The following is a 55350-nucleotide window of genomic DNA, read 5'->3' on the forward strand; positions in this document are numbered from 1 at the left end:
TCGTCGCCAACGCGGCCGTCGTGCGACGCCGGGACGACGACGGTGACTGGGTGGGGCAGTCGGGCGACTACCGGTTCACGCTCACCGACGACGAGGAGGCCGAGCGGCCCGGAAGGCGTCCCGGCGAGAAGCGTGACAAACCCGACGCCGGGGATGACGGCCTGCGCGAGCCCCGCCGCGACAGCGGCACCGCGAGCGCCCGTCCCACCGACGGGACCGGCCCCGCGACCCGCCCCACCACCGGCCCCACGACCCGGCCCACCACCGGCCGCACGGCCCGCCCCACCACCGGCCCGACACCCCGGCCCACCACCGGCCCCACGACCCGGCCCGCCACCGGCCCCACGCCCCGCCCCACCACCGGCCCGACGACCGGCAGCGACTCAGGCGCCGGCACCGGCACCGATGCGGACACGGGCGCGGACACAGGCGAAGACGCAGACGCCGGTACCGGGGCCGACCCCGACGTCGGCCCCCTCTCGCCCGATGAGCTCGCGCGCACCGGCACACGTTCCCTGCGCGGTCTCGGCCTCGCGTCCGGCGCCCTGCTCATCGGCGGCGCGGCCCTCGTGGCGGGCTCCCGGCGGCTGCGCACCGGCCGCCGGTGAGGGCGGATTCCGGCCACGGCGCCCGCCGCGCGCACCGCACTCCCGGACCGCCCCGACACCCCGTTAACAAATGTCTGCGAACATCCCTGGGTGGATTACCCGAACGACCAGGCACCTGGCGCACCCGTACGCGCCGGCATCCCCGAGCACGGCCGCATCCCGAAGTACTACGCGGTCAAGGCCCATGTCTCCGCGCTCCTCGACGAGCTGGGCGAGGGCGAGCCGCTGCCCACGGAGCGGGATCTGGCCCTGCGCTTCGAGGTGGCGCGCGAGACTGTGCGCCAGGCGCTGCGCGAGCTGCTGCTCGAAGGGCGTCTGCGCCGCCAGGGCCGGGCGACGGTCGTGGCCGGGCCCAAGCTGGAGCAGCCGCTGTCGATGGCCAGCTACACCGAGGGCGTGCGCCGCCAGGGCCGCCGCCCCGGCCGTACGCTCATCGGCCTCGACCGCTTCCCGTGCCCGCCCGCTCTCGCCGACGAGATCGAGGTCGACAGGGGTGAGCCGGTGTGGCACATGGAGCGTGTGCTGCTCGCCGACGACGAGCGCGTCGGCCTGGAGAGCACCTACGTCGCCGTGGCGCGGATGCCGCGCCTCGACGTCGACTTCGACCCGGACTCGTCCTTCTACACGTATGTGCACGAGCGGCTCGGGATCGAGTTCGGGTCCGCCGACGAGCGCATCGAGACCGTGCTGGCCACGCCGCGCGAGGCCCTCCTGATCGGCACGCCGCCCGCCCTGCCGATGCTTCTCATTCACCGGGTGTCGTCCGACACGAGCGGCCGGCCCACGGAACGGGTGCGGACCCTTTACCGGGGGGACCGGTTCTCGTTCACCACGCGTTTGGGCAACTGACCGCCCGGGGGCGGCAGTTGGCCCCCTTTGGTAACGAGAACATAACGGGTCTAGGCCAACCTTGGGTGGCCGTTCACCGTCCCGTTGCCGTGCGGACCTATGCGGGTCATCCGCTCCGAGGAGCGTTGCCGCCGTGAGAGAGAAGACCGACCCCATACCCGCCGTGCGCCTGGGAGCTGAGAGCTGATGGCCAGCGGCATCCGCTTCGACAAGGTGTCCGTCGCCTACGGCGCGAACACCGTCCTTCACTCCCTCGATCTGACGGTCGAGCCCGGCGAGGTCATGGCGCTGCTCGGCCCGTCCGGCTCCGGCAAGACGACGGCCCTGCGCGCCGTCGCCGGCTTCGTGCGGCCCGCGTCGGGCCGCGTCCTGATCGGTGACCGCGACGTCACGGACCTGCCGCCCCACCGGCGCGGGATCGGCATGGTCGTCCAGCAGTACGCCCTGTTCCCGCACCTGCGCGTGGAGGACAACGTCGCCTTCGGCCTGAAGGCCCAGAAGGTCGCCAAGGCCGAGATCCCCGCCCGGGTCACCGAGGCGCTCGAGATGACCGGCATGGCGTCCTACGCGAAGCGCTACCCGCGCGAGCTGTCCGGCGGACAGCAGCAGCGGGTGGCCATCGCGAGGGCCCTCGCCATCCGGCCCGGGGTGCTCCTGCTCGACGAGCCGCTGTCCGCGCTCGACGCGCAGCTGCGCTCCGGCATGCTGGCCGAACTGGCCAGGCTCCACCGCGAGCTGCCCGACGTGTCGATCCTCTACGTCACCCACGACCAGGTCGAGGCGCTCACCCTCGCCGACCGGATCGCCGTCATGGACAAGGCGCGACTCCAGGACTGCGGGACCCCGCAGGAGCTGTACCGCAGGCCCCGCACCGAGTTCACCGCCTCCTTCGTGGGCAACGCCAATCTGCTTCCGGTCCAGGTCGGCTCCGACTCGGTGTCCTTCGCCGGCGCCGAGCTGAAGGTGCCCACCGGCGACGTCGCCTCCGGGGTGTCGGCCACCCTGTGCGTGCGCCCCCACCTCGTCGGGCTCGGCGACGGGCCCAACGCCCTCACCGGCTCCGTGTCCGAGGTCCAGTGGCGCGGCTCCACCCACCGGCTGTACGTCGACGTGGACGGGCACCGGCTCAAGGCCGACCTGCGCGAACTGCGCACCCCGCCCGCGCTCGGCGACGAGGTCACCGTGCACTTCGCACCCGAGGACGCCGTGCTGCTCTCGGCCGGGGTGAGCAAGGATGGCTAGCGCCACGCTGAGCACGCCGGTGAGCAAGGCCGCGAAGCCCCGCAAGGGGGCGCCGAAGTGGGTGTGGGCGCTGCCGCCCGTCGCCGTACTCGCCCTCGTGTTCCTCTATCCGCTCGCCCTCGTCGTGCAGCAGTCCGTGCAGCCCGACACCGGCGGCACCTCGCTGGAGCCGTACGCCGACGTCTTCGCCTCGTCCGCGTTCCGGGAGGCACTCGGGACGACGGTGTGGCTGGCGGTCGGGGCGACCGTCGGGTGCCTCGTGCTCGGGTTCGCGCTCGCGCTCGTCATCGCGTTCGTCCCGTTCCCCGGCGGGAAGGCCGTCGCCAAGTTCATCGACGTGTTCCTCTCCTTCCCGTCCTTCCTGATCACCCTCGCGCTGCTCTTCGTCTACGGGTCCGTGGGCATGGCCAACGGACTGTGGACGGACGTCACGGGCGCCGCCGCCGGGCCCTTCCAGTTCCTCACCACCCCGTGGGGCGTGCTCCTCGCCGAGATCACGTACTTCACACCGTTCGTGATGCGGCCCCTGCTCGCCGCGTTCTCGCAGATCGAGACCGCGCAGCTGGAGGTGGCGTCCTCACTGGGCGCGAGGCCCGCGCGCATCGTGCGGCAGGTCATCCTGCCCGAGGCGCTGCCCGCGCTCGCCGCCGGCGGCAGCCTCGTCCTCGTCATGTGCCTCAACGAGTTCGGCATCGTGCTCTTCACCGGCGCCAAGGGCGTCACCACGCTCCCGATGCTCGTGTACAGCAAGGCGATCCTCGAGTCCGACTACCCGGGCGCGTGCGTGGTCGCCGTCGTCAACGTCCTGATCTCCGTGGGCCTCTACGGCCTCTACCGGGTGGTGAGCCGCCGTGCTGGTGCATAGCCGTAAGGGCAAGTGGGCCACCTGGGTCGTCTTCTTCGCCCTCTTCCTGCCTCTGTTCGCGCTGCCGCTGCTCGTCATCGTCGCCGCGTCGTTCGCCACGAACTGGTCGAGCGCCTTCCCGACCGGATTCACCGGCGGCCACTACCAGGCCGCCACCAGCGGTGCGTCCCTCCAGGCGCTGACCACCAGCCTGGTCACCGCCGTCAGCGCCAGCCTTCTCGCCCTCCTGATCGGCACCTGGGCCGCGCTCGCGGCCGCCGCGCTCAAGAAGGGCGGCCGCAGGTTCCTCGACGCCCTGTTCATGCTGCCCGTCGCCGTGCCGTCCGTCGTGGTCGGCCTCGCCGTACTCGTCGCGTTCTCCAAGCCGCCGCTGGTGCTCAACGGCACCCGCTGGATCGTCATCCTGGCGCACACGATTCTTGTCACGGCGTTCGCCTATCAGTCGGTTTCGGCCGCGATCGTACGACTTGACCTCGCGTACGAACAGGCCGCAGCGTCGCTCGGCGCCCGCCCCTCGTACGTCCTGTGGAAGGTCAAGCTGCCCCTTCTGCTGCCGTCGCTGAACGCGGCCGCGGGACTCTGCTTCGCCCTGTCCATGGGCGAGCTGAGCGCCACGATGATGCTCTACCCGCCCGACTGGATGCCGCTGCCCGTGCAGATCTACGCGATCACCGACCGGGGCTCTCTGTTCACCGGATCGGCGATCTCCGTGATCCTCATGGCGACGACGCTGCTCGTCCTGCTGCTCGTCTCGCGGATCCGCACCAAAGCCTCTTACCGCTGACCCCCCGATACCCATAACGCTGCAAGGAGTTCACCTCGCCATGCGCAGAAACATGCTCAAGCCGATCGCCGCCGTCACCGGAAGCCTCGCCCTCGCCGCCACCCTCTCCGCCTGTGGCGGCAACTCCGCGGCCTCCGACGAGAAGTCCGTCACCGTGTACAGCGCGGACGGCCTCAAGGGCGAGAACGGCGACGGCTGGTACGACCAGGTCTTCAAGGACTTCACGAAGAAGACCGGCATCAAGGTCAAGTACGTCGAGGGCGGCTCCGGCGAGATGGTGCAGCGCGCCGCCCGCGAGAAGTCGAACACCCAGGCCGACGTCATCGTGACGCTCCCGCCGTTCATCCAGCAGGCCGACGGCAAGGGCCTCCTGGCGAAGTACACGCCCCAGGGCGCCGACCAGGTCGACGGGGCCGACAAGGCCGCCGACGGCACCTGGACCTCCGTCGTCAACAACTACTTCGGCTTCGTCTACAACAAGAAGGACCTGAAGACGGCGCCCACCACGTGGGACGAGCTGCTCGACGGCAAGTACAAGAACAAGCTCCAGTACTCCACGCCCGGCGTCGCCGGCGACGGCACCGCCGTGGTCGTCAAGGCCATGCACGACTTCGGCGGCAAGAAGCCCGCCATGGACTACCTGAAGAAGCTCCAGGCCAACAACGTCGGCCCGTCCGCCTCCACCGGCAAGCTCGCCCCCAAGGTCGACAAGGGCGAACTCCTCGTCGCCAACGGCGATGTGCAGATGAGCTTCGCGCAGTCCAAGACCATGCCGAACCTCGGCCTGTGGTTCCCGAAGAAGGCCGGCGGCAAGCCGACCTCGTTCGCCCTGCCCTATGCCGGCGGCCTCGTGAAGAACGCCCCGCACAGCGAGAACGGCAAGAAGCTCCTCGACTTCATGCTGTCCACCAAGGCACAGCAGCAGGTCAGCTCCATCGGCGGCGGCTTCTCCGCGCGCAAGGACGTCAAGGCCACCGACGAGAACGCCATCGCCCTGTCCAAGGTGATGGACGGCGTCGAGATCTTCGAGCCCGACTGGAACGACATCGACAAGAACCTCCAGACGTACGTGGAGGACTGGAAGTCGGCGACGGGCAGCTGACCTGCGGACCGCTTCCGCAGGCTCGGCGGGGTCAAGATCAGCCGGTGCTGATTAGGCTGGGGGCGTCGGCACAGCGTGGTCCCGGCGTCCCAGCTATTTCTTGACCCCAGTGTTTTCTTGTATGGCAGGAGACCGGCACATGGCAGAGCGCAAGCCCATCGAATCGTGGCTCACCGACATGGACGGTGTGCTCATCCACGAGGGCGTGCCGATCCCCGGCGCCGATGCCTTCGTCAAGAAGCTCCGTGAGTCGGGCAAGCCCTTCCTGGTGCTGACGAACAACTCGATCTACACCGCCCGCGACCTCCAGGCCCGTCTGACCCGCATGGGCCTGGAGGTGCCGGTCGAGAACATCTGGACGTCGGCGCTGGCCACCGCCAAGTTCCTCGACGACCAGCGCCCCGGCGGCACGGCGTACGTCATCGGCGAGGCCGGCCTGACGACGGCGCTGCACGACATCGGGTACGTCCTCACCGACCACGACCCGGACTACGTGGTGCTCGGAGAGACGCGCACCTACTCGTTCGAGGCCATGACGAAGGCCGTCCGCCTGATCAACAACGGCGCCCGCTTCATCTGTACCAACCCGGACGAGACCGGCCCCTCCACCGAGGGCCCGCTGCCCGCCACCGGCGCCGTCGCCGCGCTGATCACCAAGGCGACCGGCAAGCAGCCCTACTTCGCGGGCAAGCCGAACCCGCTGATGATGCGCACCGGCCTGAACGCGATCGGGGCGCACTCGGAGAGCAGCGCCATGATCGGCGACCGCATGGACACCGACGTCCTGGCGGGTCTCGAGGCGGGGATGAAGACCTTCCTCGTCCTGACCGGGCTGACCGGCGAGGCCGACATCGACCGTTATCCCTTCCGGCCTTCCGAGGTCGTCGATTCCATCGCTGACCTGGTCGAACTCGTCTGATCCCGCTCCCGGGGCGGCCTTTTCCGGCGGCCCCGGGATGCGGATCGGGCCCGCGCGCGTGACCCTTCCAATACAGGAGGTTCACGATGCGTAGAGAGATGTTCGCTCTCCGTGCCATAGGGGCGACGGCCGTTCTGGTGACACTGCCGGTCGCCGCCGCCCACGCGGAAGGCGGGGAATCCGACGGATCCACCGGTTCCATAACCGTCGCCCCGTACGCCCCGGCCCCGGGGACCCAGGTCGATCTCAGGGTCTCCGGTTGCAACGATTCCAGGGGCAAGGTCTACTCGGACGCCTTCGAGGCGCCCGGCGACCTCGCCCGGTCCGCCGACCAGCCCACCCTGACGACGCAGGCCCGCATCCGCTCGTCGGCGACGCCCGGGGTCTACGAGGTCAAGGTGACCTGCGACGGCGCCGACGGCAAGGTCAGGGGCAGCGTCCAGGTCCTGCAGCCGGGCCGGCCCACACCGACCCCCACCGCGGCCGTGCACGCGGGGGGCGGCGGGACCGCGCGGCTCACCGCGGACCACACCACCGAGATCGCCTACGACGCGCGCGGGGAGGGCCCCGGCACCTGGCACGCCGTGACCGGCCTGGTGCTCGCGGCGGTCGCGGCTGTGGCCGTGGCCTCCCGCAGCGTCCGCCGGCGCCGCTCCGGCTGAGCGGGGGCCGATCATGGCTGACGGCGAACGACCTCATGGCAACGGGCGTCTCGTGACCGGGGTGGCCTGGGCCGTACTGCTGCTCGGCCTGTGGGTGTGGGGCAGCGAAGTCACCGACTTCCACGGCCTGTCCGCGCCCACGACCGGCGACGCGGCAGCAGTGGGACGGCCGCTCGGCATCGAACTGCCGCCCGCGCACAAGCCGATGTCGATGTCCGGCGCGAAGCCGCAGAGCATCGACGTCTCCGCTCTGAAGATCGAGGCGCCGGTGACGGTCAGCGGCCTCGACGGCAGCGGCGCGATCGACCCGCCGCCTTTCTCGGAGGCAGGTGTCGTCGGCTGGTACGGCGGCGGCGCCAAGCCGGGCGAGCGCGGCACGGCCCTGCTCGTCGGGCACGTCGACACGGACACCCGGCCCGCCGTCTTCTACCACCTCAGCTCGGCCAAGCCGGGCGACAAGGTGCGGGTCGGACGGGACGACGGCTCCGTCGCCGAGTTCACCGTCGACGACGTGCAGGTCTTCAGCCGCGCACGGTTCGACGCGAAAAAGGCGTACGGGCAGCGGCAGTCCGGCCGGGCCGAGCTGCGGCTGATCACGTGCGGCGGCTCCTTCGACCGGGCGTCGCACGCCTACACCGCCAACGTGGTCGTGTCCGCGTACCTCACCGGAGTGACCAACGCGCCCGCGTCGGCGAGCTGACAACGACAGCTGACAACGACAGCTGACAACGACAACAGCGCCGCCGGTTCCGACAGCACTGACAACCCGGCCCGGCCGGCGACCCGCTCCCCCCGGGGGAGACGCCGACCGGGCTGGTCCTCGACCGCGCGCGCTCGGGCTGCGGGAGTAACCCGGCGTCGGCGCGGGAGGTCAGGAGAGACCTGCCCTCCCGGAGAGGTGGTGCGGGGCGGGGCTCGGGCTCACGACGACTCTAGAGCGGATGGGCGACGCGGCCTAGAGGCTGTTTGACGCCAAGTCCGGATGTGCTCGCACCCCTGGTGAACGCCGAACGCGGGCGCTGTAACAGGTATTTGACGAACCCTGTCCGCCCTCGTGGTCGCGGCGGCCCGTGTGCCAGCATTGAGAGTCGTACAGGGCACCCGAGGGGGAGTGGATGTACCGCAAGGACGCAGGCCGCGTACGCGGTGTCGGCGCCTGGGGGGTGAGGGCGGGAGCGGCGGCCGTAGGGGCGGCGCTGCTGGTGTCCGGTTGTTCCTCCGGGGACGGCAAGGACAAGAACGGCTCACCGTCACCCGTGAAACAGCAGCCGAAGGGGTCCGACCCGTACTGGGTCAACCCGGACGGCAGCGCAGCCAAGCAGGTCGCCGCCTACGAGAAGTCCGGCAAGAAGGACGACGCCGAGCAGATCCGGAAGATAGCCGAGCAGCCGAGCGGCGAGTGGATCCTCCCGGAGAACGCGGAGGACCAGGCCCGGGGTTACACGGAGGCCGCCGACCAGGCCGACCGGGACGCCCTGCTCGTGCTCTACAACATCCCGCACCGCGACTGCGGCCAGTTCTCCAAGGGCGGCGCGGCCGACGGAAACCAGTACCGGGCGTTCATCGACAGCGTCGCCAAGGGCATCGGCGACCGGCACGCGACGGTGATCCTGGAGCCGGACGCCGTGCAGCACATGGTGGACAACTGCACGCCGGGGGAGTTCCACGAGGAGCGCTACGACCTCCTCAAGGGCGCCGTCGGCAAGCTCAAGTCACTGAAGAACACGACGGTTTACCTCGACGCCGGGAACGCCGGCTGGGGCAGGCCCGACCAGATCTTCCAGCCGCTCCAGCGGTCCGGCATCGACCAGGCCGACGGGTTCTCGGTCAACGTGTCGAACTTCTACACCACCGCGGACTCCGTGAAGTACGGCAAGGAGCTCTCGGCGAAGGTCGGCGACAAGCCGTTCGTCATCGACACCAGCCGTAACGGGAAGGGGCCCTACACGGGCGGCGACCCGGCCCAGCGCTGGTGCAATCCTCCCGGGAGGGCGCTGGGTGAGGTGCCCGGCACCAGGACGGGCGACCCCCTGGTCAAGGCGTACCTGTGGGTCAAGCGGCCCGGGGAGTCGGACGGCGACTGCAAGGGGGGCCCGAAGGCGGGGGTCTGGTGGCCGGAGTACGCCCTCGGTCTCGCCAAGGCTCGCAGGTGGAGCAAATAGAGCGAGGAGAAGTGCCGTGGGGGGTGCGGGGCCGGTGACCCCGCGCCCCCCACATACGTGCCTCTACGGCACGTGAATCCACTGCGCCTTGCTCGGCGTTCCCTGATCGTCCGTCACGAACAGCATGTACCAGCCCGACTCGACCAGACTGCGGTCATTCGGGACGGTCACCGTGACGCTGTCCTTCGACTTCTTCAGGCCGAGGGCGATCGACGTCTGGTCGACGTCCGTGACGTGCGTGGACGCGCTCGGCCTGATCAGCCGGGCCGTCCGGATCGCCGTCGCGTGGTCCGACCTGTACGTCGCCGTGCCGCCGCGCCCGACGGTCTTCGTGCCACCGCCGAGCGTGGGCCGCGAGTCCTGGTAGAGATACGGCGGCGTGTAGATCTCGATGCGCTGCTCGAAGACGCCGGGCTTGGTGTTCGCCTTGTCGGCGTAGAGCGAGTCCGAGCCGAAGAACATCACGCGGCCGTCGGGCAGCAGGATCGAGCCCGAGTGGTAGTTGCGGCCGACGAGCGGGTCGGCGACGCGTTTGAACGTGTTGGTCTTCACGTCGTACAGCCGCGCCTGGTGGATGTTCGAGTCGCCGCGGCCGCGGTAGTCCTCCGAGCCGCCGGACACCAGGACCGTGTCGTCGGGGAGCGTGGAGGACTGCGGGTAGCGCGTGCCCTTCTCCAGCTCGGGACCGTCGACGAACTTCGGGTCCTTCGCCTTGAGGTCGACGATCCGCGTCTTGCGGCTCGACTCCTTGGACTCGCCGACCCCGCCGCCGCCGACCACCATGTAGCGCTGGTCCTGTGCGGGCGGCAGCTCCACCGTGCCGGCGGTCTCCATCAGCTTGGGGTCGCTCAGCCCCGGGATCTTCTGGAACTTGTTGGTCGTGAGGTCCCAGATGCCGGGCGTGCGGCCGACGTTGTCGGGTCCGTAGCCCGCGTTGGCGCCCGAGTAGAAGATCTTCCCGTCCTCCATCTGGAAGAGGGCCGGGTAGGTCGGGAACTGGCGGATCCCCTTGGTGTACGTCCACTTCCTGGTCTTCGGGTCGTACGTCTCGTTCTTGCCGGGGACGAGCTGGCCGATGTCGTCGAGTCCGGAGACGGAGAGGACCTTGCCGTCCGAGAGCGTGGTCAGCGTCGGGTACCAGCGGGCCTCGTTCATCGGGTCGACCTTGATGTACTTCTCGGCGACCGGGTCGAACTCGTAGCTGTCCCTGATCCCCTGGAAGTCCTTCTTGTCCAGGGCGAGCTTCTGCGCGATGCCGTAGACGTTGCGCGCGTCGGCGCCCTTGAGTCCCTGCACGCGGTAGTTGTCCTGCGTGCCCGTCTCGTACTTCGTGCCGCTCTTCTGCGCCTCGACGTAGACCCGGCGGATGCCCGGGTCGTTGCGCAGGAACCTGCCCGTCTTGGGGTCGAAGACCTTCCTCGCCCGCTCGATGGTGATGTTCTCGCTGGTGACGAAGGTCTTGCCGTTCTCCTTGCCGGTGAACCTCGACCCCTTGGGGATGGTCTTCGGCTCGTCCGGGTCCTCGTTGTGGACGATCATCAGGCCGCCGGCCTTGGTGACGTCGCCCTTGAGCTTCTCGTAGCTCTTGGTGCCGCCGGCGATGAGCAGATTGCCGTTGGCCAGCTGCGTGTGGCCCGTGCAGAACAGGTCGCTGGGCGTGGGGATCTTCTTGATCGTCCCCTTCACCGGGTCCCACAGCCGGGTGTCGAACTTCTTCGCGTCGAAGTTGTCCTGGTTGTTCCCGGACCCGGCCACGAGCAGGATCTTGCCCGTGTGCAGCAGGGCGGCGTGGATCGTGTTCTGCCGGTACTCCTTGGGGAACTCGACGATGTCCCACTTGCCGTTCTCGGCCTTGTACTCGGGTCTGTTGATCTTGTACTCGTGGTACTTCGCCGAACCGAACCGGTAGAGCCACGGACCGTTCATCCCGGCAAGCGCTAGCACCACCACCGAGCCGATGGCTATGCGTCGGGCACGGCGGCGGCTGGCACCGTCTTTCATTTCTTACGTCCCCCAAGGGCGATCTGCATGGTCTGGTCGGGCGCGGTCCAACTCGGCTTCTCCTGCGCGGCGTGCGCCGGCGGCGCGACGTGCTCACCCTGGTCCTGGGGAGCGGCCGGCGGCCTCGGCTTCTTCCTGTCCTGCCGCATCGTCCACCGCCAGGCGAAGATCGGCGAGGCCGTGATGAGCAGCGCGAACGCGGCCCAGGTGAGCATCGCCGGGTGCGCGTGCCCGAACACGAAGGACGCGGTCATGGAAGCCGCGAAGACCAGGATGAAGAACAGGTGGATGCGGAACGTGCCGAACAGCGTGTCGGGGCTGGCCGACTCGCCCTTGGGGGTCACCACGAACTTGCTCTTGCGCCGCAGCACGGCGTCCATCAGGGAGCGTGCGTAGACCGGCGCGGACAGCGCCGACATCACCATGCCCGCGATGCCGCCGGAGCCCTCGGGCTCGTGCGGCGACACGTTGTGGCGGCGGTTCCAGATGTAGAGGCCGATCTGCAGCGCGGACGCGTTGCCGTACAGCATCAGCCAGATGGTCGGGTCGATGTTCACGCCGGACGCGCCGAGCCCGAGGAACAGGGCGCAACTCAGCGCCGCCAGAATCCAGTTCATGGCGGACATCGGGTAGAAGATGACCATCATCGTGTAGTTGAAGAAGCGGCCCGGCGGCAGCGAGAACGGCGCCTTCCAGAACTGCTTGAGGATCGTCTCGTACGTGCCCCGGGACCAGCGCAGCTGCTGCGTGAAGAAGTCGGTCCAGGCGTTCGGGCCCTCACCGACGGCGAGCACGTCCGGCGTGTAGACCGACTTCCACTTCTTGCCCGTGGCGGGGTTCTTGGCGCGGTGGATCTCGAAGCCCGTCGCCATGTCCTCGGTGATCGAGTCGTACAGACCGCCGATCTGCTTGAGGGTCCTGATGCGTACGGCGTTGGAGGTGCCGACGAACATCGGGGCGCCGTAGGCGTTGCCCGCGCGCTGGATCAGCGCGTGGAAGAGGAACTGCTGGGACTCGGCGGCCTTCGTGACGAAGGAGTCGTAGTTGCCGTAGACCTGCGGGCCGATGACGAAGCCGACGTTCTCGTCGCGGAAGAAGCCGAGCATCCGCTCCAGGTAGTTGGGCAGCGGCACATGGTCGGTGTCGACGGAGGCGAAGTAGTCGTAGTCGTCGCCGTGCGCGTCCAGCCAGGCGTTGTAGTTGCCGTGCTTGGTCTTGGCGCGGTGCGGGCCCTTGGCCTGGTTCCACCGCGCGACGCCCTTGCGGGAGAAGTGGTGCACGCCGAGGCGCTCGCAGACCGCCTTCACCTCGGGGTCGTCGCCCTCGTCGAGGAGCCAGATGTGCAACAGCCCCCGGTGGCGCAGCTTCACGGCCGCCTCCAGGGTCTTCGTGACCATCTCGATCGGCTCCTTGCCGGGCACGAACGAGGTCAGGAACGCGACTCTCGTACCGGTCTCGGGCACCACCGGGACCGGATCACGGGCGACGAGCGTGGCGTGCGCGTTCGACAGCACGTTCATGCAGCGGAAAAACTCGATCAGGCCGATCGACACCAGCATCACGACGTCGAGCGCGGGCAGGAAGTCGTACGCCGGGTAGTCCCGATGCGTCCAGTGCTCGGGCTGGAGCAGCCAGAAGAGCAGCACGAGGGAGAGCAGCGGCGCGGCGCCCAGCATCAGCGCGGCCCGCAGCCGGTGCGGCTCCTGCGAGAGCAGCGAGCGGTACTGCACCTTGTACGGCTTGCCGGGTTCGGGCTGGGTCAGCGGGCCCGCGAGCCTGCTGTAGTGCTCGTAGTCGTAGCGCGGCAGGGCCTTCTTGATGCGCCGGAAGTTGCCGGTCCGCTGCGGCGGCACGCGTAGCTGGGTGGTCTGGGACGGATCGAAATTCTGCCGGGCGCCTGTCGGCGTCGACGTCATGAGTCATTCCCCCCGCACGCAAGTCACTGCGTGGTCGTCGGTCATCCGTCCGGTTCGGTCCCCCTTGACCTGGCCGGACGTGTCAGTGGCAGGCCACGGTCCCCCGTCTAAGACTGAGACGACGGCCTTCCGGTTGCATGATGCCCCCCTCGGCATCGCTTCATGAACGGGGCCCCCACCCCTGAGTCGAGCGCAACCGGCGCCGGTCGAGCGCCGGCCCCAACTGCCTTCCACTGCCTGCCTCATTGGAGCCATTGGCTCCCGGCCAGGGTTCTATGCACCTCGTCATGATCGCAAGGGCGATTCGAAGCGAAACAAGCTGTTTACCGGTCATACGCGCGATTTGGTAGGCCTGTTGGGGCGGATGAGGCGCGCCGGTGTTGCCCACGGGGCGCGCGCCGGGGGCTCAGGTGTTGCGCATCGGGCGCGCGCCGGAGCGTTCGCCGGGGGTGTCCGGGGGCTGCTTGTCGGCGTGCTCGGGCGTCGCTGGCTGGGGGTGCCCGCGGGGCCGCCTGCCGGAGTGCTCAGGTGCCGCTCGCCGCGGGTGTCCGCCGAGGCTCAGACGCCGCTGGCCGGGGTGCCCGGAGGGCTGCTCGCCGGGGTGCTCAGCCGGGCGCGGATGTCGCCGAAGTGCTCCCTTATGGCGCGCTCCGCCCGCAGCGGGTCGCCGGAGCGCACCGCGTCGACGATCTCGCGGTGCTGGAGTCCGGTGACCTTCGGGTCGTGGGGGATGGCGACGAGGTCGGTGCGCACGCGGTGGAAGGCGTCCCAGAACGCCTCCATGACCTCGCCGAGCAGCGGGTTCCCGAGGCCGCGGTAGAGCGTTGCGTGGAACGCGCGGTCGGTGCCCGGGCTCACGGCACCGTCGGCTGCGGCCTCGGTGTCCATGCGGTCGACCAGGGTGTCCAGTTCGGCGAGGTCGGCGTCGGGGACGCGGCCGGCGAGGCGCGCGATGAGGCCGGTCTCGACGGCCTCGCGCAGTTCGAGGAGCTGGAGCAGGCTGTCCTCGCCGCGGTAGTGCCCGGCGACGGTGCGGAAGGTGAGCCCCTCGATCATGGGGGCCATGGACATCGGCCCGACGTACGTGCCGAAGCCGTGCCGGATCTCCACGATGCCCATCGCCTGGAGAGCCTTGAGCGCCTCGCGCACGGAGTTCCGGCTGACGCCGAGGAGCTCCATCAACTCGGGCTCGGTGGGCAGGGAGGCACCGGAGGGAAGCCGCCGGTCGATGATGAGCTTTTTGATCCGCTCCTGGAGGTCGCGCGCCATGGCCCCACGTTATCGGCAGGAACGGCGTCCGTACGCCCCCCGAACAGCAGAAAGACTCCCGCTTACGCGCAGGGTCCGGCGAGGGCGGATGCCCCTCGCTCCCCGGGAAGGCCTTCGCCGAGTCCGGGCGGGCCGGCAAATGACGAAGCCCCCCACTCGCGTGGAGGGCCTTCACTGTGTCGGTGCGCCGCCAGGGACTCGAACCCCGGACCCGCTGATGCTGTGTCTTTCCGGGGGGCGACCCCCGGACCCCCGGCCGCCTTCGCCGAGTCGGGGCCGGGCCGGTACATAGCGAAGGCCCCCCACTCGCGTGGAGGGCCTTCACTGTGTCGGTGCGCCGCCAGGGACTCGAACCCCGGACCCGCTGATTAAGAGTCAGCTGCTCTAACCAACTGAGCTAGCGGCGCCTGCTGACCTGGAGAACTCTACCCGAATCCCCGGGGTGCTCCGGACCACCACGCCTGTCCGTATAGCCCTATTTGTTCATTAAATACATCATTTGGACCGTCAACATGCGATTTCATTGCGGAGTTGAGAGGCTTCCGTTTGTACTGATAGTTGGACATTTCATTCTGGCGTGTGAGGGGAATCGCATGGAAGCTCCGGTGTTCGAGGAATTCGATCCTGCGAGCGACTGTGACTGCCCGGGGTGCCTTCGCCGGCGGGATGCCGCCGGGAGCGCACCGTCGTCGCCGGCGATCGGGCTCGGCGGCCACTCCGCCGCCCACGGCGCCCGGCGCGCCCTCGTCATCGCCGCCGCGGCCGGCACGGTCATCGGCGGCGCGCACACGGTGCCCGCCGTCGCGGCCACCCACGGACCGGCCAGGCCCGGGCTGCCGTCCTCGGACGAGCCCCCGACCCCGCAGGGCGGTGCGGGCCCGCTGCACGGGCCGGTGGGCAGCCCGGCCGGGCCTCCGGGTCAGGCGAACGGGCTGCCGGCCACGACCCGCGCGGCGATCATCAACCGGGCCAAGCTCTGGATCACCGCCAAGGTGCCGTACAGCATGGTCAAGTTCTGGGGCGACGGCTACCGGCAGGACTGCTCCGGCTTCGTCTCCATGGTGTGGAACCTCGGCAGCAACGAATGGACCGGGAGTCTCAACAAATTCGGCACGCGCATCAAGCGTGAGCAGCTCCAGCCCGGTGACATGCTGCTCTTCCACAATCCGTCGGACCCTCAGAAGGGCTCGCACGTCGTCATCTTCGGCGGCTGGACCGACTACACGCACAGCTACTACATCGCGTACGAGCAGACGCCGCCCCGCACCCGCAAGCAGTCCACGCCCTATGCCTACTGGAGCAACTCGTCCCACTATGTTCCCTATCGCTACAAGGGGCTGAAGCAGGCGAAGGTGGCGGTCGGCGGTTCGCAGTCGACGCAGTTCCCGGGCCTCAGGTCGTTCGGTCCCGGGGCGGACAGCGCGCACGTCACGCGGCTCGGGAAGATGCTCGTCGACCGGGGTGGCAGCCGGTTCTACAGGACCGGGCCCGGGCCGCGCTGGGGTGCGGCCGACCGGCTCGCCACGCAGGCCTTCCAGCGCGCGCAGGGCTGGACCGGCAGGGACGCCGACGGCCTGCCCGGCCCCAGGACCTGGGCCTATCTCGTCGGCGGCAAGGGCAAGGACATCCCGCCCACTCGTGGCGCTGCCGGCCACGGCTCCGCCGCGTCCAAGGTGCCGCCCTATCCCGGGCGCGGCATGTTCCGGCCGGGCGCGAGCAACGCGCACGTCACCCGGCTCGGCAGGCAACTCGTGAAGAAGGGGTTCGGCAAGAACTACACGAAGGGCCCGGGGCCCCGCTGGGGCGAGGGCGACCGGCGGGGCGTCGAGGCGTTCCAGCGGTCCCAGGGCTGGCGCGGCGGCGCGGCCGACGGCTACCCGGGGCCCGAGACCTGGCGGCGGCTCTTCTCGTGATCGCCCACCCGCCGGCCGCATGCGGCCCCGGGGTGTGCGGCGACTCGCCTCGCCGCACACCCCGAACCCTCCGGCCCCGCCAGGCCGGAGGTCATCGCGGATGTACGGATCGAGCGCGGAGGCAAGGATGAGTGCGACGAAGGAGCGGCCGGAGGGGCCCGAGCTGCCCGCGGAGGCCGACGGTGGCGACGAGCGTGACGGTCAGGGGGTGCCCGGAGGCTTCCGCACCGCGGGTTCCGACGAGCCGGGACCCGAGACGTCCGGCGGCCACCCCGCCCGGCTGATCCACGGCGAGGCCACCACGGAGATCCCGGTCCATCTGCTCTTCCGGGACGGGGACGGGGCCGTCTCGGTGCCGCTGCCGCCGGCCGTTGTCGCGCGCAGGCAGAGCGGCGGCGAGGAGCCAGGCGTACCGAGCCGGATGCCGCCGCGGCCGCCCTCGCGCCCGGAGCCGGTCATCGACCCGGAGCTCGTCGAGTGCCCAGGGCACACGCTGCCCGGAGCCCTCGGAGTGCTCGGCGGCGTCGTGGGCGTGGCGGGCGGTGCTGCGTCGCTGTGGTGGGGCGGGCTGCTGCCGCACATCGCTGCGCTGCCCGCTTCCGCGGGCGCGCAGCCCGGGCCCGCCCAGTGGGCGGCGCTCGCGGGCTTCGCTCTCGCCCTGTTCGGGTTCGGCGGTCTCGCGCGCGGCCAGACCGGCACGGCGTGGGTGCTCACCCTCTTCGGCCGCTACCGCGGAACCATTCGCCGCACCGGCCTGATGTGGGTGAACCCCCTGCTCCTGCGCCGCCGTACCGACGTACGCCTGCGGCACTGGCGCAGTGAGGCGCTGCCCGCGGTCGACGCGAACGGGGTCGCCCTGCGCGTCGTCGTCCTCGTCGTCTGGAGCGTCAAGGACACCGCGCGCGCCGCGCTCGCCGTCGAGAACCACCAGGATTATCTGCGCGAGTGCGTGGAGGCGGCGATGGCGCGGGTGCTCTCCCAGCTGCCCGCCGACGCCTTCCGCCAGGACGCCCCGACCCTGCGCAACGCCGAGGCCGTCGGCGACGCGCTCACCCGGCAGCTCGCCGCCGATGCGGCGCCCGTCGGCATCGAGGTGTTCTCGGCGCAGCCGACCAGGATCGAGTACGCGCCCGAGGTCGCCGCCGCGATGCAGCGCCGCCGGGTCGCGGCGCTCGACGCGCAGCACCGCGACAGCGTGCTCACGTCCGTGGTCGACTCCGTCGAGGACACGGTGGAGCGGCTGACGACGCGCGGTCTGGTCGAGCTGGACGACTACGAACGCAAGGCGCTGGTCAAGGATCTGACGGTGGCCTTCTACACCGGCCGGGGCGGCGACGGGTCGTAGAGTGCCCGCCCATGGGGATCTCGCGACTGACGGCCGAAGCCTGGAAGCTCACCGCGTCGGGCCCGCGTGTCCTGCTGGGGATCGCGGGCCCGCCCGGCGCCGGGAAGTCCACGCTCGCCCGGGCCCTCGTGGAGCGGATCGGCGAGCAGGCGGCGTATCTGCCGCTCGACGGATTCCATCTGGCCAACGCCCAGTTGGAGCGCCTCGGGCTGACCCACCGCAAGGGCTCCGAGCCGAGCTTCGACGTGCGGGGGTACGTGGCGCTGCTGCGCCGGGTCCTCGACGACACCGCCGCGGACATCTACGTACCCGATTACGACCGCACGCTGCACGAGCCCGTCGCGGCGCGGCACCTGGTGTCGCCGGCGGCGCGGCTCGTCGTGACCGAGGGGAACTATCTGGCGTGCGATCTGCCGGGCTGGCGGGAGGCGCGGGAGCTGATGGCGCGGTGCTGGTATGTCGAGGCTCCGCCGAAGGTGCGTCAAGTAAGACTTGTGGACCGGCAGTTGGCGGGCGGGCGGGATGCGGAGGGGGCCCGTGCGTGGGTGGCCGGAAATGACACGCCGAACGGGGAGCTGGTCGAGACCTCCCGGGGGAGATGCGACCGGATCCTGTCCACCATTGGTATGGACATGCCGTTGATATAGACACAGTCAACTCCCGGCAATAATCTGGGTCCTGGTCTAGACCTGAAGTAGCGCTGTGTGCACGGCTCACCGGAACTCCCCCACGTTCTCCAGGAGCGGCAGCATGCGAAAGAAGATGTACGCGGCCCTGCTCGGCCTCACCACGGCGGGGGCCTTCGTGCTCTCGTCGGGCGGCGCGAGCAGCCACGGCTACACCGACCTCCCCATCAGCCGGCAGAAACTCTGCGCCGACGGCACCGTCACCGGATGCGGCAACATCCAGTGGGAGCCGCAGAGCGTCGAGGGTCCCAAGGGATTCCCGGCCGCCGGCCCCGCCGACGGGGCGATCTGCTCCGCCAACCACGCGGAGTTCGGCGCCCTCAACGGCGCGAAGGCGCCCGACGGCACCGCCTGGCCGACGACCAAGGTCACCGCGGGGGCGAGTCAGACCTTCCGCTGGCAGTTCACCGCGCGGCACTCCACCACGGACTTCCGCTACTACATCACCAAGAACGGCTGGGACGACAGCAAGCCGCTGACCAGGGCTGACCTGGACACCGCGCCGTTCCTGACCGTCCCCTTCAGCGGGCAGCCCCCGGCCACGCTCTCGCACACCGGCACCCTGCCCTCCGGCAGGAGCGGCCACCACGTGATCCTCGCGGTGTGGACGATCGCGGACACGGCCAACGCGTTCTACGCGTGCTCGGACGTTCAGTTCTGAGCCTGTCTTGAGGCTCCCGGGGCCTTCGCGCGGGTACGTTCCGTGCACGCCGTTCCGACCGGCGGCGTGCACGGAACGTGGTATCGGGGGATGGCCATGCAGGTGTTGTTCTTGATCGTGCCGGTGTTCATCGCGTCGGTGGCGCTCTTCACGGCGGTGACGCTGACCCGCCGCTCGATGCAGGTCAGAAGGGCCTGGGCGAGCGGTCTGACCGCAGAGGCCCGCTGTCTGCGCGCGTTCACCTCGACGAGGCGTGACAGCGACGGACACCGGAGCACCACGCAGCACCACGTCTACGAGTTCACGGCCGGTGACGGACGCCCCGTCAGGTTCGAGGAGGCCAACGGGCCCGCGACCACCGTGCAGGGCGATGTCGTGATGGTGTACTACACCGCCGACCGCCCCGACCGTGCCACGGCGCATGCCCCGGCCCCGGTGCGGGCCGCGGCGGGCATGGTGTTCCTGCTGGGTTTCCTCGGTCTCGTCGTCGCCTTCTGCGTATTCTTCGTTGTCGCCGCCGCCGAGATGCCCTTCTGACCCGAGGCCCCCATGGACGCCGTCTTCCGCATACTCTTCCCGGTCCTGATCCTCGTGCTGATCTGGGCCGGATACGCGATCGTCCGCAGGAGCAACGAGCGGCAGGCCGCGTGGCGGAGCGGGCTGACCGCGCGGGCGCGGGTCGTCCGGGCCTATGTGACGGTCCAGGTGGTCAACAACATCGCCCGCCGGATCCAGTGGCACGAGTACGACTTCACCACCGCCGACGGGCGCGCGATCCGGTTCAAGGAGTCCGGTGGGCCGCCGAGCCGGGCCGTCGGTGACGAGGCGGTCGTCCACTACACGGACCAGCAGCCCGACAAGGCCACCGCGTCGGAGCCGAGCCCCGGCAAGGACGCGTTCGGCGTGGTCTTCGGCCTCGTCCTCATCGTCGTGACCATCGGCATACTCATCAGCGTCATGGTCCGGTACGGCTGATCCGCCGCCGAGGTCTCCACTTCTGACGGTACGTCAATTATGGTGCCCGGTCATGGGTCCCATGAGGCGTACCGTCGCGGAACTCGTACAGGAGCGTTGGGGCGACCACCGCCCCGGACTGTGGTGCGAGGACCAGGTCCTCAGTCACCACGAGGTGGCTGCGGGCGCCGCCGCCCGGGCCGCGCTCCTCGCCGACCTGCTGCCCAGGGGAGCGGAGCCGCACGTCGGCGTGCTCCTCGACAACACCCCGGAGTTCCCGCTCTGGCTGAGCGCCGCGGCCCTCGCGGGCGCCGCCGTCGCCGGCATCAACCCGACCCGGCGCGGCCCCGAACTCGCCCGCGACATCCTCCACACCGACTGCCGCGTCCTCGTCACGGAGCGGTCTCATCTGCCGCTGCTCGACGGGCTCCGACTCCCGGGCGTACGCCTCCTGGTGACGGACTCCGACGCTTACGGTGAGCTGCTCGCGCCGTACGAGGGTGCCAAGCCCGACCCCGCGCGCGCCACACCCGAAACCCGCATGCTGCTCTACTTCACCTCCGGCTCCACGGGCGCGCCCAAGGCCGCGATCTGCTCGCAGGGGCGCCTCGCGGCGGCCGGACAGTCGCTCGTCGGCCAGTTCGGCGTGCGCCGCGACGACGTCCACTACATCTGCATGCCGCTGTTCCACGGCAACGCGGTGATCGCCGACTGGGCACCGGCCGTCGCGGCGGGCGCGGGCGTGGCGCTGCGGCGCCGGTTCTCGGCGTCCCGCTTCCTGGACGACGTGCGGGCGTACGGGGCCACGTACTTCACGTATGTCGGGCGGGCCGTGCAGTACATCCTGGCCACCGACGAGCGGCCCGACGACCGTGACAACCCGCTGCGGACGGGCTTCGGCACGGAGGCGGGGGCGGTGGACGCGGCGCGGTTCGCCGAGCGGTTCGGGGTGCGGCTCGTGGAGGGATACGGGTCGTCCGAGGGCGGCGCCGCCATCCAGCGCTCGGCGGCGACACCGGCCGGGGCGATAGGACGGGCGACACCGGGCGACGACCTGGCCGTCGTCGACGCGGCCACCCGTCGGGAGTGCCCGCCCGCGAAGTTCGACACGGACGGACGTCTCCTCAACGGGGCGTCCGCGATAGGTGAGTTGGTCAACCGTGGCCGCACATCCTTCGAGGGGTACTGGCGCAACGAGGAGGCGCACGCACAGCGCGTACGGGACGGCTGGTACTGGACGGGGGATCTCTTCTACCGCGACCGCGAGGGTTTCCTCTACTTCGCGGGCCGCACCGACGACCGGCTCCGGGTCGACAGCGAGAACCTGGCGCCCGCGATGATCGAGAACATCCTCGCCCGGTACGAACACGCCGCCGCGGTCGCCGTGTACGGCGTGCCCGACCCGGTGGCCGGTGACCAGGTGATGGCGACGCTCGCCCTGCGCGGTACCGATCCGGCCGCACCCTTCGACCCGCTCGGCTTCGCCGAATTCCTGCTCTCCCAGGCCGACTTGGGGACGAAGATGGCGCCGCGCTTCGTCCGGATCGTGGGGCGGATGCCCGTCACCGCGACGAACAAGGTGCACCGGGTGGGGCTGCGCCGCGAGGGGTTCCGGTGCGCGGACCCCGTGTGGTGGCGGCCGCCGGGGGAGAGCGAGTACCGGAGCCTCACCGATGCCGACGTCACGGCGCTCTCGGAGGAGTACGCGGCACACGGGAGATCGGAGCTGCTGGACCGGTGAGGCGTGCGCACCTCGGCGTGTGCCGTCTTGCGGCTGCTCAGGCGAAGGCCGCCGCGTTGCGGGCCGCCCACTGCGCGAACGTGCCGGGCTCTCGGCCGAGCAGGGTGCGGACGTCCGGGCTCACCCGCTGCTCGGCGGGGAGCGGCGAGCCGAGGATGTCGAGCGTGCCGTCCACGACCGGTTCCGGCATGAACCGCGTCATGAAGGCGCGGGCCTCCGCGCGGCTCAGTTCGGTGAACCGCACCTCGGCGCCGACCGCCTCGCCGAGCGCCGCGGCCTGCTCGCGCGGCGAGGCCGGCACCGGTCCCGTCAGCTCGTAGGCCCGGCCCGCGTGACCGTCCTCGCGCAGCGCGACGGACGCGACCGCCGCGATGTCCGCCGGGTCGACTACCGGCAGTGCCACATCGGCGAAGGGGGCGGCGACGGTGCGGTCGGCGCGGACGGAGTCGGCCCACGCGAAGGCGTTCGAGGCGAAACCGCCGGGGCGCAGCAGCGTCCAGTCCAGGCCCGACTGCCGCACAGCCTCCTCGAATGCGTGCAGCCTGGCGTGCGAGACGGCGTCGGGCCGCGTCACCGCTCCCTGCGAGGAGAGCAGGACCACGCGTCGTACACCGGCCGCCTTCGCCACGTCGAGCACGGCGGCCGGCGGCTCCCCGGCCTGGTGCAGCTCCGCCCCGATCAGCAGGAACAGCGCGTCGGCCCCCTCCAGCGCGGGCCACAGGCTGTCCGCGTCGCCGACGTCCGCCCGTACGTGGCGTACGGGCAGGTCGGGCGCGGGGCGGCGGGACACGGCGGTGACCTGCTCGCCGGCGGCGGTCAGAGCGGCGACGAGGGGGCGGCCGACGTTCCCGGTGGCACCCGTGACAACGATCATCTTCAACTCCCTTGTACTGAGGGGGCGTTGGCGCCCCGCTCTGTTCTCGGAAGCTAGCATCCTGAGTAAAGTAGGTACCTAGAGGAAAGTGACTTTCCGGGAGGGCTGCATGAGCGGCAGTGCAGGGCGGAAGGACGGGGGGCCCGAGCAGGCCTGCCCGATCTCGCCGGTTCTCGACATCGTCTTCAGCCGCTGGACCACGCCGATCCTGTGGGCGCTCAACGAGTACGGCACCCAGCGCTTCGTGCAGCTCCAGCGTGCCATCGGCACCATCACGCCGAAGGTGCTCACGCAGCGCCTGCGGCAGATGGAGCGCGACGGACTCGTCGTGCGCACGTACTACGCGGAGGTGCCGCCGCGGGTCGAGTACGAGATCAGCGACCTGGGCCGCAGCCTCGCCCCGCTGTTCGCGACGCTGGCCGAGTGGTCGTCCGGGCATCTGCCCCTGGTCGAGGAGGCGCGGGAGAGGTTCGACGCGGGGGAGGGGGCGGGGCCGGCCCCGGTCACCGGGCCGTCCCCGGCCGCCGGACCCGTCCGGTGACCTCCCTCGCCGCCTCCCTGCGCGGCCCCTCCTACCTGCGCGGCAGCGCCCCGTGGCGTGCCGCCGGATATCTCGCGGGAGGGGTGCTCGTCGGGGCGCCGCTCCTGGTCTCGTTCGTGACGCTCGCGGTCGCGGGCGCGGTGCTCTCCCTCGTCCTCGTGGGGCTGCCGCTGCTCGCCCTGCTCGCGCTCGCCGGGGTCCCGGTCGGGGCGCTGGAGCGACGCCGGCTGCGGTACGTGACCGGCGACACGGCGCCCAGCCCGCACCGCACACCGGCCGAGCCCGGCGCCACGGCCTGGCTGCGGCTGCGCCTCGGCGAACAGTCGACCTGGCGCGAACTCGCCTACGCCGCGCTGCTCGCGCTCGTCCTGTGGCCGCTCGACCTGCTGGTCCTGCTCTGCACGATCGGCCTCGCGGGGGCGGTGGCGGCGGCGCCGGTCCAGCTGGTGAGCGCCGGGCACGACACCCGGGTCGTGAAGCTGTGGCTCATCGACTCCTACTGGCAGGCCGGCCTGTGCACCGTCGCCGGGCTCGCCCTGCTGGCGGTGCTCCTCTACCCGCTCGGCGCCTACGCCGCCGCGCGGGCGGCGCTCGCCCGGCTGCTGCTCGCGCCCCGCGAGACGGAGCAGGAGGCGCGGCTCGCGGAGGTCACCAGGTCGCGAGCGCGCCTGGTCGCCGCGTTCGAGGCCGAGCGGCGCCGCATCGAGCGCGACCTGCACGACGGCGCCCAACAGCGCCTGGTCGCCCTCACGATGAGCCTCGGGCTCGCCCGCCTCGACGCCCCCGCGGCGGGACCGCTCGCCGAACGCATCGCCACCGCGCACGACGAGGCGGGCCAAGTGCTGGTGGAGCTGAGGGAGTTGATCCACGGAATCCACCCTCAGGTCCTCGCCGACTACGGGCTCGCGGCCGCCCTCGACGACGCCGCCGACCGCTCGGCCGTCCCCGTCGACACCCGCATCGACCTGCCCCGCCTGCCCGGACCCGTCGAATCCGCCGCCTACTTCGCGGTGTGCGAGGCCCTCGCCAACACCGCCAGGCACAGCGGCGCCGACCGGGCTTTCCTCACCGCACGCCACGAGCGCGGCCGGCTCGTCATCGAGGTACAGGACGACGGAGGCGGCGGCGCCGATCCCGCGCGCGGCAGCGGGCTCACCGGACTCGCCGACCGGCTCGCCGTCCTCGATGGCACACTGACGATCACCAGCCCGGCCGGCGGGCCGACCGCCCTGTCCCTGGAGATCCCGTGCCCAGCGCTCTGAGAGTGGTCCTCGCCGAGGACGCCGTGCTGCTGCGCGAAGGTCTCGTCGGCCTGCTCGCCCGCTTCGGGCACGAGGTGGTCGCCGCGGTCGGTGACGCGGACGCGCTGCGCGCCGCCGTCGCCGAGCACACGCCGGACCTCGTGCTGACCGACGTACGGATGCCGCCCGGCTTCCAGGACGAGGGCCTGCGCGCCGCGCTCGCCCTGCGCACCGACCGCCCCGGCCTGCCGGTCCTGGTCCTCAGCCAGTACGTGCAGCGCTCGTACGCGGCCGAGCTCCTCGACACGGGCGACGGCACCGGCGTCGGCTATCTGCTCAAGGACCGCGTGGGCCAGGTCGAGCAGTTCGTCGAGGCGGTGGAACGGGTTGCCTCCGGCGGCACGGTGGTCGACCCCGAAGTGGTACGCCGGCTGCTGCGCCGCCGCCGCGACCCGCTGGAGCGCCTCACCCCACGGGAGCGCGAGGTCCTCGCCCTGGTCGCCGAGGGCAGATCGAACGGGGCGATCGCCCGGGACCTCGTGGTGAGCGAGGCGGCCGTCGGCAAGCACATCGGCAACATCCTGGGAAAACTGGACCTGCCCCCGGCGGACGATACGGACACGCACCGCAGGGTGCTGGCGGTGCTGGCGTACCTGAGGGCTTGATGCGTACGGGGCCGCAGGCGGGCCCTCGTGTATGGGACGGCCCGGCAAAAAAGTGGCGCCCCCGCATATGTGCGGCCGGCCCGGTACATAGCGAAGGCCCCCCACTCGCGTGGAGGGCCTTCACTGTGTCGGTGCGCCGCCAGGGACTCGAACCCCGGACCCGCTGATGCTGTGTCTTTCCGGGGGGCGACCCCCGGACCCCCGGCCGCCTTCGCCGAGTCGGGGCCGGGCCGGCAAATAGTGAAGGCCCCCCACTCGCGTGGAGGGCCTTCACTGTGTCGGTGCGCCGCCAGGGACTCGAACCCCGGACCCGCTGATTAAGAGTCAGCTGCTCTAACCAACTGAGCTAGCGGCGCCTGCTGACTCGAAAATAATACCTGGTTCTGAGGGGTGCTCCTGACACACCCGCGTGGGTGCCTAGATCGCCAGGGAGAGCAGGACCGGGGCCGCTCCGCGGTTCAGCGTGTTCGCCGCGTGGTGCAGGCGGTGGGCATGCTCGATGGGGAGCGAGAGGGCCAGTGCGCCCACTGAGGAACCGGCCGTGAGCGGGACGGCGGCGCACACCGTGCCCACCGCGTACTCCTGGAGGTCGAGGACCGGCACCGTCGCCGGCTGGGCGTCGAGCTTGGAGAGCAGGACACGCTCGTTGGTGATCGTGCGCGAGGTGAGGCGGGCCATCTTGTGGCGGGAGAGGTGGTCGCGCCGCGCGTTGAGGTCGAGCTGGCCGAGGAGGCTCTTGCCGATCGCGCTGGCGTGCGCCGCGGAGCGGAAGTCCACCCACTCGTTGACCGCGGGGGTCGTGGGGCCCTGGGCGAGCTGGGTGATGCGGATCTCGCCGTCCACGTACCGGCTGAGATAGACCGCCGCGCCCACCGTCTCGCGCAGCCGGTCGAGGGTGTGCTGGAGGCTCCTGGTGAGCGCGTCCTCGCGGCCCTGCGCCGAGCCGAGGCTGGTCAGCGTCTCGCCCGTGACGTACGCGCCGTCGGAGGTCTGCTCCACGTACCCCTCGCGGCGCAGCATGCGCAGCAGTGGGGCGAGCCGGTCGGCGGGCAGTCGGGTCTCGTTGCTGAGCTCGGTGCCGGTGACGCCGACGCCGCGTCGTGCGACGGTTTCGAGCACACGAAGGGCGTGCTGCACCGACTGGTGCTGCGCGATCGGCTCGTGCTTCAGCGCCACGGTATCCCCCTGCAAGGACCGGTTCCGGACAGCTGGCCTCGGTCCACGATAGCTGCCAAGAGGCCTTTGTGGAGCGCCTGTTGGCGACTTTGGTGGCGCGCTCCGGGCCTGTCAGCAGGAACGCGCCACCCTGGCATATGCCAAAGTCATGACCCAGGTTCGGGACCTCGGGACTTAGCAGACCTCACCGATCGTGGTCACAGGACCGCGCTGAGAAATTCCCGCGTCCGCTCGTGCTCCGGATCGCTGAAGATCTTCTCCGGCGGCCCCGACTCGATGACCCGGCCCGCGTCGAACATCAGGACCTGGTCCGAGATGTCCCGGGCGAAATTCATCTCGTGGGTCACGCAGAGCATCGTGATGTCCGTGGTGTGCGCGATGTCGCGCAGCACGTCCAGGACGCCGGCGACGAGTTCCGGGTCGAGCGCGGAGGTGACCTCGTCGAGGAGCAGTACCTGGGGGCGCATCGCGAGGGCGCGGGCGATGGCGACGCGCTGCTGCTGGCCGCCCGAGAGCTGCGTCGGGTACGCGTCGCAGCGGTCGCCGAGCCCGACCATGTCGAGCAGCTCGCGGGCGCGCTGCTCCGCCTCGTCCTTGGAGAGGCCGAGCACGGTGACCGGTGCCTCCATGATGTTGCGCAGGACCTTCATGTTCGGGAAGAGATTGAACTGCTGGAAGACCATCCCGATGTTCTTGCGGACCTCGCGGATGTGCTTCTCGCCCGCCGGGACGAGCTTGCCGCCCCGCTCCTCGTGCGTGAGGTACTCGCCGTTGACCTTGATCGTGCCCTCGTCGGGCTTGATCAGGGTCATCAGGAGCCGCAGGATCGTCGTCTTGCCGGAGCCGGACGGGCCGATCAGTGTGACGTGCTTGCCGGAGTCGACGGAGAAGTCGAGCTCGTCGAGGACGGTGTTCCCGCCGAAGCGCTTGACGACCTTGTCGAAGCGGATCAGCTCGCTGCCGTCCACCTTGGGGTTGGTCTGTTCGTTGGTGAGGTTCGCGTCAGCGGACAAGGCGTCGCTCCAGGGCTCGGAGGAGGAGGGAGGAGGGGTAGGCGATGACGATGAAGGCGACACCCACGACGGTCAGGGCCTCCGTGTACTGGAAGGTCTGGGCCGCTTCCAGGCGGGACCGCTGCAGCAGTTCGAGCACGCCGATCCCGGCGAGCAGCGGGGTGTCCTTCAGCATCGCGATCACGTAGTTGCCGAGCGCGGGGATCACGCGGCGGATCGCCTGCGGCAGGATCACCGCCGTCCACGTCCTGCCGTACGGCAGGCTCAGCGCCCGTGCCGCCTCCCACTGGCCGACGGGCACGGCCTCGATGCCCGCGCGGTAGACCTGCGCGGTGTACGTCGAGTAGTGCAGGCCGATGGCGACGATGCCGGTGGTCAGGGCGGAGAACTGGATGCCCCACTCCGGCAGCACGAAGTACAGGAAGAAGAGCTGCACGAGCAGCGGGGTGTTGCGGATGAACTCGGTGACGACGCCCACCGGCCAGCGCACGAAGCGCGTCGGGGCGCGGAGGGCGAGCGCCCAGACCAGGCCGACGCTGAAGGAGATCAGCGAGCCGAGGACGAGGGCCTGCAGCGTGACGAGCACGCCGTCCCAGAAGTGCGGCATGAAGTCGGCGACGGCCGACCAGTCCCAGGTGTCGGATGCGGTGGTGATCACGCGCCGCCACCTCCCGCGCTGGTGGGAACGGGTGCGGTCTCCGTCGTCCGACGGATGTCGAGCTTGCGCATGATGCCGATTCCCGGGTCAGGGCGCTGGCCGATGCCGGCCTTGGTCTTGCGCTCGAGCGCGCGCATCCCGCGCGTGAGCAGGAAGGCGATCACGAAGTAGATGACGAGGGTGATCGCGTAGATCTGCGCGCTCTCCTGAGTGGCGAGGCGCACCAGGTACGCGGCGAAGGAGACGTCGCCGATGCCGAGCAGCGAGACCAGGGCGGTTCCCTTGAGGAGTTCGACCAGCAGGTTCGAGAACGGCGGGATCATCTCCGGCACGGCCTGCGGCAGCAGGATCAGCCGCATCCGCTGCCAGGGGGTGAAGCTCAGCGCGACCCCCGCCTCGCGCTGGGCGGGCGCCACCGCGCCCAGGGCGCCGCGTACCACCTCGGCGCCGTACGCGCCGTAGGACAGGCCGAGCGCCAGGACCGCGGCCCACATCGGGACCAGTGACCAGCCGGCGAGCTGCGGCAGCACGAAGAAGATCCAGAACATCAGGATCAGCGCCGACGTGCCGCGGAAGACCTCGGTGTAGAAGCCGGCGACGAAGCGCACGATCCACAGCCTGTGGGTGCGGGCCATGCCCACACCGAAGGCGACGACGGTCGCGAGGGCCGCGCTGTACACGGTCAGCTGGATCGTGATCCAGATGCCCGGAAGGACCCAGTGTTCCCACAGTCCCGCTGTCATTTGCACAGCTCCTCTGCGGTCAGCTTCGTCATCTCGGCCTGGGTGAAGCCGAACGGCCGCAGGATGCGGAAGAGCTCGCCGCTCGCCTTCATCTTGTGGATCTCCTTGTTGAAGGCGTCGCGCAGCTTCGTGTCGTTCGAGCGGAACGTGAATCCGCCGCCGTCGACGTGCTTCTTGCCTCCGACCAGGGGCGCGAACGGCTCGGTGTGCTCGGCCTTGCGGCTCTTCTTCGTCACCTCACGCGTGGTGAGTGCGGTGCCGGCGAACACGTCGATGCGCCCTGCCTCCACGGCGTTCAGGCCGGCGACCTGGTCCTGGAGGATGACGATGTCGCTTTCCTTGTAGCCCGCCTCGACCGCGTAGGCGATCTCCGCGTAGCCGGTGCCCGTGCCGAACTTCGCCTTCGCCTTCACGCAGTCCGCGTAGTCGTGCAGGTTCTTCGGGTTGCCCTTGCGGACGATGAAGGAGTCCAGCATCTGGTACTCGGGGTCCGCGAAGATGACCTGCTGGCAGCGCTCCTTGTTGATGTACATCCCGGCCGACACCACGTCGAACTGCTGGGTCTGCAGGCCGGGTATCAGGGAGCTGAAGTCGGTGGCGACGGGCTGGACATGGCCGACACCGAGCCGTTTGAAGATGACCTTGGCGAGTTCGACGGCCTCACCCGTGAACTTGCCGCTGTCGTCGATGTAGCCGTACGGCACCTCGCCCGCGATCCCGAGACGCACCGTGCCCTGCCCCTGGAGCCGGGCGAGAGTGTCGCCGTTCGGTACGCGGCTGCAGCCCGCGGCCCCGACGGCGCCGGCCGCGCCGAGAGCGGTGGCACCGATGAGCAGAGATCGTCGGCGTATGCCCTTTCTGTTGCCTTCTAGGCTTCGTGTTCCTTCTGTGACGTTCCAAATAGGTGGAGCCATGGGCGCGCGGCTACCCGGCCCGACACGACCTATGCGTATCAATTCAAGCCCCTGATGCGAGCGGGGAGTCCAGTGCACGGCAGGGCTGCTCCCGGTACGGATCTGGGGATCCAGGCGTACGGAGATGAAACCGGCGCCGAGCTGAAGCCCGGCGCGGCCGTCGTCGACCTCGCCCTCCTCAGGCGAGCGCAGGCGCCGCAATCCCGGCGATCCCCGCCTCGTACAGGCTGTGCGCGGCACGCAGGACCAGCGCGTCCGCGTGCCGCGCTCCCACGATCTGCAGCCCTACCGGCAGCCCGTCCGCGTCCACCCCCACCGGGACGGTCGCCGCCGGCTGCTGCGTCAGGTTGAACGGGTACGTGAACGGCGTCCACCCCGTCCAGCGCCGCAGCCCCGACCCCTTGGGCACCTCGGCGCCCGCCTCGAACGCCGTCAGCGGCAGCGTCGGCGTCACCAGCAGGTCGTACGTCGAGTGGAACCGGCCCATCCGCCGCCCGAGCCCGGCCCGCACGTCGACCGCCGCGAGATACGTGAGCGCGCTGTACCCGGACCCCTGCGCACAGATCTCGCGCAGACCCGGGTCGAGCAGCGCGCGCTGTGCGGGCGACAGGTTCTGCGTCACCCGCGCCGCCCCGCTGAACCACAGCGTGTGGAACGCCTCCACCGGGTCCGTGATGTCCGGATCTGCCTCCTCGACGTACGCCCCGAGCCCCGCGAGCCCCTCGACGGCCTTGCGGACCGCCGCGGCGACCGCGGGCCGCACCGCGACCTGCCCGCCGAACGACGGCGAGAACGCGACGCGCAGTCCCCGCACCCCGCCGCTCAGCCCGTCGCGGAAACCGCCCTCCACCGGGCCGAGCTGCGACCAGTCACGCCAGTCCGCGCCGGTGATCACGTCCATCATCAGCGCCGCGTCGGCCACGTCCCGCGTCATCGGCCCCACGTGCGAGAGCGTCCCGAACGCGGACGCGGGGTAGAGCGGCACCCGCCCGTACGTCGGCTTCAGACCGAAGATCCCGCAGAAGGCCGCCGGGATCCGCACCGAGCCGCCGCCGTCCGTGCCGAGCGACAGCGGGCCCGCCCCGAGCGCCACCGCCGCCGCGCTGCCGCCGCTCGATCCGCCCGAGGTGCGCGAGAGATCGTACGGATTGCGTGTCACGCCGGACAGCGGCGAGTCCGTGACGCCCTTCCAGCCGAACTCCGGCGTCGTCGTACGGCCCACGAACACCGCGCCGTGCTCGCGCAGCCGCGCCACGGACGGCGCGTCCTCGTCCCAGGTGCCCTCGGCCCGCACGGTGCGCGAGCCGCGCAGCGTCGGCCCGCCGCGCATCAGCAGGATGTCCTTCACCGACACCGGGACCCCGTCCACCAGGCCCCGCGGCTCACCTCTGCGCCAGCGCTCCGCGCTCGCCTGCGCCTGCGCGAGGGCGGTCTCCGCGTCGAGCCGCACGAAGGCGTTGACCGCGGGATCCACCTCCTCGATGCGGCGCAGGACGGCCCGCGTGGCATCGACGGGGCTGAACCCGCCCTTGCGGTAGCCGTCGACGAGCGCTTGCGCGGTCAGCTCGGTGAGCTCGGTCATCCGCTCTCCTCAGGTCGCTCCGGGAGTGCCCGATCCGGGACGTGATGCTTCGGATCGGTCAGTGTCCGGGGACATACCCACGTTTCTTGTCGACCACGTTCGGAAGCGGCTCCCCGGACGCCCATTTCTCGTAGAACTCCACGAACTGGAGCGACAGTTCGTCCCGCCAGCCGACCGTGTCGCCGCTCATGTGCGGGGAGACGATCAGGCCGGGCGCCGTCCACAGGGCGCTCTCCCGTGGCAGCGGCTCGTGCTCGAAGACATCGAGCGCCGCGCCCGCGATCCACCGCTTGGCCAGCGCGTCCGCGAGATCGTCCTCGACCACGAGCTGTCCGCGGCCCACGTTGATGAATCGGGCGGACGGCTGCATCATCCCGAAGAGCCGCGCGTCGAACATGCCCCGGGTGTCGTCGGTCAGCGGCGCCGCGCACACGACCCAGTCCGCGCGGGCCATCAGCCGCCCGAGGTCCGCCGGCCCGTGCACTCCGGCCCGCGCGGTGCGCCCGACCAGCGCCGTCGTGATCCCGAGCGCCTTCAGCGTCGCGACGATCGCCCGGCCGATCGGCCCTGAACCCACCACGCAGGCCCGGGTGCCCGAGACGCGCTGCGTCTCACGGTGGCGCCACTCGTGCTCGCCCTGGAGAGCGAGGGTGCGCGGCAGGTCCTTCGCCATGGCCAGGACGAGCGCGCCCACGTACTCGGCGATCGGCTGGTCGAAGACGCCGCGCGCGTTCGTCACCACCGTGTCCGACGCCACGAGCTCCGGGCACATCAGCCGGTCGACGCCCGCGCTCGCGGTGTGCACCCAGCGCGGACGCGGGCCCTCGCCCGGCCAGGCGCGGCGCACCGCGTCGGACCGGAAGTCCCAGACCAGCAGCACGTCGGCCGAGGGGAGTTGAGCGGCGAGCGTCGACTCGTCGGCGTGCACGACGCGCGCCCGGCCCATGAGCCGGCCCAGGCGCGGCGGAGGGTCGTCGTCGAGCACCAGCAAAGTCACTTCAGACACGTTCGCTCCGGTCGTCGGGCCTCGCACCGGGGGGCATCGGGCCGGGAATCCGGCTGGTCGTCGAGCCGGTCATCGGGACGGTCATCGGCAGAAACCGTTTCGCAACGACGGTCTGCTTCATTGGTAGGAAAAAGTGCGGATTGACCACGCTGGCACCCGAACCTACCTTCGTCAACAGAGGCACTTTTCCGTTGCCCCCGCCCTGTCCCGACGTCCCGGCCCGCCGGCCGGCTCTCCGCAGCATCGTCTCGAACGTCTCAAGAGACTTGGGGCCTGTCATGGACGTCTCCTTCCTCGGCGGACCGCACCCGCAACGCGGTGTCGGTGTCGTCGCACCCTTCGACTTCGCCCTCGACCGCGAGCTGTGGCGCTGGATTCCGGACGAGGTGTCACTGCACCTCACCCGTACCCCGTACGTGCCCGTCGAGGTCAGCCTCGACCTGGCCCGCCTGGTCAGTGAGCACGAGACCCTCGGTGAGGCGGTGCGCGCGCTGAGCGCCGCCGAACCCGAGGTTCTCGCGTACGCCTGTACGTCGGGCAGTTTCGTCGGCGGCATCGCGGGCGAACGCGCCATGTGCGAGGCGATGTTCCGGTCGGGTGAACGCCCCTCCGTCACCACGTCGGGCGCGCTCCTCGAAGCGCTCGCCGAGCTGGGCGCCCACCGGATCGCCCTGGTCACCCCGTACACGCGGTCGGTGACCGAGTCGCTCGAGGAGTATCTGGCCGAGGCCGGTATCACCGTCACGGGCCGCGCCTTCCTCGGCCTGACCCGGCACATCTGGAAGGTGCCGTACCGGGACGTGGCCGACATGGCCAGGGAGGCCGCCCGCCAGGGCGCCGACGCGCTGTTCATCAGCTGCACGAACCTGCCGACGTACGACGTCATCCCGCAGCTGGAGGCCGAGCTGCGGATCCCGGTGATCTCAGCCAATCAGGTCACGGTGTGGGCAGCGCTGCGCAGGCTGGGTACCCGTGCCGTGGGGCCGTATCAGGCGCTGCTGGACGAATCCGCTCGGCACTGGCGGGTTCCCGAGCTGCCGCAGCTGCCGCCGGAGCCGGCCCGTGAGCTGCCGGAAGAACAGGAAGGGTGGGCATGACCGCAGTCGGATTTCTCTACCCGGGACACTCGGCCGAGGACGACTATCCGCGAATCGAAATGCTGATCGACAGCGATGTGAGGCTGTCGGTCGTCCACACGGACATCGGTGAGGACGCGCACCGCGTCGACGCGCTGATCGAGATGGGTTCCCCGCAGCGGCTCGCCGCCGGTGTCGGGGAGCTGCGCCTGTCCGGCGCCGAGGCGGTCGTCTGGGCGTGCACCAGCGGCAGCTTCGTCCGGGGCTGGGAGGGCGCGCACGAACAGGTGCGGGACCTGGCCATGGCCGCGGGCCTGCCCGCCTCCAGCACGTCGTTCGCGTTCGCCCACGCCGTACCGGAGGTCGGCGCGCGCAGCGTCGCGATCGCGGCGACGTACTCGGAGGACGTGGCGGAGCACTTCCGTACGTTCCTGAAGGCGGGCGGCATCGAGGTCGTCTCGGTGCGCGGCAGCGGCATCGTCACGGCGGCCGAGGTCGGCACCTGGGGGTGGCCGGAGGTCAGGGCCATGGCCGCGGCGGGCGATCACCAGGACGCGCAGGCGCTGCTCCTGCCGGACACGGCCCTGCACACGGCGGCCTACGTCCGTGACCTGGAGCAGGAGCTGGGCAAGCCGGTCCTGACGGCCAACCAGGTCACCGTGTGGGAGGCGCTGCGGCTGGCGGGGCGGCGGGTGAACGCGCCGGCGCTCGGCACGCTCTTCACGAAGGAGCCGCTGGTGCAGGTGTGATCCCTGTCAGGCCTTCGGAACAAGGTGTCCGGAATAAACCGGAGCCATCCTCCGTTAAGTCCGGGCGCAGACAGCACCGTACTTACAGGAGGACTCCGTGGCCGGTAACGACGAGATCCGGGCAACCGCCCAGGGCACCGCCCCCGTGCCCCTCTCGGTCCTCGATCTGGTGACCGTCGGCGCCGGCCGCACCGCCACCGACGCCCTGCGGACCAGCGTCGAGATCGCCAAGCTGGCCGAGAGCCGCGGCTTCAACCGCTACTGGGTCGCCGAACACCACTCCATGCCGGGCGTGGCGTCCTCGTCCCCGGCCGTGATCCTGGCGCATCTCGCCGCCCACACCGAGCGCATCCGCCTCGGTTCGGGCGGCGTCATGCTGCCCAACCACGCGCCCCTGGTCATCGCCGAGCAGTTCGGCACCCTGGAGGCGATGGCCCCGGGCCGTATCGACCTCGGCCTCGGCCGCGCCCCCGGCACCGACGGCGCGACGGCCGCCGCCCTGCGCCGCACGGACCGGCTCAACGAGGGCGCCGACGACTTCCCCCAGCAGCTCGCCGAGCTGACCCGCTTCCTCGACGACGACTTCCCGGACGGCCATCCCTACGCCCGCATCCACGCGGTCCCGGGCCCGGTCCAGGCGACGTCCCCCGGCGGCGTGCAGTCCCCGCACCGCCCGCCCGTCTGGCTGCTCGGCTCCTCCGGTTTCAGCGCCCGCCTCGCCGGCGTCCTCGGCCTGCCCTTCGCGTTCGCGCACCACTTCTCCGCGCAGAACACGGTCCCGGCCCTCGACCTCTACCGCGAGTCCTTCAAGCCGTCCGCGGTCCTGTCCTCCCCGTATGCCCTCATCGGCGTCTCCGCGCTCGCCGCGGACGAGGAGAAGGAGGCCCGCCGCCAGGTCCTCGCGGCCGCCCTCAACATGGTCCGCCTGCGCACCGGCCGCCCCGGCCTCGTGCCGACCCCCGAGGAGGCCGAGGGTTACGAATTCAGCCCGATGGAGCGGGAGTTCGTCGACAGCTGGAACTCGAACGTCATCCACGGCACCGCCGACGAGGTCCGCGCCGGCCTCGACGACCTGCAAAAGCGCACCGGAGCCGACGAGCTGATGCTCACCGCCAACGCCCACACCGCCGAGATCCGCCTGCGCAGTTACGAACTCGTCGCCGACGCGTACGGGCTGCCGCAGGCCTGACCCGGCCGACGGGGTGCCGCCTCGCGCGGGGGGAGGCGGCACCCCGCGTTCTTGGAGGCCCGTAGGGAAACCGTCAGGAAGCCGTGAGCAGCGCGGAGATACGATCCGGCGCCACCGGGCGCGAGTACAGCCAGCCCTGGCCCGTGTCGCAGCCGATCTTGCGCAGGCGCGCCGCCTGCGCCGCCGTCTCCACGCACTCGGCGGTGACCGTGAGGCCGAGCCGGTGCGCGAGCTGCACCATGGCCTCGACGATCACGGCGTCCGCGGGGGTCGCGTGCTCGCCGCCTTCGTCGTACTGGAATCCGCGCACGAACGAGCCGTCCAGTTTCAGGACCGACACCGGGAGCCTGCTCAGGTACGCGAGGTTCGAGTAGCCGGTGCCGAAGTCGTCGATGGCGATGTGCACGCCCATGTCGCTGAGCGACTGCAGGGTCTGGAGGGGGCGGCCCGCCGAGCCCATCACCGCCGACTCGGTCAGCTCCAACTGGAGCAGTTCCGGGGCGAGTCCGGTCTCCGCGAGGACCTCGGCGACATCCGCCACCAGGTCCGAGTCCCACACCTGACGCACCGCCACGTTCACGCTCACATAGACCGGCGGGGTCCGGGGGTGCGCCAGCTGCCAGTCGCGCGCCTGCCGGCACGCCGTACGCAGGACCCACCGGCCCAGCTGCACGATCGAGCCGTCCTCCTCGGCCAGTCCGATGAACCGATTCGGCGTGAGCATCCCGAACTGGGGGTGATCCCAGCGCACGAGCGCCTCGACCCCGCGCAGCACCCCGTCGCCCAGATTCACCAGCGGCTGGTACTCGAGGACGAACTCGCCGCGCTCCACCGCGGGGCGCAGGCTCGACGACAGGGCCTGCCGGGTCATCCGGTGCGCGTTGCGCTCCGGGTCGAAGAACGTCCAGCGCGCCTTGCCGTCGGCCTTCGCCCAGTACAGCGTGGTGTCCGCGGCCTGCATCAGGCCCGTCGCCGTCGTGCCCTCCATGTGCCGCTCCACGACCCCGATCGAGGCCGACACGGCGAGCCGCTGCCCCGACAGGTCGAACGGTTCCTGGACCGCGCGGAGCACCGATTCGGCGAGCTCCGCCAGCTGTTCCGTGCCGGCCGAGTCCTCCACGAGCAGCGCGAACTCGTCGCCGCCGAGCCGCGCGACCAGCGGGGCCGCCGCCCCACGGTCGTAGCCGATCCGGTCGGCGCAGCGCGTGAGGCGCTCGGCGACGGCGGCGAGCAGCCGGTCCCCGACGCCGTGCCCGAGCGAGTCGTTGACCGCCTTGAACCCGTCGAGGTCGAGGTAACACAGCCCGATCCGGCCGCTGCCCGCCCCGTCGTACGCGCCCGCCTCCAGCGCGGCGGACAGCCGCTCGAAGAACAGCGTGCGGTTCGGCAGCCGAGTCACCGGGTCGTGCATCTGCAAGTGCCGCAGCCGCGCCTGGAGTTCACGGCGGGCGCTGATGTCGGCGAGGGAGAGCAGCACCGTACGGCCGCCCGGCACCGGCGAGACGGTGACCTGGACCCACACGGAGTGCCCGTCGGGGTGCTTGATCCTGCGGGTGCACGTCAGCCGCGCCTGCCGCCCGCGCAGCACCTCGCGGTACGTGTGCCAGGTGCGGGAGTCGGACGCCAGGTCCACGAGCTCCGCCGCCGTGCGCCCGGTGAGCCCGCCGGGGTCCTCCACGCCGAGCATCGCGGCGAGCGCGGGGTTGGCGGTGACCACCTGGCCCTGGCGGTCCACGACGGCCAGGGCCAGGGGTGCGGCGAGGAAGGCCGAGAGGTAGGGGGCGGGCGGGGGCGCCGGCGGGAGAGGGGGTTCGACGCCGAGCGCCTCGTGGGCCCGGGCGTCCTGGCCCGTGCGTACGGAGCCGGGGGCGGGGGCGTGCGAGGGCGCCGCCATCGCTGCGGAACTCTCCGTGACGGCGCGGCGGGTGGAGTCGGGTGCCGCGTCGGCCGCGGTCGTCGGCCCTTCGGACATTCCGCTCACCGCTCGCTCCCGCAGTGCAGTCGTTCCGGGGGTCCGGGAGGGTTGCTCCCGGGTCATCTCAGCCTGGGTGGCGAACGGCCTTCGCAGCCGGGCCCGCGCAGGAAAGTGTGCCGATCATAGAGGCAGCCCCGAGGCGCGAGCCAGCCTTGCCCGCCCGATCCGCCGGTTCGGCGGCATCCCGGGGTAGCCGGCAGATCGTTTCTGCTCGTGCCCGGCACAGGTTCTGGCCTCCCGCGATCGCGCGTGACGTTCTGTGACCGCCCGGGGTGTCGCCCCCTCACCCGGCCGGGCCAGATAAACAGGGCGTAGTACTACAAACCATCACATTCTGGGTTGGGTGTCCCGCTTTCCCGATCCGGAGGTCGACTTGCCGCGTCCGCTGCCACCCGGGGGAGTGGAGAGACCGCGCCTGCGATCCGTCGGTGCGGCTCTCACCGCGCTCACGGCTATGGTCGCCACCTCCCTGGTCGCGGGCCCTGCCATTTCCGCCCCCTACGCGGGTCCCTGCAGTCTGGAGCGGACGTCGGCCCACCACTCGGAGGGCCTCGACACCTGGAACGGCGCCTATCCGCGCCCGGTCAGGACCCTCAACGCGGTGATGGTCTTCCTCTCGTTCCCCGACGCCCGGCCGACGACGACGCCCAAGGAACTCACCGCCGACTACTTCCCCGCCACCAACGACTTCTACGACCGGGCCTCCTACGGGAAGTTCCACCTGGTCCCGCACCCGCAGCGCCGCTGGCTCCGCATGCCGCACAGCTCGACCTCGTACGCCATAGAGCGCGACTGGGACGCCGCGCACCGCAGCGCCTATCTGCGCGACGCCCTCGCCACGGCCGACCGGCACACCGACTTCAAGAAGTTCGACATCGTCTACTTCGTCGCCGACCCCGACGCTCCGGGCGTCGACTCGGACGCCACGAAGGTCGTCAACTTCGACAAGCCGATGCGGGCCGACGGCAGGGACATCAAGCGCATCGTCACCGTCTTCGAGCAGCACCCGCCCGACCGCAACGTCCTCGCCCACGAGACGGGCCACGTCTTCGACCTGCCGGACCTCTACCATCGGCCGACCGACGGCAAGGGTGACTGGGACACGTATGTCGGTGACTGGGACGTCATGGGCAGTCAGTTCGGGCTCGCGCCCGACTTCCTCGGCTGGCACAAGTGGAAGCTGGGGTGGCTGGAACGGCGGCAGGTGGTGTGCGTGACCAGCAACCGGCGGGTCACCCTCGAACCCCTGAGCGCCGCGCCCGCGCGGCCGGGCGCGGCACCCGGAACCAACGGGGCGCCGTTCGGCGCGGGCCGCGGGACGAAGCTGGCCGTCGTGCGGACCGGCGTGGACAGCGCGATCGCCCTGGAGGCCCGCAGCGCCGACGGCAACGACGCGGCGACGTGCTCCGAGGGCATCCTCGTCTACCGGGTGCACAGCGAGACCGCCTCCGGCAGCGGCCCGGTCGAGGTGCTCGACGCACACCCCGACACGGATGCGTGCTTCGGCGACTCGGTGTACCCGGCGCTCGCGGACGCACCGGTACGGGTGGGCGAGAGCTACCGGGTGCCGGGCGAAAACGTACGGATCAAGGTCGAGGGGCGTACGAGGTCGGGGTCTTGGACGGTGAAGGTGGGCGTGGGCAAGGGCTGAACGCCTTCGGGGAAGTCACCGGCATACGCAAGAAGCTTCTTGCTCTCGCTAGGGCCTTCGCCGAGTCGGGGCCGGCCCGGCAAATAGCGAAGGCCCCCCACTCGCGTGGAGGGCCTTCACTGTGTCGGTGCGCCGCCAGGGACTCGAACCCCGGACCCGCTGATGCTGTTCTTTCCGGGGGGCGACCCCCGGACCCCCAGCCGCCTTCGCCGAGTCGGGCCGGGCCGGTAAATAGTGAAGGCCCCCCACTCGCGTGGAGGGCCTTCACTGTGTCGGTGCGCCGCCAGGGACTCGAACCCCGGACCCGCTGATTAAGAGTCAGCTGCTCTAACCAACTGAGCTAGCGGCGCCTGCTGACGTCGTAGACCTTAGCATCCTGATCCGGGCCAGGAAAAATCGATATCCGCACTGAAGGTTTGGCGCTCGCGCGGGCCGCGCGGACGCAGGCCCAGAGCAGTACCTCGGGTCCCGGCAGCCATGGGTGGAGGGTGTCGGGGGCGACCACCCAGCGCGAGTCGGCGCGTGGTCCCCCGGTGTGGTCGGCGCCCCCGGTCGGCGGCGGGACGGTCACCGCGTCGCCGCTGCCGTGGCACAGCAGCGGCGGCACCGCCGGGCCCCACTCCTCCCACTCCAGGAGCGAGGGCAGCCGTTGAGCGGTGCCGGGGGCCGTGAACAGGAGCATGCGCCCGCGGTGCGCGGCGACCGGGCCGGAGCCGGGGCCGTCCTCCCAGAGCGCGTCCAACATCCGGCGCCCGAACATCGACGGCACGTTCACCACGTCGAAGGCGTTACCGCAGGGAAGTACCACGGGGGCGTCCGGCCGTGACTCCCAGAACGCGAGGGTGCTGCGTGGATACGTTCCCGCCGAGGCCAGCCACGCGGCGCCCTCCCGGGTGGCGCCCGCGATGTCGAATCGGTCGGACCGGGTCAGCCGGCCGGCACTGGTCTGGGAGTGGTGTGTGGCGCTCATGGCACTTACATGTACCGGCCGTGAGCGCGCGACTTCCCAGGGTTGCCGGAAATGGGGACAGGAGGGGGCGGGGTGGAGTATCTTGCCCCCTTGGCATATGCCAAATGATCTTTACGGGTGCGGTTGCACTGCCGCCGAGTTCCGCCGCCGAGTTCCGCCGCCGCGTTCCGCTACGGCCGGTTCTCGGCAGGCCCGCGCATCAGGTCGCGGCCGAACTCGACCATCTTCTTCGCGTAGTCCTCGGTCCACTGCGCCCGCTCGGCGATCGCCGCGGGCGTCAGGCGGTCGAAGCGGCGCGGGTCGGCGAGCTGGGCCGCCGCCAGGGCCTGGAACTCCACCGACCGGTCGGTCGCGGCGCGGAACGCGAGTGCCAGCTCCGTCGCGCGGGCGAGCAGCTCGCGCGGGTCCTCGATCGCTTCCAGGTCGAAGAAGTGCTCCGGGTCCGCGGCGGCCTCGGCCGGCTCGAAGAGCAGCGGGGCCGGACGCATCCGCCTCTCGGTACGGGCCCGCTCGGGCTCGGCCATGATGTTCCTCCTCGTACGGTGTGCAGCCCCACGTCGCCGCAGGGGCCACCTTCTATTCTCCGCAGGCCCGCAAGAGCGCCCTCCCACCTCAAGGCATCCACTCCACCCGGTGTTCCGCGAGGCGGGCCAGTACCGCGTGATGTGCCTCCCAGCCGTCCGGGAATTTCACCGTGACTCCCAGCTGGACCGGTTCCGTCGACGGGTGGTCGTCCAGCAGGGCCGGGACTCCCGCGCGGCAGACCACGATGCACGCGTGGCGGTGGCGGGAGGCCAGGACGCAGAGGCGGCCCGTTTCCAGGTGGAACGCCGTCGCGTCGGGGCGGCCCGAGAGCGGGTGCAGCACGACCGTGACGTCGAACTCGCGGCCCTGCAGCCGGTTCGCCGTGTCCACGGTGACGTCCGAGACGCCGAGCTCCGCGAGCGCCGAGCGCACCGCCGCGGCCTGATCGCGATGCGCCGTGCCGACCGCGATGCGGTCCGCCGTGAGGGGGGACGGGTCGGGGCCGTGCTCCGAGAGCGTGACACCACCGCGGTCGAGCAGGCGCCGGACCACCTGTGCCAGGGCCCGTACGGCTTCCGGGTCGGTGCGGGGCGTGTGCCTCGCCGGGAGTTCGAGCAGGCCCCAGCCCGACTCCGCCGCCTCGTCGATCACCCGGTCCGGGCCCGAGCCGTCGGAGGCGACCTCGAAGGCCAGGCTGCGGTCGCCGTGGTCCGTGCCGCTGCGGAACGGCGTGTACGGGTAGAACGCGCCGGAGACCAGCGGCGCGGCGGACGCCGGGAGGCGCCAGGAGACCGGGAGCCGGTGCTGCGGCAGCTCGGGGTTGTGCGCCAGGAGCGTCGTCACGGCGGACGCCGACGGGTCGTACGACAGGCCCGCCCACTGCTCGGCCCCGACGATCGCGAACGGGTCCAGCTGGCCCGGGTCGCCCACGAAGAGCGCCCGCTCGAACAGGCCCGCCACGGCGAGCAGCGCGTCCGAGCGCATCTGGTACGCCTCGTCGACGATGGCGTGCTGCCAGGGGGCGATGTCCTTGACGTGCGCCCACTTCGCGGCCGTCGAGATGACGACCGGCAACGGCGCGAGATCACCGGCCTTGGTCGACTTGCGCACGTTCGCCAGGTCGTCGAGCGCCTTGTCGTACGGGTCGGGGTCGCTGCTGTGCAGGCGCCCGACGGGCAGCTCGGGGTTCTTCTCGGCGAGGCGCAGGACGAGGTCGTCGACCTGCGCGTTCGTCTGCGCGATGACCATCAACGGACGGCCCGCCCCGGCCAGTTCGAGCGCGGCCCGGACCACGAGCGTCGACTTCCCGGCGCCGGGCGGGGAGTCCACGACGATGCCGCGGGCCGTGCCGTGCAGAGTGTCGTGGAGGATCGCGTCGGTGGCGCGGCCGGCCGCCGCCCCCGGGTCGAACGGGGTGTCGCCGCTCGCGGCGGAGCGGCCGAGCGCGTGCGGTGCGGTCGTCACAGCAGATCCTCCGTGGTCACGGCGTCCGGCGCCTCAGGCACCGGCGCACCCGAACTGTCCGTACGCGGCGGGCCGCCGTGCGTCCACGGCGTCTCCTCCGGGTCCGGCAGCTTCGGACCGCCCCGCTGCTCGTGCTCGAAGAGCGTGAAGCACACCGGGTCACCTTTCTCCGGGACGGATCCCGGCTCCGGCTCCTTGCCGCGGCCCATCTTGTCCAGGACGCGCAGGACGACCCCGCCCCCGGCGTCGTACGACACGAACTCCGCGGCCTGAGGCTTGCCGTCGAGCGAGCGGTACACCTTCGTGCGCTCGCCGAGATACGGCACGTCGTCGGTGCGGACGGTGATCAGGGGGCGCGGCCGGTTCTTCTCGTTGTACGCCGGGACCGACTCCGTCACCTCGCCCGCGAACGCCTCCCCGGTGAGCCGGCGGCCCGCCATGACCAGCGGGTCGTCGAGCGCCTCCTGCGCGTCCAGCCTGGCCTGCTCGCGCTCGCGCGTCGCCAGCTTGTTGGCCGCCGTCACCGCGTCGTCGCGGCGCGGCTGCGGCGGCTCGCCCGCGGCGACGCGATCCCGGTGGCCGGTGAACGACCAGCGGTCGCGCGTCCAGCGCTCCGCGGCGCGCGGCCCCTCGGGGAGCGTGCACAGCGCGTCCAGGCCGCGCCACACCGCGTCCCAGGTGGGCCGGGTGCGGCTTTCGACGAGCGCGTGGATCTCGCGCTCGGCCGCTGTCAGCGCGGCGAGCCGCGCGTCCGCCTGGACGCCGTCCTCGGCGGCGGCCAGCAGGGTGCGGGCCTTGTCGTAGCGCTCGATCGCGGGCGCCAGCAGCTTGTTGTCGAACGCGGGGTCGGTGGCCGGGCCCGCGGGCGGGCAGACGAGCTGGCCGTCCTTGTCCCGGGCCAGCTCGGCGCGGAGCGCGGCCTCGGCGCCCGACGTGCCCTCCGGGGCCTCGATCCAGGCGAGCAGCGCGCCCAGATGCTGGTCCTCCAGAGTGGACTGGCCCGTCGCCCAGTGCCGGGACAGCAGGTCCGTCATGGCGAGCAGCAGCGCGGAACCGGGGACTCTGGCCCGCTCCCCGAAGTGCGTCAGCCAGCGGCCCAGCAGCGGGACGTGCGGCGGGGCGGGATAGGGCGCCTCGGGCTCCTGCTCCGCGGTGCGGCGGAACCGCATCGAGCGCCCGAGCAGCCGCACGAACTCGATGCCGGAGCGGCTCGGCAGGATCAGCTGGGGCGCGTCCGCGCACAGCTCGACCTCCACCTTGACCCGCTTTCCGGTCGTCGGGTCCGTCTCGGCGCGCTCGGCGGCCTCGACGTCGGCCGCGAACCCGTCGACGTACGGCAGGACGATCCCCGCCAGCTCGGCGAGGAACGCGAAGCGCAGGTCGCGGTCGCGGGGCTGGGGCACCACGAGGAGCCGGGGCGAGGTGCGCTCCGTGCCGACGAGCGCGCCGAGCGGAGCACCCGCCTCACCGGCCGTGATGAGCGGGACCAGGACGAGGGGCCGCTGCGACAGATGACGGTGCCGCACGGTCGCGACCGGCTGGGCGCGCCCGCTCTGCACGGCCTCCAGCCGGGCCAGGTCGTTGATCAGCGGCATGCCGGCGCCGCCTCTCCACGCGTGCCGAGCGCCTCGGCCCGCAGCCGGGCCGCCCGGCGCAGCGCGGCGACCGCCGGGTCCCGCGGATCGCCGGAGTGGCCGTGGGCGGCCGAGAGAACCTCGTCGACCGTGGTCAGACCGCCCAGCTCGGCACGGAGGCCGCGGCCGAGCGAGGTGACCGCGCCCTCCTCACGGGCCCGGTCGCGGCAGTGGAACGCAAGCTCGCACGCGGCGAGGCACTCCGGCGCGTACGTCGCGGGCACCGACTCGACCGCTTCCGTCAGTTCCTCCGCGGGCCGCGTGACGTCGAAGCAGGTGCCCTCGGGCAGCGCGTCCGCGATGTCCTCGATGCGGGTGAGCCGATCCAGCTGCCGCCGCGTCACCGACAGCTGCTTGCGCACGTCGACGGCGGACGCCGCCGGAAGGTTGCTGAAGTCCTTGGGGCAGACGAGCAGGATCCGGTGCCTGACCTCGGGCGCCGGGTCCAGGTGCCCGGCGACCCGCTCGAGGGCCAGCACGTACACCGCGGCCTGGCGGGCCGCGGCGCCGACCTTCGCCGCGTCCGCGCTGCCGTCGATCATCGGGAAGGACTTGATCTCGACGACCGTCCACGTCCCGTCGGGGTGCACGACCACCGCGTCCGGTTCGAGGAAGGCCGGGGTGCCCGCGACGTCGAGCGCGAGCATCGGGTGCTCGAGGAACGTCCAGGCGCCGGAACCGGCCGCCTCCGCCGTCGCCTCGCGCAGCGCGAGCGCCGTACGGGCCGTGCGGCCCTCGGGTCCGACCGCCGTCAGATCCGGCGTACGCGCCTCGCCCGCCACCGGCTCGGGCCCGCCGCCCATGCGTTCGTGCACGAGCCGGAGCAGCTCCGCGCCCCCGTCGGCCTTGACCTTCGCCTCGAACGCGTTCCCCCGCATGAACGCGAACTGCGACTGGCCGAATCCGGACGGCGCCCCGAGCGCGTCCGCGAGCCGCGCCTTGTCGACGCCCGCGCCGTCGAGCAGCGCGCGCCGCCTGCACCCCGGGTTCGCGGCGAGCGCCGCCAGCGCCCGCGCGTCGAGCGCCCGGGGCGCTATGTCACTGCCGCGCAGCTCAGCGAGCCGCTGCCGCAGCGCCGTCCCCCGCGTCGGAGGAGCGGGCACCCGGGCCGCCGCCCGGTCCTGTACTGACCTTGCGCTGTCGGGGAATTCGCTCACCCGCCGAAGTCTGGCACTCTCCACTGACAATCGAGGACGCCGCCGTGGAGGCCGGGGCGGGAGAGGTGCGGCGGGGCCGTACGGAACCGGCTGTCGGCGCCCGGCGCACCCGGGCCCGTACGAGGTCCGCGGCCCGCGTCACGCGCCGGCTCACCAGGAATCCGAGGCCCATCACGGCCACCCCGGCGAGCGCGTCGAAGAAGTAGTGGTTCGCGGTGCCCATCACCACGAAGGCGGTGATCAGCGGATAGGCGACACCGGCCGCCCTGACCAGCGGCGTACGGCCGTGGCGCCACAGCATGACCCCGCACCACACCGCCCAGCCGACGTGCAGGCTGGGCATCGCCGCGTACTGGTTGGTCATGCTGCCGAGCCCGCGCGGAGCGCTCGCCTGGCCGCCCCACCAGCCCCACGAGCTGTACTGGGCCATGGTGTCGACGAAGCCGTGGTCGGGAGAGAGCAGGCGCGGCGGGCAGGTCGGTACGAGGGCGAAGCCGATCAGGCCGATCAGAGTGGACGTCATCAGCCAGGTCCGGGCGGCGCGGAAGTGGACGGCGCGGCTGCGGAAGAGCCAGATCAGGATGCCCGGCGTGACGAGGTAGTGCAGTGAGGCGTACCAGAAGTCGGCGGGGACACCGATCCAGGCCTCGGAGGTGAAGAGACGGTTCAGCGGGTGTTCGAGGTTGAGATGGAGTGCCTTCTCGGCCCGGAGTATCTCGAGGCCGTGGCCCACTGCGGTCGACACCTCCCCGCGGACCATGAGCCGGCCCGCCGAATAGGCGGCGTACACCAGCAATATCACCGGCAGTTCGGTCCACCAGCGCAGCCGGTCGCCCTCTGTCGCCGCAGTGGGCGGTGCCTCGGTCTGCGACATCCGGCCGCTCCCCCTTAACTCCGTGTACGGCGGCCCGTGGCCATGTGGCTCACTTTACGGTGTATGTGTCCGTCTGGAAGGGGCGCCTCCGACCCACGAAGACGCAACGATCACCCGGGAGGTTGCCTGAATCCTGGGTGAGCGATGATGGAACGAGCGGGCACGCCTGGCCTGACTTATCAGCACATGGCAGCCCTTTTCACCCGCCCTCGGAAAGGTCACCCATGGCACCGCGCATCCTGTTGGCCCGGCACGGACAGACGGAGTGGTCACTGTCCGGGCGGCACACCGGCAGGACCGACATCCCCCTCCTCGAGGAGGGACGGCGCGGCGCGAAGCTCCTCGGCGAACGTCTGCACCGGTCGCCCCTCGACGGGCTCCCGGGGGCCGAGGTGCGCACCAGCCCGCTCTCCCGCGCGCGCGAGACCTGCGACCTCGCCGGCTTCGGCGACCGGGCCACCGAGTGGGACACGCTCATGGAGTGGGACTACGGCGCGTACGAGGGGCTGACCCCCGCCCAGATCCAGGAGCGGCGCCCCGGCTGGTTCATCTGGCGCGACGGAGTCCCCGAGGGCGAGACCCTGGAGCAGATGACCGCGCGCGCCGACGAGGTCGTCGCCTGGGCCAGATCCGAGAACCGCGACGCCCTGGTGTTCGCGCACGGCCACATGCTGCGCTCGATCGGCGCGCGCTGGCTCGGACTCCCGCTGGACTTCGCGGCCCGCATCCGCCTCAACCCCACGTCCCTGTCGGTCCTCGGCTGGGCCTACGGGGAACCGGCGATCGAGTCGTGGAACGACATCGGCCACCTCGCGGGCCACGAGTTCTAGAGGCGCAGGCAGGGGCCGGAGGCGTCTCGGCGGGGCTCATGCCATGCGAGGCGCCGAGGCGTGCTGCTCCAGGAACGCCGAGACGCCCGACGCCCTGCGGTGCGGAAGGAGCACGCGCGCGGTGGTCGCCAGCATCGACTGGATGCGCGACGACTGGACCTCGGTCAGCAGGTGCAGGACCCGCATTCCCGCGGACGCGGCCTCGTCGGGCTGTCCCGCGCGCGCGAGGTCGTCGGCCAGCTCCGCCGTGTACAGGGCGATGTTCCGGGTGAAGTGCGGGTCCTGGAGGGCGGCCGCGCGGCGCGCGTGCCGGGCGGCGCGGGTCCAGTCGCCCAGCGCCGAGTAGCACTGCGCCTCCAGGCCCTCCAGCTCGGCCTCGCCGTAGAACGTCATCCACTCCGGGTCGTCGTCCGACCGCCCGCGCGCGAAGAGGGCCTGCGCCCGGGCCAGCGCCCGCTCGCACCCCGTACGGTCCCCGAGCCCCGCCCAGCCGCCGGCCTCGCGCAGCGCGAGCAGCGAGAGCAGTCTCGGCGAGGCCAGCTGGGCCGCGACGCGCGTGGCCGCCTGCGCCGCCCGCACCGCCTCCCTCGGCCGCCCGGCGTCCCGCGCCAGGAACGCCGTGTTGCAGAACGCGTGCGCCTCGAGCGCCGGGTCGCCCGCCATGCGCGCGGTGGCCAGCGCCTCCGCGTAGTGCGAGCGCGCGTCGTCGAAGCGGCCCGAGTCGTGCGCCAACCAGCCGACGGAGATGGCCAGTTCACCCGCCCCGGCCTGGAGCCGCTCGGCCGTGCCGGGCGCCGCCGTCCCCGCGTCGAGCAGCGCGAATGCCGTACGCAGCGGGGCCGCGGCCCTCTTGTAGAGCCCGTCGGCGCCGTGCCGGTCGTCGAGCAGCCGGATCCGGCGGATGGCCTCCTCGACCGCGCCGACACCGGCCTCGGGCGCCGCGCGCCCGCCGTGGCCCGCCGCGGCCGACTTCGCCGCGTGGCCCGCCGTGCCGTCGGCCGCGATGCCGAAGGGCGTCAGGGAGGCGATGGCCACGGTGGCCGTCCCTCCGGTCATGAATGCGCGACGCCGCACGTCGCTCTCCTCGTCGTGGTGCGGGTAATCGAACTCGGTGTGCGCGAGGGGTACGGGATCTGCGGGGCGCGCCGCCCGGCCGCGTACGGCCGAGCGGGGCGCGAAGCCCATGTCCGTGAGCGAGCGCCCGGGGAACATGTGCAGGAACACCCGCTCGTACGCGTAGTTGGGGCAGCGGATCTCGCCGGCTTCCACCCGCCCGATGTAGCGCGCGTCGCAGCTGACCCGCTCGCCGATCTCCCGGGCGGCGCGTCGCACCGCGGCCGCGAACTCGCCCGGAGAGCGCTGCCCACGCAGCCGCCTGAAGGCGAGATTCGGCCGCGGGGACTGCGCTGGCGATGCCATCGGTGACGGCGTCATGACCGGGCCCTCTCGTGCGAACCGTGCCGGATCACCGGGGAGTTGGGTCTCTGTGAGCCCTGGTGCAACCCCTGTTCCGACGGGGCACGAAGGTACCTGCTGTAACGACTCCGACACACAGTGTTTAGCTACAAACGGGATATCTCACCCCGCATCCGCCATGAAGTGCCATCCTTTGCGGCGGCGTGCCGCCGTAGCTGTTGACGCTTACGGGCGTTGAACCTTGCGGGGCCGGAGCGGTCGCGTTCCGGTCGTGCAACCCGTACGCGAGAGCGAGGAGGGGCTGACGTGTTGGAGGCATCACTTTCGACGGCGCGGCACCGGCCGACCCAGGACCGCAGTGCGCCACCCCGTGACAGCGCGTCCTGCGACGTGGTGACCGTCCCGGTCCGGCAGGGCCTCGAAGCCGTCGACATCCTGCGCCGCGGCGCCACCGAGGCCGTGGGCCCGGTCCTGCACGACGGAGGCTGCGACACCCTCGGCTTCCTCGTGCCGCCCGGCACCGCCGACGGCTGGGACGTCCCCGGCAGCGCCTGCACCCACACCCCCGCGTCAGCCACGCCGGAGCGAGGTCCCGGCGCGGGCCCCGTGCCGCCCGCCCCCGTCGAGGGCGGCGGCTGGCTGCTCCCGCCCGGCGAGGCCGAGCTCGTCACCGACCCGGCGGTCCTGCGGGCGGCGCTCGACGAGGCGGCCCGCATGATCGAAGCCGCGGACAACTGCCGCTGAGGCCTCCTGCCGGCCCCCGCGGCGCCTGGCTCCGCGGCCGCTGGGCCGACTCGCCGCCGCCCGTCGATAATGGACGGATGGCAAGGGCAAAGAACAAGCAGGCCGGAGCGGCCCGTGGCGGCCGGGAGGCCGTCGTCGAGGCCGTCGACGGCGGGCTCGCCGAGCTGATACCCGACCGGGACCGGCCGCGCGCCTGGACGCTGCTCGTGGACGGCGCCCCGCAGTCGCATGTCGACCTCGACGATCCCGGGCACCTCGAATTCGAGTACCAGCGCAGGATCGGCCATGTCATCGACCTCGCCGTGGACAAGGGCCGCCCCGTGCACGCCGTGCACCTGGGAGGCGGCGCCTTCACCCTCGCCCGTTACGTCGCCGCGACCCGCCCCCGCTCCACCCAGCAAGTGATCGAGCGCGACGAGGCGCTCGTCCAACTGGTCCGCCGTGAAGTGCCGTTGGACCCCGGCTCCCGCATCCGCGTCCGTTCCGGTGACGCCCGCGAGGGTCTCGCCAAACTCCCCGACGGGTGGGCCGACCTCCTGATAGCCGACGTGTTCAGCGGAGCGCGTACGCCCGCGCACCTCACCAGCACCGAGTTCCTCACCGAGGTACGCCGTGTGGTCAAGCCCGACGGCTGCTACGTCGCCAACCTCGCCGACGGGCCGCCCCTCGCGCACCTGCGCGGCCAGATCGCCACCGCCGCGGCCGTCTTCCCCGAACTCGCGCTCGTCGCCGACCCGGCCGTCCTGCGCGGCAAGCGTTTCGGCAACGCCGTGCTCGTCGCCTCCGGCCGGCCGCTGCCCGTCGCCGAACTGACCCGGCGCGCGGCCGGTGATCCGCACCCCGCGCGCGTCGAACACGGCAAGTCCCTCTCGGACTTCACGGGGGGAGCCGGTGCCGTCGGCGACTCGGACGCAGTCGCTTCGCCCGCTCCTCCGCCGTCCGTTTTCCGGTAGACGTTCAGTTCGACGTTCAGTACTTGGCGACTTCCACGCTCGGCGCATGGTCGTGCCACGTGCAGAACACCGAGACCTTGTCCGTGCCGGAGGTGAACTCGACCCTGATCCACGTCGAGTCCTTCCACACCTGAACCGACCAGCCGGCCGCGGGCGTCGCCGACACCAGCGTCGCCGAATCCTTGCCCAGGTCGAACACGGCACGGCCGCCCGCCGTCGTGTAGCCCTTCACCGTGCCGGACGCCGACGCGGACGCGGGCGGCTTCGCGGAGGTGCTCGGTGTCGCCGGGCGGCTCGGGGACGGGGTGGCCGAGCCGGGGGAGCGCGACGGCTTCTGCGACGCGGAGCGGGACGGCGACCCTGACGGCTCCGGGCGGTGCGTCGACGACGACCGCGCCTCCACCGCTCCCGCGGCGATCGGCACCGCACGCGGCGGGTCGTACGCCGTGCCCGCCATCACCGTGTGCACGCCCCACCACGACAGCGTGACGGCCGCGCCGGTGGCCAGCAGCCAGGCCGCCGTGTGAACAAGTCCTCTGCGCATGGGGTGCATCGCGGCCATACTGCCGCACCCGCCCCACCCGTGTCCCGGGGGGACCGGGGTTGCCCCGGACCTGGGCGGAAGGAGGACCGGGGTCCTCCGTATGGCGTACGGTGCCGCCCATGGCAAGTGTGCTCGTGGTCGAGGACGACCAGTTCGTGCGCTCGGCCCTCATCCGGCACCTGACCGAGGCCTCCCACACCGTACGGAGCGTCGGCACGGCCCTGGAGGCGCTGCGCGAGGTCGCCCATTTCCGTTTCGACGTCGTGATTCTCGACCTCGGTCTGCCCGATCTGGACGGATCCGAGGCATTGAAGATGCTGCGCGGCATCACCGACGTACCCGTGATCATCGCCACGGCCCGCGACGACGAGACCGAGATCGTCCGGCTCCTCAACGACGGCGCCGACGACTACCTCACCAAGCCGTTCTCGCCCGAGCACCTGTCCGCCCGCATGGCCGCCGTGCTGCGCCGCGCGCGCTCCAGCGCCGCCGCCGAGCCGCCCTCGCGCCTCCTCCAGGTCGGCGGCCTCGCGATAGACCCGCTGCGGCGCCAGGCCGAGTTGGACGGGACGCGGCTCGATCTCACCCGGCGCGAGTTCGACCTGCTCACCTTCCTCGCGGGCCGGCCCGGCGTGGTCGTACCCCGCAAGGAGCTCCTCGCCGAGGTGTGGCAGCAGTCGTACGGGGACGATCAGACCATCGACGTGCATCTGTCGTGGCTGCGCAGGAAACTGGGTGAAACGGCCGCCCGGCCGCGCTATCTGCACACCCTGCGGGGCGTCGGCGTGAAACTGGAGCCGCCGCGGCCGGAGGGCGGGCCGGCATGAGGTGGGCCCTGGTCAAGGTGTGCCTCGCTGTCACCGCCATGGTGGTCGTCGCCTTCGCGGTTCCACTCGGCCTCGTCATCAAGGAGATGGCCAGGGACCGCGCCTTCTCCAACGCCGAGCGGACCGCCGCCGCGATCGGACCCACCCTCTCCATCACCACCGACCGTGACGAACTGACCCGCGCCGTCGCGTCCACCGACGCGGGCGCGGACGGCCGCATGGCCGTGTACATCCCGGCCTCCGGCGGCGCCCCGGCGATCCAGGTCGGCACGCCGCGCGCCGGTGGCGGGCACGTCGGCCTCCGGCAGGCCACCGTCGCCGATGTGCCCGGCGGGTCCGTGTGGCTCCAGCCCATCGCCGTCAGCGCCGGCATCGCCGTCGTCGAGGTGTTCGTGCCGGAGTCCGAGGTCACCAACGGCGTCGCCACCGCGTGGCTCGTCCTGGCCGGCGTCGGCGTCGCCCTCGTCATAGGGTCCGTCGCCGTCGCCGACCGGCTCGGCGTACGCATGGTGCAGCCCGCCCGGCGGCTCGTCTCCGCCACGCACGATCTGGGCGAGGGGAAGCTCGGGGCGCGTGTTCCGGAGGACGGGCCCACGGAACTCCGGCTGGCGGCCGTCGCGTTCAACTCCATGGCCGATCAGGTCGTTCAACTGCTCGCCAACGAGCGGGAGCTGGCGGCCGACCTCTCCCATCGGCTGCGTACGCCCCTCACCGTTCTGCGGCTCAACGCCGTCTCGCTGGGGGAGGGCGCCGCCGCCGAGCAGACCCGTGCCGCCGTCGAGCAGCTGGAGCGCGAGGTCGACACCATCATCCGTACCGCCCGCGACGCCAAGCCGCAGACCGCCGCCGCGGGGCCGGGGGCCGGGTGCGATGCCGCCGAGGTCATCCGCGAGCGCATGGACTTCTGGTCCGCGCTCGCCGAGGACGAGGGGCGCAAGGTGCGCGTTGCCGGCGTCGACCGGCCGGTACGTATCCCCGTGGCCCGGGGGGAGCTGGCCGCCGCCCTCGACGCACTGCTCGGGAATGTCTTTCGGCATACGCCCGAAGGCACCGCCTTCGCCGTCGACGTGCACAGCGGCGAGGACGCCGTGATCGTGCTCGTGTCGGACGCGGGGCCCGGGATTCTGGACCCGGACGCCGCGATGGCCCGTGGGCGGGGTTCCGGCAGCGACGGGTCCACCGGGCTCGGGCTCGACATCGTCCGTCGGCTCGCCGAGTCGACCGGCGGTGATGTGCGCATCGGGTCCTCCGTGCTCGGGGGGACCGAGGTGCGGATCTGGGTGCAGCTGGACGGGCGGGGCCCCGGGGCCGGTGGGGCTGTGCGACGGGGGCACCGGGGTGGGGTGCGGCGTGGTCGCAAGCGGGGGGCCGGCGCCGGGTCCGGTGCCGCTGTGTAGTCGGGCGGGACCTCATCGTTTCGGGGTTGGTCTCAACCTTTAATCCGTTCCGATGGCTTCCTTAAGCCCTCCATAAGAACCTCGACCGCCGGTACCGGTACCCCATTTGCCGGGTTCCGGATCGCTAGCGTGCTGCCGCACCCCCACCCCCGTACAGCTAAGGCAGGCACGCGATGAGCAGCACGCACCGGCGCAGGGTCAGCGGCAGGAACAAGGCGATAGGCGGGCTCGTCGCCGCGGCCGTCGTGGGCGGCGGCGCCTTCCTGTTCTCCGGTACGGCGCAGGCCGCGGGCGTCGGCGCCGCGTACACCAAGACCAGTGAGTGGTCCGGCGGGTACACCGCCCAGTACGTCGTCAAGAACGACTCGGACAAGGCCCAGCCGGAGTGGAAGCTGGAGTTCGACCTGCCGTCCGGCACCAGGCTCGGCTCCCTCTGGAACGCCGACTCGTCCGTCTCCGGCTCGCACGTCACCGTGAAGCCCGCCTCCTGGGACAAGGAAGGCATCGCCCCCGGGAAGTCCGTGACCGTCGGGTTCGTCGTCACCGGCGACTCCGATCCGGCCGGGTGCCTCATCAACGGGGCCAAGTGCTCCGTGGACGACGGGGCCACTCCGGAGCCCAGCGGCCGGCCCACCCAGTCCCCGACCCCCACCCCCAGCGCCTCCGCTTCAGCGACCGCCGAGCCCACCGCGACCGCCACGCCGACGGCCGGCCCGTCGGAGTCCTCGCCCTCCGGTACGGGTTCCGGCACAGCGGCCGCGGGCGGCTTCGCTCCGTATGTCGACACTTCGCTCTACCCGAAGTTCGACCTGGTCGCCTCCTCCAAGGCCACCGGCGTCAAGGAGTTCAACCTCGCCTTCATCACCTCCGGCGGATCCTGCACCCCGAAGTGGGGCGGTGTCACCGACCTCGGAAGTGACGAAGTCGCCGCGCAGATCGGCGACCTGAGGGCCTCCGGTGGCGATGTCCGGGTCTCCTTCGGCGGCGCCTCCGGCACCGAGCTGGCGCAGGCCTGCTCCTCGGCCTCCGACCTCGCGGCGGCGTACCAGAAGGTCATCGACCAGTTCAAGCTCACCAAGGTCGACTTCGACGTCGAGGGCGGCGCCCTGCCGGACACCGCCGCCAACACCAAGCGTGCCCAGGCCATCGCCACGCTGCAGAAGAACGACCCGAAGCTGAACGTCTCCTTCACGCTCCCGGTGATGCCCGAGGGCCTCACTTCGGACGGCGTGAACTTCCTCAAGAACGCCAAGGAGAACGGGGTCTCGACCGACCTCGTCAACATCATGGCGATGGACTACGGCGCCTCGTACAGCGGCGACATGGGCACGTACGCCGAGCAGGCCGCCACCGCCACGCAGGCGCAGATCAAGAGCGCGCTCGGGCTGTCCGACGCTGCCGCCTGGAACGCCGTCGCGGTCACCCCGATGATCGGCGTCAACGACGTCTCGTCCGAGATCTTCAAGGTCGACGACGCCACGCAGCTGGTCGCCTTCGCCAAGGAGAAGGGCCTGGGAGGTCTGTCGATGTGGTCCGCCACCCGTGACAAGGCGTGCGAGGGCGGGGCGTCCAACTCGGCCCAGCCGACCTGTTCCTCGGTCGAGCAGTCGGCGGGCGCCTTCCAGAAGGCCTTCGCCTCCTTCAAGTAGCCCCCCACGGGAAGCAGCGCGCCCCGGCCGGATCTCTGTCCCCCCACTCGGCCGGGGCGCGCTTCGTGTGCCGGTTCGGGCGGGGGCCGGCGCCGCTTGGGCGCCCCCTCGCCCCCTCCCGTCCCGTACGCGGCCGATGGCCGGTGGGCGCCGCTAGTTCTCCGGCGGGAGTTGGTTGGTACGGGACGCCTGTGCGTACCAGTGCGCGCTCGACTTCGGCGTACGTTTCTGGGTCGCGTAGTCCACGTAGACGGCTCCGAAGCGCTTCTCGTAGCCGTACGCCCACTCGAAGTTGTCCATCAGCGACCAGAGGTAGTACCCGCGGACGTCCGCGCCGTCCTTGATCGCGCGGTGCACGGCGGACAGGTGGCCGTGGAGGTACGCGATGCGGTCCGGGTCGTGGACACGGCCTTCCGGGTCCGGCTTGTCGTCGCACGCCGCGCCGTTCTCCGTGATGTACAGCGGCAGGCCCGGCGCCTCCCTGGTGTAGCGCATGATCAGGTCGTGCAGGCCCGTCGGGTCGATCGTCCAGCCCATCTCCGTGCGCTCGCCCGGGGACTGGTGGAAGGCGATGTCGTCCGCTCCCGGCCAGGGGGAGTGGTCGCTCGCGCCATGGCCGTCGGATCGGGTCGTGGGAGCCGACGGGGCCGAGGAGACCAGGGACGGGGTGTAGTAGTTCAGGCCCAGCGCGTCCAGCGGCTGGTGGATCGCCGCCAGGTCCGTGGCGTGGACGAAGGACCAGTCCGTGAGGCCTGCGGTGTCCGTGATCAGGTCCGCCGGGTACTCCCCGTGCAGCATCGGGCCGTGGAACACGCCGTTGGCCAGGTTGTCGATGCGCCGGCGGGCGTCGTTGTCGGCGGCGCTGTCGGGCGAAAGGGGCCTGACCGTGGAGGAGTTGAGGCTCACCGCTACTTCCGCCCGGGACGGCAGCGTCTGGCGCAGGGCCTGTGTCGCCAGGCCGTGGGCCAGGTTGAGGTGGTGGGCCGCCCGGAGGGTCGCCGCCGGTTCCGTCCTGCCCGGGGCGTGCACGCCCGAGCCGTATCCGAGGAACGCGCTGCACCAGGGCTCGTTGAGCGTGATCCAGAAGTCCACCCGGTCGCCCAGTGCCTCCCCGACCATGCCCGCGTACTCCGCGAAGCGGTACGCCGTGTCGCGCGCCGGCCAGCCGCCCGCGTCCTCCAGTTCCTGCGGCAGATCCCAGTGGTAGAGCGTCAGGGCCGGCTTGATGCCCTGGGCGAGGAGTTCGTCCGTCAGGCGCCGGTAGAAGTCCAGGCCCCGCTGGACCGCCGGGCCGCGGCCCGTGGGCTGCACCCTCGGCCAGGAGACCGAGAAGCGGTACGAGCCGAGGTCCAGGCCCTTCATGAGCGCCACGTCGTCCCGGTAGCGGTGGTAGTGGTCCACCGCCGTGTCGCCCGTGTCACCGCCCGCCGTCCTGCCCGGCGTATGGCTGAACGTGTCCCAGATCGACGGCGTCCTGCCGTCCTCCCGCACCGCCCCCTCGATCTGGTACGCCGATGTCGCCGCTCCCCAGAGGAAGTTCGGCGGGAAGGTGAGGGCGGCGGTGGATGCGGGGGTGGGGTCTGTCGTGGGTGTCTGCGTAATGGGCTTAGGCATGGAAGCGCTCCCATCGGTAG

52 protein-coding genes and 3 tRNA genes (1 of these 55 running past the window's edge) are annotated in these 55350 nt (G+C 71.5%); 30 read left to right on the top strand and 25 right to left on the bottom strand.

The features are described from left to right. The 10 genes from ACZ67T_RS25175 to ACZ67T_RS25220 form a co-directional block, all read left to right on the top strand. Positions 1 to 608 carry the 3' portion of a hypothetical protein gene (locus tag ACZ67T_RS25175; protein ID WP_469987050.1) on the top strand. 484 nt of this gene lie to the left of the window's left edge, so only the last 608 of its 1092 coding nucleotides appear in the window; its start codon lies beyond the left edge, outside the window; its stop codon occupies positions 606 to 608. A gap of 90 nt (positions 609 to 698) precedes the next feature. Then, positions 699 to 1457 (top strand): GntR family transcriptional regulator, encoded by a 759-nt coding sequence (locus ACZ67T_RS25180; protein WP_469987052.1) that lies wholly within the window; start codon positions 699 to 701, stop codon positions 1455 to 1457. A 186-nt stretch (positions 1458 to 1643) separates the two neighbouring features. Beyond that, complete coding sequence (locus ACZ67T_RS25185) at positions 1644 to 2699, top strand: ABC transporter ATP-binding protein (protein ID WP_469987054.1); 1056 nt, start codon at positions 1644 to 1646, stop codon at positions 2697 to 2699. Then, entirely contained in the window at positions 2692 to 3564 is an 873-nt protein-coding gene (locus tag ACZ67T_RS25190; RefSeq protein ID WP_469987056.1) for a 2-aminoethylphosphonate ABC transporter permease subunit, read from the top strand. Before ACZ67T_RS25185 ends, ACZ67T_RS25190 begins: the two co-directional genes overlap by 8 nt. Further along, positions 3551 to 4348, top strand: coding sequence for an ABC transporter permease (locus ACZ67T_RS25195; RefSeq protein ID WP_469987057.1), 798 nt, complete (start codon positions 3551 to 3553; stop codon positions 4346 to 4348). The genes ACZ67T_RS25190 and ACZ67T_RS25195 overlap by 14 nt, the downstream gene beginning before the upstream one ends. A gap of 40 nt (positions 4349 to 4388) precedes the next feature. Next, positions 4389 to 5450, top strand: coding sequence for a 2-aminoethylphosphonate ABC transporter substrate-binding protein (locus ACZ67T_RS25200; RefSeq protein WP_469987059.1), 1062 nt, complete (start codon positions 4389 to 4391; stop codon positions 5448 to 5450). Positions 5451 to 5589: 139 nt separating this feature from the next. After that, positions 5590 to 6369 carry an HAD-IIA family hydrolase gene (locus ACZ67T_RS25205; RefSeq protein WP_469987061.1) on the top strand — a complete coding sequence of 260 codons (780 nt, stop codon included), beginning with the start codon at positions 5590 to 5592 and terminating at the stop codon, positions 6367 to 6369. A gap of 86 nt (positions 6370 to 6455) precedes the next feature. Beyond that, on the top strand, positions 6456 to 7031 hold the full coding sequence (locus tag ACZ67T_RS25210) for a hypothetical protein (protein ID WP_469987063.1): 576 nt from the start codon (positions 6456 to 6458) through the stop codon (positions 7029 to 7031). Between the two features lie 13 nt (positions 7032 to 7044). After that, on the top strand, positions 7045 to 7731 hold the full coding sequence (locus tag ACZ67T_RS25215; protein WP_469987065.1) for a class F sortase: 687 nt from the start codon (positions 7045 to 7047) through the stop codon (positions 7729 to 7731). A gap of 415 nt (positions 7732 to 8146) precedes the next feature. Further along, positions 8147 to 9193, top strand: a complete 1047-nt coding sequence (locus tag ACZ67T_RS25220; RefSeq protein ID WP_469987066.1) for a glycoside hydrolase family 6 protein — start codon at positions 8147 to 8149, stop codon at positions 9191 to 9193. Between the two features lie 63 nt (positions 9194 to 9256). Here the strand turns inward: ACZ67T_RS25220 and glxA are convergent, their stop codons facing one another. The 4 genes from glxA to ACZ67T_RS25240 all read right to left on the bottom strand — a co-directional run bounded on the left by glxA (position 9257) and on the right by ACZ67T_RS25240 (position 14786). Further along, positions 9257 to 11194 (bottom strand): radical copper oxidase GlxA, encoded by a 1938-nt coding sequence (gene glxA / locus ACZ67T_RS25225; RefSeq protein ID WP_469987068.1) that lies wholly within the window; start codon positions 11192 to 11194, stop codon positions 9257 to 9259. Further along, entirely contained in the window at positions 11191 to 13110 is a 1920-nt protein-coding gene (locus ACZ67T_RS25230) for a glycosyltransferase family 2 protein (RefSeq protein ID WP_469987069.1), read from the bottom strand. Before ACZ67T_RS25230 ends, glxA begins: the two co-directional genes overlap by 4 nt. 558 nt (positions 13111 to 13668) lie before the next feature. Beyond that, complete coding sequence (locus ACZ67T_RS25235; RefSeq protein ID WP_469987071.1) at positions 13669 to 14379, bottom strand: FadR/GntR family transcriptional regulator; 711 nt, start codon at positions 14377 to 14379, stop codon at positions 13669 to 13671. A 333-nt stretch (positions 14380 to 14712) separates the two neighbouring features. Next, positions 14713 to 14786: transfer RNA gene (locus ACZ67T_RS25240), tRNA-Lys, on the bottom strand. Between the two features lie 186 nt (positions 14787 to 14972). On the opposite strand from ACZ67T_RS25240, the gene ACZ67T_RS25245 reads away from it, so the two are divergent. The 7 genes from ACZ67T_RS25245 (at position 14973) to ACZ67T_RS25275 (ending at position 21679) form a co-directional block, all read left to right on the top strand. Further along, positions 14973 to 16292, top strand: a complete 1320-nt coding sequence (locus ACZ67T_RS25245) for a peptidoglycan-binding protein (protein ID WP_469987073.1) — start codon at positions 14973 to 14975, stop codon at positions 16290 to 16292. A gap of 127 nt (positions 16293 to 16419) precedes the next feature. Beyond that, complete coding sequence (locus ACZ67T_RS25250) at positions 16420 to 17637, top strand: SPFH domain-containing protein (RefSeq protein WP_469987074.1); 1218 nt, start codon at positions 16420 to 16422, stop codon at positions 17635 to 17637. A gap of 11 nt (positions 17638 to 17648) precedes the next feature. Then, positions 17649 to 18284: a nucleoside/nucleotide kinase family protein gene (locus ACZ67T_RS25255; RefSeq protein WP_469987076.1), complete on the top strand. Its 636-nt coding sequence runs from the start codon at positions 17649 to 17651 to the stop codon at positions 18282 to 18284. A 103-nt stretch (positions 18285 to 18387) separates the two neighbouring features. After that, positions 18388 to 18984 carry a lytic polysaccharide monooxygenase auxiliary activity family 9 protein gene (locus tag ACZ67T_RS25260; RefSeq protein ID WP_469987078.1) on the top strand — a complete coding sequence of 199 codons (597 nt, stop codon included), beginning with the start codon at positions 18388 to 18390 and terminating at the stop codon, positions 18982 to 18984. 90 nt (positions 18985 to 19074) lie between these two features. After that, positions 19075 to 19521: a DUF3592 domain-containing protein gene (locus ACZ67T_RS25265; RefSeq protein WP_469987080.1), complete on the top strand. Its 447-nt coding sequence runs from the start codon at positions 19075 to 19077 to the stop codon at positions 19519 to 19521. Positions 19522 to 19533: 12 nt separating this feature from the next. Continuing rightward, positions 19534 to 19959, top strand: coding sequence for a DUF3592 domain-containing protein (locus tag ACZ67T_RS25270; protein ID WP_469987082.1), 426 nt, complete (start codon positions 19534 to 19536; stop codon positions 19957 to 19959). Between the two features lie 52 nt (positions 19960 to 20011). Continuing rightward, positions 20012 to 21679 (top strand): long-chain-fatty-acid--CoA ligase, encoded by a 1668-nt coding sequence (locus tag ACZ67T_RS25275; protein ID WP_469987084.1) that lies wholly within the window; start codon positions 20012 to 20014, stop codon positions 21677 to 21679. A 37-nt stretch (positions 21680 to 21716) separates the two neighbouring features. Here the strand turns inward: ACZ67T_RS25275 and ACZ67T_RS25280 are convergent, their stop codons facing one another. Continuing rightward, positions 21717 to 22553 carry an NAD(P)H-binding protein gene (locus ACZ67T_RS25280; RefSeq protein WP_469987085.1) on the bottom strand — a complete coding sequence of 279 codons (837 nt, stop codon included), beginning with the start codon at positions 22551 to 22553 and terminating at the stop codon, positions 21717 to 21719. A gap of 109 nt (positions 22554 to 22662) precedes the next feature. Here ACZ67T_RS25280 and ACZ67T_RS25285 point away from each other — a divergent pair, with 109 nt between their 5' ends. From ACZ67T_RS25285 to ACZ67T_RS25295, 3 genes are read left to right on the top strand one after another with little or no spacing between them, the layout of a single operon-like run. Next, a complete protein-coding gene (locus ACZ67T_RS25285) occupies positions 22663 to 23094 on the top strand; it encodes a winged helix-turn-helix transcriptional regulator (protein WP_469987087.1) in 432 nt (143 codons plus the stop codon). After that, complete coding sequence (locus ACZ67T_RS25290; RefSeq protein ID WP_469987088.1) at positions 23091 to 24356, top strand: sensor histidine kinase; 1266 nt, start codon at positions 23091 to 23093, stop codon at positions 24354 to 24356. The genes ACZ67T_RS25285 and ACZ67T_RS25290 overlap by 4 nt, the downstream gene beginning before the upstream one ends. Then, positions 24341 to 25000: a response regulator gene (locus tag ACZ67T_RS25295; protein ID WP_469987090.1), complete on the top strand. Its 660-nt coding sequence runs from the start codon at positions 24341 to 24343 to the stop codon at positions 24998 to 25000. Before ACZ67T_RS25290 ends, ACZ67T_RS25295 begins: the two co-directional genes overlap by 16 nt. Positions 25001 to 25282: 282 nt before the next feature. Here the strand turns inward: ACZ67T_RS25295 and ACZ67T_RS25300 are convergent. The 9 genes from ACZ67T_RS25300 to ACZ67T_RS25340 all read right to left on the bottom strand — a co-directional run bounded on the left by ACZ67T_RS25300 (position 25283) and on the right by ACZ67T_RS25340 (position 32372). Continuing rightward, positions 25283 to 25356: transfer RNA gene (locus tag ACZ67T_RS25300), tRNA-Lys, on the bottom strand. Positions 25357 to 25417: 61 nt separating this feature from the next. Then, positions 25418 to 26176, bottom strand: coding sequence for an IclR family transcriptional regulator (locus tag ACZ67T_RS25305; RefSeq protein ID WP_469987092.1), 759 nt, complete (start codon positions 26174 to 26176; stop codon positions 25418 to 25420). Positions 26177 to 26373: 197 nt separating this feature from the next. Beyond that, on the bottom strand, positions 26374 to 27144 hold the full coding sequence (gene ehuA, locus ACZ67T_RS25310; RefSeq protein WP_469987277.1) for an ectoine/hydroxyectoine ABC transporter ATP-binding protein EhuA: 771 nt from the start codon (positions 27142 to 27144) through the stop codon (positions 26374 to 26376). Positions 27145 to 27178: 34 nt separating this feature from the next. Next, positions 27179 to 27796, bottom strand: coding sequence for an ectoine/hydroxyectoine ABC transporter permease subunit EhuD (ehuD, locus tag ACZ67T_RS25315; protein WP_356273610.1), 618 nt, complete (start codon positions 27794 to 27796; stop codon positions 27179 to 27181). 47 nt (positions 27797 to 27843) lie between these two features. Continuing rightward, positions 27844 to 28590, bottom strand: a complete 747-nt coding sequence (ehuC, locus tag ACZ67T_RS25320; RefSeq protein ID WP_469987094.1) for an ectoine/hydroxyectoine ABC transporter permease subunit EhuC — start codon at positions 28588 to 28590, stop codon at positions 27844 to 27846. Next, positions 28587 to 29504, bottom strand: coding sequence for an ectoine/hydroxyectoine ABC transporter substrate-binding protein EhuB (gene ehuB, locus ACZ67T_RS25325; RefSeq protein ID WP_469987095.1), 918 nt, complete (start codon positions 29502 to 29504; stop codon positions 28587 to 28589). The genes ehuC and ehuB overlap by 4 nt, the downstream gene beginning before the upstream one ends. A gap of 178 nt (positions 29505 to 29682) precedes the next feature. After that, the gene (locus tag ACZ67T_RS25330; RefSeq protein ID WP_469987096.1) at positions 29683 to 31086 is read right to left on the bottom strand and encodes an amidase; all 1404 of its coding nucleotides are present in this window, start codon (positions 31084 to 31086) and stop codon (positions 29683 to 29685) included. A 58-nt stretch (positions 31087 to 31144) separates the two neighbouring features. Then, positions 31145 to 32032: a D-2-hydroxyacid dehydrogenase gene (locus ACZ67T_RS25335; protein WP_469987279.1), complete on the bottom strand. Its 888-nt coding sequence runs from the start codon at positions 32030 to 32032 to the stop codon at positions 31145 to 31147. A gap of 52 nt (positions 32033 to 32084) precedes the next feature. Continuing rightward, on the bottom strand, positions 32085 to 32372 hold the full coding sequence (locus ACZ67T_RS25340) for a hypothetical protein (RefSeq protein ID WP_469987097.1): 288 nt from the start codon (positions 32370 to 32372) through the stop codon (positions 32085 to 32087). Here ACZ67T_RS25340 and ACZ67T_RS25345 point away from each other — a divergent pair. The 3 genes from ACZ67T_RS25345 to ACZ67T_RS25355 all read left to right on the top strand — a co-directional run bounded on the left by ACZ67T_RS25345 (position 32371) and on the right by ACZ67T_RS25355 (position 35106). Continuing rightward, on the top strand, positions 32371 to 33189 hold the full coding sequence (locus ACZ67T_RS25345; protein WP_469987098.1) for a maleate cis-trans isomerase family protein: 819 nt from the start codon (positions 32371 to 32373) through the stop codon (positions 33187 to 33189). The genes ACZ67T_RS25340 and ACZ67T_RS25345 overlap by 2 nt on opposite strands. Continuing rightward, positions 33186 to 33917, top strand: coding sequence for a maleate cis-trans isomerase family protein (locus tag ACZ67T_RS25350; protein ID WP_469987100.1), 732 nt, complete (start codon positions 33186 to 33188; stop codon positions 33915 to 33917). Before ACZ67T_RS25345 ends, ACZ67T_RS25350 begins: the two co-directional genes overlap by 4 nt. A gap of 97 nt (positions 33918 to 34014) precedes the next feature. Continuing rightward, positions 34015 to 35106: an LLM class flavin-dependent oxidoreductase gene (locus ACZ67T_RS25355; RefSeq protein WP_469987101.1), complete on the top strand. Its 1092-nt coding sequence runs from the start codon at positions 34015 to 34017 to the stop codon at positions 35104 to 35106. 73 nt (positions 35107 to 35179) lie between these two features. On the opposite strand, the gene ACZ67T_RS25360 is transcribed toward ACZ67T_RS25355, so the two are convergent. Further along, positions 35180 to 37078, bottom strand: a complete 1899-nt coding sequence (locus ACZ67T_RS25360) for a putative bifunctional diguanylate cyclase/phosphodiesterase (RefSeq protein WP_469987281.1) — start codon at positions 37076 to 37078, stop codon at positions 35180 to 35182. Positions 37079 to 37535: 457 nt separating this feature from the next. On the opposite strand from ACZ67T_RS25360, the gene ACZ67T_RS25365 reads away from it, so the two are divergent. Continuing rightward, positions 37536 to 38732: a M6 family metalloprotease domain-containing protein gene (locus ACZ67T_RS25365; RefSeq protein WP_469987103.1), complete on the top strand. Its 1197-nt coding sequence runs from the start codon at positions 37536 to 37538 to the stop codon at positions 38730 to 38732. Positions 38733 to 39008: 276 nt separating this feature from the next. Here the strand turns inward: ACZ67T_RS25365 and ACZ67T_RS25370 are convergent. The 7 genes from ACZ67T_RS25370 to ACZ67T_RS25400 all read right to left on the bottom strand — a co-directional run bounded on the left by ACZ67T_RS25370 (position 39009) and on the right by ACZ67T_RS25400 (position 45356). Continuing rightward, positions 39009 to 39082 (bottom strand) — tRNA-Lys (locus ACZ67T_RS25370). Then, positions 39073 to 39702 (bottom strand): bifunctional DNA primase/polymerase, encoded by a 630-nt coding sequence (locus ACZ67T_RS25375; RefSeq protein WP_469987105.1) that lies wholly within the window; start codon positions 39700 to 39702, stop codon positions 39073 to 39075. Before ACZ67T_RS25375 ends, ACZ67T_RS25370 begins: the two co-directional genes overlap by 10 nt. 170 nt (positions 39703 to 39872) lie before the next feature. Beyond that, entirely contained in the window at positions 39873 to 40226 is a 354-nt protein-coding gene (locus ACZ67T_RS25380) for a hypothetical protein (protein ID WP_383084755.1), read from the bottom strand. A gap of 88 nt (positions 40227 to 40314) precedes the next feature. Continuing rightward, positions 40315 to 41691: an AAA domain-containing protein gene (locus ACZ67T_RS25385; protein ID WP_469987107.1), complete on the bottom strand. Its 1377-nt coding sequence runs from the start codon at positions 41689 to 41691 to the stop codon at positions 40315 to 40317. Continuing rightward, positions 41688 to 43286 carry a hypothetical protein gene (locus ACZ67T_RS25390; RefSeq protein WP_469987109.1) on the bottom strand — a complete coding sequence of 533 codons (1599 nt, stop codon included), beginning with the start codon at positions 43284 to 43286 and terminating at the stop codon, positions 41688 to 41690. The genes ACZ67T_RS25385 and ACZ67T_RS25390 overlap by 4 nt, the downstream gene beginning before the upstream one ends. Then, the gene (locus ACZ67T_RS25395; RefSeq protein ID WP_469987282.1) at positions 43277 to 44428 is read right to left on the bottom strand and encodes a hypothetical protein; all 1152 of its coding nucleotides are present in this window, start codon (positions 44426 to 44428) and stop codon (positions 43277 to 43279) included. The genes ACZ67T_RS25390 and ACZ67T_RS25395 overlap by 10 nt, the downstream gene beginning before the upstream one ends. Continuing rightward, positions 44379 to 45356: a phosphatase PAP2 family protein gene (locus ACZ67T_RS25400; RefSeq protein ID WP_469987110.1), complete on the bottom strand. Its 978-nt coding sequence runs from the start codon at positions 45354 to 45356 to the stop codon at positions 44379 to 44381. Before ACZ67T_RS25400 ends, ACZ67T_RS25395 begins: the two co-directional genes overlap by 50 nt. Positions 45357 to 45580: 224 nt before the next feature. On the opposite strand from ACZ67T_RS25400, the gene ACZ67T_RS25405 reads away from it, so the two are divergent. Then, positions 45581 to 46186 (top strand): histidine phosphatase family protein, encoded by a 606-nt coding sequence (locus ACZ67T_RS25405; protein ID WP_469987112.1) that lies wholly within the window; start codon positions 45581 to 45583, stop codon positions 46184 to 46186. Positions 46187 to 46222: 36 nt separating this feature from the next. Here the strand turns inward: ACZ67T_RS25405 and ACZ67T_RS25410 are convergent, their stop codons facing one another. Next, a complete protein-coding gene (locus tag ACZ67T_RS25410; RefSeq protein ID WP_469987114.1) occupies positions 46223 to 47620 on the bottom strand; it encodes a tetratricopeptide repeat protein in 1398 nt (465 codons plus the stop codon). A 288-nt stretch (positions 47621 to 47908) separates the two neighbouring features. Between ACZ67T_RS25410 and ACZ67T_RS25415 the strand changes: the two genes are divergently transcribed. Continuing rightward, positions 47909 to 48346 carry a hypothetical protein gene (locus ACZ67T_RS25415; protein ID WP_469987116.1) on the top strand — a complete coding sequence of 146 codons (438 nt, stop codon included), beginning with the start codon at positions 47909 to 47911 and terminating at the stop codon, positions 48344 to 48346. Positions 48347 to 48423: 77 nt separating this feature from the next. Continuing rightward, positions 48424 to 49299: a spermidine synthase gene (locus ACZ67T_RS25420; RefSeq protein WP_469987118.1), complete on the top strand. Its 876-nt coding sequence runs from the start codon at positions 48424 to 48426 to the stop codon at positions 49297 to 49299. A 16-nt stretch (positions 49300 to 49315) separates the two neighbouring features. Here the strand turns inward: ACZ67T_RS25420 and ACZ67T_RS25425 are convergent, their stop codons facing one another. After that, the gene (locus ACZ67T_RS25425; protein WP_469987120.1) at positions 49316 to 49843 is read right to left on the bottom strand and encodes a hypothetical protein; all 528 of its coding nucleotides are present in this window, start codon (positions 49841 to 49843) and stop codon (positions 49316 to 49318) included. A 119-nt stretch (positions 49844 to 49962) separates the two neighbouring features. Between ACZ67T_RS25425 and ACZ67T_RS25430 the strand changes: the two genes are divergently transcribed. The 3 genes from ACZ67T_RS25430 to ACZ67T_RS25440 all read left to right on the top strand — a co-directional run bounded on the left by ACZ67T_RS25430 (position 49963) and on the right by ACZ67T_RS25440 (position 53716). Further along, positions 49963 to 50670, top strand: a complete 708-nt coding sequence (locus ACZ67T_RS25430) for a response regulator transcription factor (protein ID WP_469987121.1) — start codon at positions 49963 to 49965, stop codon at positions 50668 to 50670. Continuing rightward, positions 50667 to 52067, top strand: a complete 1401-nt coding sequence (locus tag ACZ67T_RS25435; protein ID WP_469987123.1) for a sensor histidine kinase — start codon at positions 50667 to 50669, stop codon at positions 52065 to 52067. The genes ACZ67T_RS25430 and ACZ67T_RS25435 overlap by 4 nt, the downstream gene beginning before the upstream one ends. Before the next feature lie 173 nt (positions 52068 to 52240). After that, positions 52241 to 53716: a glycoside hydrolase family 18 protein gene (locus ACZ67T_RS25440; RefSeq protein WP_469987125.1), complete on the top strand. Its 1476-nt coding sequence runs from the start codon at positions 52241 to 52243 to the stop codon at positions 53714 to 53716. A 153-nt stretch (positions 53717 to 53869) separates the two neighbouring features. On the opposite strand, the gene ACZ67T_RS25445 is transcribed toward ACZ67T_RS25440, so the two are convergent. Beyond that, a complete protein-coding gene (locus ACZ67T_RS25445; RefSeq protein WP_469987127.1) occupies positions 53870 to 55330 on the bottom strand; it encodes a GH1 family beta-glucosidase in 1461 nt (486 codons plus the stop codon). Positions 55331 to 55350 lie beyond the last annotated feature (20 nt).

This window comes from Streptomyces sp. NPDC107517, from assembly GCF_055582645.1.

Excerpts from the sequence above, each read along its gene's own strand:
- ACZ67T_RS25280 (WP_469987085.1), bottom strand. The coding sequence starts at position 22,553 with ATGATCGTTGTCACGGGTGCCACCGGGAACGTCGGCCGCCCCCTCGTC.
- ACZ67T_RS25350 (WP_469987100.1), top strand. The coding sequence starts at position 33,186 with ATGACCGCAGTCGGATTTCTCTACCCGGGACACTCGGCCGAGGACGAC.
- ACZ67T_RS25230 (WP_469987069.1), bottom strand. The coding sequence starts at position 13,110 with ATGACGTCGACGCCGACAGGCGCCCGGCAGAATTTCGATCCGTCCCAG.
- ACZ67T_RS25400 (WP_469987110.1), bottom strand. The coding sequence starts at position 45,356 with ATGTCGCAGACCGAGGCACCGCCCACTGCGGCGACAGAGGGCGACCGG.
- ACZ67T_RS25405 (WP_469987112.1), top strand. The coding sequence starts at position 45,581 with ATGGCACCGCGCATCCTGTTGGCCCGGCACGGACAGACGGAGTGGTCA.
- ACZ67T_RS25410 (WP_469987114.1), bottom strand. The coding sequence starts at position 47,620 with ATGACGCCGTCACCGATGGCATCGCCAGCGCAGTCCCCGCGGCCGAAT.
- ACZ67T_RS25390 (WP_469987109.1), bottom strand. The coding sequence starts at position 43,286 with ATGCCGCTGATCAACGACCTGGCCCGGCTGGAGGCCGTGCAGAGCGGG.
- ehuC (WP_469987094.1), bottom strand. The coding sequence starts at position 28,590 with ATGACAGCGGGACTGTGGGAACACTGGGTCCTTCCGGGCATCTGGATC.
- ACZ67T_RS25220 (WP_469987066.1), top strand. The coding sequence starts at position 8,147 with ATGTACCGCAAGGACGCAGGCCGCGTACGCGGTGTCGGCGCCTGGGGG.
- ACZ67T_RS25215 (WP_469987065.1), top strand. The coding sequence starts at position 7,045 with ATGGCTGACGGCGAACGACCTCATGGCAACGGGCGTCTCGTGACCGGG.
- ehuD (WP_356273610.1), bottom strand. The coding sequence starts at position 27,796 with ATGCCGCACTTCTGGGACGGCGTGCTCGTCACGCTGCAGGCCCTCGTC.
- ehuB (WP_469987095.1), bottom strand. The coding sequence starts at position 29,504 with ATGGCTCCACCTATTTGGAACGTCACAGAAGGAACACGAAGCCTAGAA.
- ACZ67T_RS25380 (WP_383084755.1), bottom strand. The coding sequence starts at position 40,226 with ATGGCCGAGCCCGAGCGGGCCCGTACCGAGAGGCGGATGCGTCCGGCC.
- ACZ67T_RS25270 (WP_469987082.1), top strand. The coding sequence starts at position 19,534 with ATGGACGCCGTCTTCCGCATACTCTTCCCGGTCCTGATCCTCGTGCTG.
- ACZ67T_RS25340 (WP_469987097.1), bottom strand. The coding sequence starts at position 32,372 with ATGACAGGCCCCAAGTCTCTTGAGACGTTCGAGACGATGCTGCGGAGA.
- ACZ67T_RS25190 (WP_469987056.1), top strand. The coding sequence starts at position 2,692 with ATGGCTAGCGCCACGCTGAGCACGCCGGTGAGCAAGGCCGCGAAGCCC.
- ACZ67T_RS25440 (WP_469987125.1), top strand. The coding sequence starts at position 52,241 with ATGAGCAGCACGCACCGGCGCAGGGTCAGCGGCAGGAACAAGGCGATA.
- ACZ67T_RS25365 (WP_469987103.1), top strand. The coding sequence starts at position 37,536 with ATGGTCGCCACCTCCCTGGTCGCGGGCCCTGCCATTTCCGCCCCCTAC.
- ACZ67T_RS25285 (WP_469987087.1), top strand. The coding sequence starts at position 22,663 with ATGAGCGGCAGTGCAGGGCGGAAGGACGGGGGGCCCGAGCAGGCCTGC.
- ACZ67T_RS25200 (WP_469987059.1), top strand. The coding sequence starts at position 4,389 with ATGCGCAGAAACATGCTCAAGCCGATCGCCGCCGTCACCGGAAGCCTC.
- glxA (WP_469987068.1), bottom strand. The coding sequence starts at position 11,194 with ATGAAAGACGGTGCCAGCCGCCGCCGTGCCCGACGCATAGCCATCGGC.
- ACZ67T_RS25260 (WP_469987078.1), top strand. The coding sequence starts at position 18,388 with ATGCGAAAGAAGATGTACGCGGCCCTGCTCGGCCTCACCACGGCGGGG.
- ACZ67T_RS25235 (WP_469987071.1), bottom strand. The coding sequence starts at position 14,379 with ATGGCGCGCGACCTCCAGGAGCGGATCAAAAAGCTCATCATCGACCGG.
- ACZ67T_RS25205 (WP_469987061.1), top strand. The coding sequence starts at position 5,590 with ATGGCAGAGCGCAAGCCCATCGAATCGTGGCTCACCGACATGGACGGT.
- ACZ67T_RS25335 (WP_469987279.1), bottom strand. The coding sequence starts at position 32,032 with ATGGGCCGGGCGCGCGTCGTGCACGCCGACGAGTCGACGCTCGCCGCT.
- ACZ67T_RS25425 (WP_469987120.1), bottom strand. The coding sequence starts at position 49,843 with ATGCGCAGAGGACTTGTTCACACGGCGGCCTGGCTGCTGGCCACCGGC.
- ACZ67T_RS25330 (WP_469987096.1), bottom strand. The coding sequence starts at position 31,086 with ATGACCGAGCTCACCGAGCTGACCGCGCAAGCGCTCGTCGACGGCTAC.
- ACZ67T_RS25245 (WP_469987073.1), top strand. The coding sequence starts at position 14,973 with ATGGAAGCTCCGGTGTTCGAGGAATTCGATCCTGCGAGCGACTGTGAC.
- ACZ67T_RS25445 (WP_469987127.1), bottom strand. The coding sequence starts at position 55,330 with ATGCCTAAGCCCATTACGCAGACACCCACGACAGACCCCACCCCCGCA.
- ACZ67T_RS25345 (WP_469987098.1), top strand. The coding sequence starts at position 32,371 with ATGGACGTCTCCTTCCTCGGCGGACCGCACCCGCAACGCGGTGTCGGT.
- ACZ67T_RS25435 (WP_469987123.1), top strand. The coding sequence starts at position 50,667 with ATGAGGTGGGCCCTGGTCAAGGTGTGCCTCGCTGTCACCGCCATGGTG.
- ACZ67T_RS25250 (WP_469987074.1), top strand. The coding sequence starts at position 16,420 with ATGAGTGCGACGAAGGAGCGGCCGGAGGGGCCCGAGCTGCCCGCGGAG.
- ACZ67T_RS25265 (WP_469987080.1), top strand. The coding sequence starts at position 19,075 with ATGGCCATGCAGGTGTTGTTCTTGATCGTGCCGGTGTTCATCGCGTCG.
- ACZ67T_RS25255 (WP_469987076.1), top strand. The coding sequence starts at position 17,649 with ATGGGGATCTCGCGACTGACGGCCGAAGCCTGGAAGCTCACCGCGTCG.
- ACZ67T_RS25420 (WP_469987118.1), top strand. The coding sequence starts at position 48,424 with ATGGCAAGGGCAAAGAACAAGCAGGCCGGAGCGGCCCGTGGCGGCCGG.
- ACZ67T_RS25275 (WP_469987084.1), top strand. The coding sequence starts at position 20,012 with ATGGGTCCCATGAGGCGTACCGTCGCGGAACTCGTACAGGAGCGTTGG.
- ACZ67T_RS25210 (WP_469987063.1), top strand. The coding sequence starts at position 6,456 with ATGCGTAGAGAGATGTTCGCTCTCCGTGCCATAGGGGCGACGGCCGTT.
- ACZ67T_RS25185 (WP_469987054.1), top strand. The coding sequence starts at position 1,644 with ATGGCCAGCGGCATCCGCTTCGACAAGGTGTCCGTCGCCTACGGCGCG.
- ACZ67T_RS25430 (WP_469987121.1), top strand. The coding sequence starts at position 49,963 with ATGGCAAGTGTGCTCGTGGTCGAGGACGACCAGTTCGTGCGCTCGGCC.
- ACZ67T_RS25360 (WP_469987281.1), bottom strand. The coding sequence starts at position 37,078 with ATGTCCGAAGGGCCGACGACCGCGGCCGACGCGGCACCCGACTCCACC.
- ACZ67T_RS25375 (WP_469987105.1), bottom strand. The coding sequence starts at position 39,702 with ATGAGCGCCACACACCACTCCCAGACCAGTGCCGGCCGGCTGACCCGG.